Source organism: Streptomyces boninensis (assembly GCF_048572725.1).
Taxonomy (GTDB): domain Bacteria; phylum Actinomycetota; class Actinomycetes; order Streptomycetales; family Streptomycetaceae; genus Streptomyces; species Streptomyces boninensis.
This window is the reverse complement of the sequence record NZ_CP183837.1, coordinates 3,664,540-3,722,210: the sequence shown is the minus strand read 5'-3', so window position 1 is coordinate 3,722,210 and position 57,671 is coordinate 3,664,540. Positions and strand designations below refer to the sequence as shown.

Sequence of the window (57,671 nt, the reverse complement as noted above, 5' to 3'; positions counted from 1 at the left end):
GCCGTGGCGGCGCTTTCTCACGGACCGGCAGACGATTCTCGGGCTGACCCTGTGGCATCTGATCCATGAGAAGGACCTCGGGTTCCAGCGGCTCCATCCGCCGGCGCTCGACGCCGAATCCTGGTTCTGGAGTGCGGGTGATGAAGAATTCCGCAGCCGGGCCGGGCGCATTCTCTCCGCCACCGGCAGATCGCCGCAGCGCGCCCTGTTGAATGCCTGCGGCGATCTGGTGGAGCGGCTGACGACGGAAAGGCTGCAGCACCGCCTCAAGCCGGTGTATTCGCGGATGGTCCAGCTGACCGCCACCATGCGGCAGGGCTGAGCGAGCCGCGCCGCCGTCAATGGGCGCCGCGGGCGGCCAGCACGGCGGGGATCGTACGGGCCAGGATGAGGAAGTCCAGGCCGAGCGACCAGTTCGCCACGTAGCGCAGGTCCAGCCGCACCATGTCGTCCCAGTCGAGCTCGGACCTTCCGCTGACCTGCCAGAGCCCGGTGATGCCGGGCCGCGCGGCCAGCCGCCCGCGGGCCTCGCCCTCGTAGTCCGAGTCGCCGACCGGCAGCGGTCGCGGGCCCACCAGGGACATCTCGCCCCGGAGCACGTTCACCAGCTGCGGCAGCTCGTCCGCGGACAGCCGGCGAAGGAGCCGCCCCACCCGGGTGATCCGGGGGTCGTCGCGCATCTTGAAGAGGTGGCCCGAGGAGTCGTTCCGGCTGGCGAGTCCGGCCCGCCGCGCCTCGGCGTCGGCGTGCATGGTGCGGAACTTCAGCATCCGAAAGGGCCGGCCGTCCCGGCCCGTGCGTTCCTGGCGGAAGAAGACGCCGCCCGTCGAGGTGAGCGCGATGGCGGCCCCGATGACCGCGAAAGCGGGCGCGAAGAGGGCCAGGAGCAGAAGCGAGCAGGTGATGTCGATGAGCCGCTTCAGCTGCAGCTGCGTCTTCTTCAGCATCGTCCAGGCATCCGTTCGTGCGTACTTCGCAGCACTATGTGCGGTAAATGCTGCTATTCCGCTCGTACTCTCTCACGATGAAGATCACGTGCTCGGGAACGGCCCGGACAGAAAGACAGCAAAGGCAGGAAGATCCGTGGTCATGCGGGCCTTGGTGACAGGCGGGGCGGGCTTCATCGGCTCGCATTTGTGTGAACGCCTCTTCGACAGCGGATACCGCGAAGTCTGGTGCCTGGACAACTTCTCCACCGGCCGGCCGGAAAATGTCGCCCACTTGCGCGGCCGCCGCGGCTTCAAGCTGGTGCAGGGCGACATTGTGCACGGCATCGACATTGCCGCGGAGGTGGATGCCGTGCTGCATTTCGCCTCCCCCGCCTCGCCCGTCGACTACCTCAGGCGCCCGCTGTACACGCTGCGTACCGGCGCGGAAGGCACCCGGCACGCGCTGGAGCTGGCAGCGCGGAACGACGCCCGCTTCGTACTCGCCTCGACCTCCGAGGCGTACGGGGACCCCGAGGTGCACCCCCAGCGCGAGGACTACTGGGGCAACGTCAACCCGGTCGGCCCGCGCAGCTGCTACGACGAGGCCAAGCGCTACGCCGAGGCGCTGACCGCCGCGTATGTCCGCGAGCGCGGCACGAACGCGGGCATCGTCCGGATCTTCAACACCTTCGGCCCGCGGATGCGCTCGGGCGACGGCCGCGTGGTGCCCACCCTCATCCGGCAGGCGCTCGCGGGCAGCGACATGACGGTGACCGGCGACGGTTCCCAGACCCGTTCCCTGTGCTACGTCGACGACCTGGTCGGCGGCGTGCTGCGGATGCTGCAGAGCGAGGTCCCGGGCCCGGTGAACCTCGGCAACCCGCACGAGCTGACCATGCTCGAACTCGCCGAGTGGATCCGCGACCTGACCGGCAGCACGTCCCGGATCACCACGATCCCGCTGCCCGAGGACGACCCGAAGCGGCGCCGCCCCGACATCGAGCTGGCGCGCACCAAGCTCGACTGGCAGCCGTCCACCCCCGTCGCGGAGGGGCTGCGGCGGACGATCGCCTGGTTCGCGGACGCCCCCTGCGTGCCGTGAGCGGACCCGTGGCGAGCCGACCGTAATCTCGCCCCCGAAGAAGCGGACATACAGCGAAAAGGTGGACAGGTGGACATTCGCGGCTACATCAAGGTCGCGGCGCGGCGCTGGCCCAGCATCGTGCTCGGGATCATCCTCGGGCTCATCGCCGGCAGCGTGGCGACGCTGACGACGACACCGATGTACGAGGCGCGCAGCCAGCTGTTCGTCTCGACGCGTACGGCGGACGACACCGCCCAGCTGCAGCAGGGCGGCATGTACACCCAGGACCGGGTGCAGTCGTACACCGGCGTCGCCGCCAGCCGGGCGGTCACCGGCCCGGTGGTCGAGAAGCTCCGCCTGCGCATCAGCCCGGAGGCGCTGGCCGACCGCATCACCGCGTCCGCCGCCCTGAACACCGTCCTGATCGACATCACCGTCCAGGACCCGAAGCCCCGGCAGGCCGCGCGCATCGCCGACGCGGTCGCGAAGCGGCTCGCCACGGTCGTCCAGCGCCTGGAGACCCCCGACGACGCCAAGTCCTCGCCGGTGAAGCTCGGCGTCACGCAGAGCGCCACCACCCCGAAGGACCCCGTCTCGCCGCGGCCGCTGCTCAACCTGCTGGCGGGGCTCGCACTCGGGCTGTTCGCCGGTGTCGCCGGCGCCCTGCTGCGGGAGACGCTCGATACCACCGTGAAGTCCGTCGAGGCGCTGGACGAGGCCACCGAGCTCACGGTGCTGGGCGCGATCCCGAACGAACGCAACGGCTCCGACACCCCACTGGTGAACAGCACCGGCTACTCCGCCCGCGCCGAGGCCTTCCGGCTGCTGCGCACCAACCTGCAGTTCGCCCTCGTCGACCGCGAACCGCGGGTCATCGTGGTCACCAGCGCCCTGGCCGGCGAGGGCAAGACGTCCACCTCCGTCAGCCTGGCCCTGTCGCTGGCAGAGGCCGGGCTGAAGACCTGCCTCGTCGACGCCGACCTGCGGCGCCCGCGGGTCGCGCGCACGCTCGGCCTGATCGAGGACGCCGGACTCACCAGCGTGCTGATCGGCGTCGCCGACGCGAAGAGCATCATGCAGGGCGCCGACGGCGGCAAGCTCCGGGTGCTGGCCGCCGGGCCGATCCCCCCGAACCCCGCCGAGCTGCTCTCCTCGGACCGCATCCGCACCGTGCTGCGCGAACTCGCCGACGACTACGACGTCGTGGTCGTCGACAGCCCGCCGGTGCTGCCGGTCGCGGACACCGCGGGCCTGGCCCCGCTCGCCGACGGCGTGGTGATGGTGGTGCGGGCGAGCCACACCCCCGCGGACCGGGTACGGGCCGCGCACGCGGCGCTCGCCGGGGTCGGCGCACACCTGCTCGGCGGCGTACTCAACCGCGCCGTGCTGCCGAAGAGCCTCGGCTACGGATACGGCTACGCCCCGCTGCGGCAGCAGGGCAAGCCGGCCGACGGCGCGGTCACGCCGCAGCGGCACAAGGCGTCCAAGGCGTCCAAGGCGGGGGCGCGGTGACCATGCGCGTGCTGTTCGTCTGCACCGGCAACATCTGCCGCTCGCCCATGGCGGAGCGGCTGCTGGCGCGCCTGCTGCCGGGTGCGGCGGCGGCCAGCGCCGGCACCCATGCCCGCCCGGGTCGCCCCATGGAGCCGCTGGCGGCGGCGGAACTGGCCGCCCTGGGCGGCGATCCCGAGGGCTTCGCCGCCCGCCGCCTGGACGCCGCGGCGGTGGCCGGCGCCGATCTCGTACTCGGCATGGCGCGGGAGCACCGCGAGGCCGCGGTCCGGCTGCACCCGGCGGCCATGGCGCGCTGCTTCACCCTCGCCGAGTACGTGCGGCTGCGCGGCGGCCCGCGGGTGCCGCCGCCCGCGCCGGACGCCGACGACATCGCGGACCCGTACGGCCGCCCCGAGGACGCCATGCGCGCCTGCGCGGACCGCATCGCCCGCCAGGTGCGCGAGCTGGCGGCGCTGCTCGAATCCCGCTCCGCCGAAAGGCTGTTTGCGGCGACGCACTGAAGCCGTCGCACCGCCCCTTCCGGGGGTCGCGGCTACCGTCCGGTGCCATGGCTGATCTCCGTACCCCACCCTCCATGGGCACGCTGCAGGAGCACGAACACGGGGAGGGCCACGACTACGCCGCAGGCTCCCCGCACATCCGCCACCACACCCTCAGGGAGCGGCTCATCCGCTCGCTGCACGGCGTGATCGGTGAGATCCAGGAGGCCGGCGGGCGCTGCCGGGTGCTGGAAGTGGGTGCCGGGCACGGCACCTTCACCGACCATCTGCTCGCGGCCGGCGCCGAGGTCACCGTGACCGAGATGAGCGAGCCGAGCGCCTCCTTCCTGCGCCGCCGCTTCCGGCACAACGACCGCGTCACCGTGCTGCACGACGCGGACGGCGAGCGGGCGCTGCACGGCGATCCGGTGGACCTCGTCGTCTGCATCTCCGTGCTGCACCACATCCCCGACTACGCCGGCAGCGTGCGCCTGCTGACCGACCGCATTGCGCCAGGCGGAGCGTTCGTCAGCTACCAGGACCCGCTCTGGTATCCGCGGCGCGGCGTCGCCTCCCTGGCCGCCGACCGCGGGGCGTACTTCCTGTGGCGGCTGGGGCAGGGGCAGCTGCGGCGCGGGCTCGCGACCCGGGTGCGCAGGGTGCGGGGCGTCCGCGACGAGAGCAACCCCGCGGACATGGTGGAATACCACGTCGTACGCGACGGAGTGGACGAACTGGCGCTGCGGGACCTCCTTGCCGAGCGCTTCGCGGACGTCGGCGTGGAGCGCTACTGGTCGACCCAGTCGCCGATGCTGCAGCGGCTGGGGGAGCGCCGCGGGCCGCGGACGACCTTCGGGCTCATTGCCCGCGGGCGGCGGTAGCCAGGTCCGGCCGCCATTGCAGTGCACCTCGGGGACATGCCCGTAAGTAATACCGGCATACTTCCGTACTGATTGCTATTTTCCGATTAATTCGGATTGGCGACAGTGAGGTCGGTGCTCGGTCATGGCGTTCCCCGCGTTCAACAGACGGAAGATGCTGCGGATCGCCGCGATTGCCACCGCGGCATTGGCGGTGGCCGGTGGTCTGGGCGGCTGGCTTGTCTACGACTCCCTCGACGACGGCATCCGTACCGACACCGCCGCCGCCGACGCCCTCGCCGGCGCCGACGACCGCCCCCCGGCCGGACCGCCCGGCACCCAGAACATCCTCGTCATCGGCTCCGACGACCGTTCCGCGAAGGACGGCCGGTACGGCCCGGCCACCCCCGGCAGCGTCCGCTCCGACACCGTCATGCTGGTGCACATCTCCGAGCGGCAGCGGCGCGCCGAGGTCGTGAACATCCCGCGGGACCTGCTCGTCTACACGCCGCGCTGCCGGAATCGCGGCGGCGGCTGGGCGCAGGGGCAGCGAACGCAGTTCAACTGGGCGTTCGAGATCGGCGGTACGGCGTGCACGGTGCGCACCTTCGAGAAGCTCACCAATATCCGCGCCGATCACCACATCCTCGTCGACTTCAAGGGCTTCAAGCAGATCGTGAACGCGGTCGGCGGGGTGGAGGTCGATCTGCCGAAGGCGGAGGAGGATCCGAATGTGGGGCTCGATGTGCCCGCGGGGCGGCAGGTGCTGCGTGACGAGGACGCGCTCGCTTATGTCCGGGCCCGGATCAATGTCGGCGACGGCAGCGATGCGAACCGGATCCGCCGGCAGCATGAATTCCTCGGCCTGCTGGCCGAGAAGGTCAAGGACAAGGGGACGCTCAGCGATCCGCGCAAGCTGTACCCCATTCTGAAGGGGGCCACCTCGTCCCTCACCACCGACCCGGGGCTCGATTCACTCCCCGAGTTGTACGGGCTGGCGAAGAAGCTGCGCGACATTCCGCAGGACCGGATCGCCTTCCGGTCCACGCCGAGCATGATTTATCCCGAGGACCCCAACCGCCTCATCACCCGCGAGCCGCAGGCCACGCAGCTCTTTGCCGCGCTGCGTACGGACCAGAGAGCGGCGTCGCGGGCGTGAGGGCCCGCACTGTATTAAAGATCCTGCCCTTCGCTCTCTCCGGACTTGTGCTCGCCACCGCCGCCCTCGGGCATTCCGTGTTCACCTCGCTCGACGGCAATATCCGTATCGACAAGGCCGCCGTGGCCGCGCTCGCGGACGAGCGGGAGCGGGTGGCCGATACGCCAGGCACGAACGTCCTGTTGCTCGGCGCCGACAACCGGGGGCAGGAGATCAGCCGCGGCGACGCGCGATCCGACACGATCATGCTGCTGCACGTCGCCGACGGGGGCGGACGGGCGTCCGTCATCAGCCTTCCCCGCGATCTGATGGTGGACATCCCGCGGTGCAAGGCCGTGGAGAACCGGGCCGGGGCGCCCGGGGGCGAGCAGGGGCAGCTCAACTGGGCGTATCACTACGGCGGTGCGGCCTGCACGATCCGTACCGTCGAGCAGCTCACCAAGGTGCGGGTCGATCACCATCTCAATGTCGACTTCGACGGGTTCAAGAACGTCGTCGACGCCGTCGGCGGGGTGCCGGTGAAGCTCGACAAGCCGCTGCACGACCGGCGCGCGCAGCTGTCCGTACCGGCCGGTGAGCAGGTGCTGAACGGCGCCCAGGCGCTGGGGTACATGCGCACCCGCAAGAGCTTCGCCGACGGCAGCGATTCCAGCCGGATCCGGCGGCAGCAGGCGTTCCTCAAGAAGGCGGCCGAGGAGGTACGCGAGTCCGGCACCCTCACCAGGCCCGACAAGCTCTACGGCGTGCTCGACGCCGGCACCCAGGCGCTGACCGCCGACCCCGGGCTCGGGTCCCTGGAGGACCTTTACGACCTGCTGCGGAAGGTGCGCGCCGTACCCGACGACGAATTCACCTTCCGTACGGTCCCGGTGCGGCCGCACCCGGCCGACCGCAACCGGCTGGCGCTGCGCGAGCCGGCGGCGGGGCGGCTCTTCGAGCGGCTGCGGAAGGACGAGGGGTAGATGCCGATGCTCTCCCGTACGCGCTGGACCTGGGCCGTGCCGCTTGCCGTCGGCGGGTCGCTGGTGCTGGTGATCGTGAGCGCCGACGTCCCGGCTCGCGGGGATACGGGCGCCGGTCGCGGCGACGCCGAGTCCGTGCGCGGCGACACCGGCTCCCTCGCCGCCGCGCCCCGCGCCGCCCGGCCGGGCACCCGCGGGCTCTCCGGCCGGATGGCGCCGCGACTGGACACCATGGTCTACGAGTTCAAGATCAGGCGGCGCTATCCGCTGCCGGCGGACCGGGAGGGCACGGGACGCTTCGCGCGCGTGTCAGGTGCGCTGGCCGCCTCCAGGGCGTCGGTACGGGGCGACGGCGGACCCGAGGTGCGCTACCGCGTCGAGGTCGAGGAAGGACTCCCGCTGGACGGCCGGCTCTTCGCGGACGCCGCGCACCGCACCCTCAACGACCCGCGCGGCTGGGGCGGCGGGGCGGCCGAGCCGTACCGCTTCCGGCCCGTCACGTCCGGTCCGGTCGACTTCGTGCTCACCCTCGCAGGGCCGGACACGACCGCCGAATTGTGCGCCATGTCGGGGCTCGATACGACCGAGGACAATGTCTCCTGCGACTCCGCGGAGACCGACCGCGTCGTGATCAATGCCTATCGCTGGGCCCAGGGCGCCGACACCTTCGGCGGCGACATCCGCGGCTACCGGCAGATGGTCATCAACCACGAGGTCGGCCACCGGCTCGGGCACGACCATGTCGGCTGCGCTGCCGCCGGCGCGCTCGCGCCGGTGATGATGCAGCAGACCAAATCCCTTTCCACGGAGGGCGTCGGCTGCCTGCCGAATCCGTGGCCGTATCAGATCAGTTAACTGGTCCAGATGGGTGCATCCGTTCGGGGAAACGTAACTCCAATGCAGCACGGCTAGTTGGCCCATTCGACGTCACCGAGCAAGGCCCTTCATATCGTCAGCATCGGGAGACAGCCGTGACAGTCGTCGTCATCGGGCAGCAGGCCTATACCGGATCGCAGGAATTCTTCGACCCCGAGCGCAGTGCGCCCGACACGGCTTTCGAGGTCACCGACCTCACCATGAAGCGCGTGTACGAGCAGCGCCTGGAGATCGCCTCCGTCGCGTGGGAGCGGGACCCGGGCGGGCGGCCGCGGGCGCTGCTCATCACCGCGTACAGCTCGCTGCCCGACCTGATGTGCCTCGGCGACGCGCCGGTGCGCCTCAACCACGGCGCCGAGCCGGACCTGGTGAGCCTGGAGCCGACGCCGGACGGCGAGGGCACCGCCATCTCCGTACGGATCCTGCCCTGGGCGCTCCCCGAGCGGCCCTGGCCCGTCGGGCTGCGGGTGACCGCGCTCGGGGTGACCCGGGAGGCGGTGGTGCCCGCCGGGCTCGCGCTGCCCGAGCTGCGCTACCGGCGGCGGCTGCGGCGGCACGCGGTGGGCGGGGCGACGGATCCGCTGGGGCGGCTGGTGGTCCTCCGTTTGGCGTAACGCAGGTCACTCCCTTAAGGTGTGTTTCCTGTCGAAAACGGACTTACCGCATGCCTGAGATCTGGGGGCCGCGCCGCCATGCATTCCATACGGGCCACGGCCGATGCCGCGCCGGACGCCGCCGCGGCGTCCTGGCCCGAGCGGTTGCGGGTGGCGGCGCGCGCCTCGCTCGCGGCCGTCGCCGCCTGGAGTCTCTGCCTGCTGCTGCCGGGGGAGGCGCAGCCGTATCCGGCGGCGATCGCCGCCCTGCTGACCGTCCACCCGACCGTCTACCAGTCGGTGACCGTCGGCATGCAGTACGGCGCCGGCGTCGTGCTGGGCGCGCTCATCGCCCTGCCCGTGCTGATCTTCGTCGGGCCCACCTGGGTCGGCCTCGCCGTCGTCAGCCTGCTCGCCATGCTGGCCGCCGGGTACAGCCGGCTCGGCCACCGCGGGGTGCACGTGCCCGCCACCGCCGTCTTCGTGCTGCTGATCGGCCGCGGCCACCTCGGCGACGAGGCCACCCCGCACCTGGTCGCCGCCGGTGTCGGCGTGGCCATCGGGCTGCTCTGCAACGTCCTCTTCCCGCCGCTGCAGCTGCGCCCCGCCGGGGACGCCCTGGACCGGCTGCGGCGCGAGCTGGCCCGGGTGCTGACAGGTCTCGGCACCGCCGTCGCCGAGGAGCGGCACCCGCAGGACGTCCTCGGCCGGGAGTGGCGCGAGGGCCTCACCGGCGCGCTGCGCGAGGCGCACACCGCCGTCGACCGGGCGCACGAGAGCCTGCGCTGGAACCCGCGGGCCGGGCGCCGGCGCCGTACCGGCCGCGAGGTATGGGACGTCGACCGCGAGGTCCTGGAGACCCTGCTCCGGGTCGCGGACGACGCGGGCGCGCTGGGCCGCGCGATCGAGAAGAGCCGGGGCGAGCGGCGCGCGGCCGGCCGGCGCCCGGACAGCCGGTGCCCGGCACCGGACCGAGCCACCGCAGCCGCCCCCGACCCGCACTTCCGCCACCGCTACGCCCGGCTGCTGCAGGGCGCGGCCCTGTGCGTCCGCGGCTGTACGGGCGGCCTGCCGCACCCCGTGCTGCCCGCCACCCGGCGCGAGTGCGAGCGGCTGGCGGAGGCCGCCGACCGGCGCAGCGTCGCGCCGCGGGCGCCCGAGCACCGGCTGCTGATGATCCTCGACCGGACCCTGGATGACCTCGATCGCGGTGCGCCGTCGTCGTACGACGCCGCGCGGAAGGACCCCGCCGGTGCTTGAGCCCTCGGCCCGCGCCACGCACCGGATGAGCGTCGGCCGCTACCTCCCGCCCCTCGCGCTCCTGGCCGTCGTGCTCCTCGCCGACCTCGTCACCCCCTCGTGGCTGGAGCTGGCGCCGCTCACCGGTGCCGCCCCCGTGCTCGCCGCCGCGACCACCGGGCTGCGCTTCACCAGCGCCGTCGCGGGCGCCGCTCTCTCGCTGACCGTCGGCCTCGACCTCGTCCATGGCGTCTGGGGCCGACCGGGCGCCGACGTCACCTTCATCTCCCTGATCGCCGTCTCCCTCGCCAGCCTGCTCGCCTGCGCCATCCGGCTGCGGCGGGAGGCCGAGCTGCGCCAGGTCCGCTCGGTCGCGGCCACCGCGCAGCGGGTGCTGCTGCGGCCGCTGCCGCGGCAGATCGACCACCTCGAGCTGCGCGGCGTCTACCTCGCCGCCGAGTCGGAGGCGCAGATCGGCGGCGACTTCTACGAGGCGCTGCACACCCCGTACGGCGTCCGCCTGCTCATCGGCGACGTGCGCGGCAAGGGCCTGGACGCGGTCGGCGCGACGGCGGGCCTGGTCGGCTGCTTCCGCGAGGCCGCGTACCAGGAGAAGAGCCTCGCCGACGTCGGCCGGCGGCTGGAGGAGACCGCCAGCCGACGCATCGGCGAGGTCTACGACGAGGAGTTCACCGAGCGTTTCGCCACCGCCCTGCTGCTGGAGCTGCCGGGCGACGAGTCCGTGGTGCGGATGGTGCACTGCGGCCATCCGGAGCCGCTGATCCTGCGCGGCGGCGAGGTGGTGGCGTGGGCGCCCGAGACGCCGGGCGCGCCCATCGGGCTCGCCGCTCTGGTGGGTTCCGAGCACGTGGTGAGCAGCCGCGAATTCGCCGACGGCGACCGGCTCGTCCTCTACACCGACGGCTTCATCGAGGCCCGCGACCGCGGCGGCCGCTTCTACGCGCTGCAGGACGAGGCCCGCGCCGCGGCCGCCGCCCCGATCGAGGACATGGCGGAGCGGCTCCGCGCCGACCTGCTGCGGCACGCCGGCGGCCGGCTGGACGACGACGCCGCTCTTCTCGTCATTGAACGAGCGTCATCCGCCTGACGCTTTGCGTTTCCCTGGTGCTGGTGGCGCCCGTGGTAGGGCTGGGTGCGACTCCTCGTCCCTGCCCACAAGGAGGCAGCTCCAGTGACACCGCTCACGACGACCGACGACGCAGGCACAGCACAGCCGCAGGACCGGCGGCCCGGGTCCCTCGGGGACGTGAAGGGGTGGTTCCGGCACGCCGATATCGTGCTGTTCGACTGGTTCCTGAGTCGTCAGGACCGGCTTGAACAGCACGGAGATGTGCTGGAGATGGGCGCCTATATGGGAAAGAGCGCCATCTTTCTGCAGAGCTATCTGCGTCCGGGCGAGCGGCTGACGGTCTGCGACCTCTTCGACGGGGAGGCGCCCGACAATCCGAATGCGCGCGAGATGCAGAAGTCGTACTCGACGCTGACCCGGCGCGCCTTCGAGGCCAACTTCCGTGCATTCCACGAGGAATTGCCGCGCATCATCCACGGGCCGACGTCCTGGGTGCCGGACGAGGTCGAGGACGGCAGCTGCCGCTTTGTGCACGTCGACGCCTCGCATCTGTACGAGCATGTGCGCGGCGACATCGTCGCGGCGCGGGCGGCGCTGGGCGAGGAGGGCGTCGTGGTGCTCGACGACTACCGGGCCCACCACACGCCCGGGGTGGCGTGCGCGGCGTGGGAGGCCGTGGTCACCGGAGGGCTGAAGCCGGTGTGTCTGACGGCCACGAAGTTCTACGGGACGTGGGGGGATGTCGCGTCGATACAGGATGAGTTGCTGGCGACGCTGGGGGAGCGGACGGACTGCTGGGTCGGGGCGGAGGAGATCGCCGGAGGACGGGTGCTGCGCGTCAACGCGGACCGGGTGCCGTCGCCGCGGATGCCGCGGTCGCGGTTCGCCGGGGAGCAGCGCGAGCGGCGGAGCCCCGGCGGGGGCGGCGCGGGCCGCGCGCCTGCCTCGCGCGGGCGGAAACTCGCCAAGGATCTGCTGCCGCCGGTGGTGACGCGGGCGCTGCGCGGGCTCAAGTAGCGGCCGGGCGCCGCTGTCCTAGTGCAATCGGCAGGCAGTTAGGCGTGTTTTAGGAGGAAAGCGGACTTCTCTATGTAAACCTCCCCTTGCTGTGGCATGGACACCCAGGTGCATGCCGGTGAGCGGAAGGTGGCTTCCTTGGCTGGCGGCGGCGAGCGGGGTGCATGGAGGCGGCACCGGATCCGGACGCTGAAGCGCTACGCGTACGTCAGCCGGCTCCGGGGGCTGCTCGCGTTCCTGGCCCTCGCGGCGACCGCCGCCACCGCGGCGGCCGCCACCTGCGCCGTCGCGCCCTGGCCGGCCGCCGCCTGCAGCGTCGCCGCCGTCGCCACCGGGCTCGCCTGCGAGCGGCATCTGCACCGGCGCGAGGTGCGGTTGGTGCGCCGGCTCGGGCAGGTCGGCGCGGGGCTGCCGCTGCGCGCCGCCGCGCGCGGGGTGCTGCTCGGGGTGCCGCTGACCGGTGCGCTCGGTGCCGCGGGCGCCGCGTATCCGGTGCTGGTCCTCGGGCTGGTGCTCGTACACGGGGCGCATGTCGCGGTCAGCGCGGGCCTGCGCGGGCGGCGGAAGCTGCCCGTGCTGGCCAAGAACGTCGACCTCGGGCTCGAGCTGCCCGCCGCCGCCCCGCGCCGGCTCGCCGGCTGGCCCGGCACCCGGCTGCTCACCCTGGAGGCGCTCGCCCTGCTCGGCGCCGCCGCGGCCCTCGCCACCGACGTCGTACTCCTCGCCACCGCCGGCGCGGCGGCCGCGCTCGCCGCCGCCGCCGCGGCCCTTGTCGTACGAGGCCGGGCCGCCCGCCGCGCCGGGCGGATGCCGCGCGCGGGCGAGGTGCACGAGGCCGTCGGGGAGTGGCTGCGGCGGTACCGGCCCGAGGTGGTGCTCTACCACAGCGGGTCCAAGGCGACCGCGTACCAGGTCAACATGTGGATGGACACCATCGAGCAGCTCGACGCCCGGGTGCTGGTGATCCTCCGCGAGAAGCACCTGATGCCGCTGCTGAAGCACACCGCGCTGCCGGTGCTGTGCGTGCCGGAGTCGGTGCGCACCATGAAGCTCGACCTGTCCAGCGCGCGCGTCGTGATGTACGCGGCCAACGCCGCCCGGAACATCAACATCCTGCGCCTCGCCACCGCCCGGCACGTGATGCTGGGGCACGGGGACAGCGACAAATTCGCTTTCATCAACCCTTATACAAAGGTCTACGACGAGGTCTGGGTCGCCGGGCAGGCCGCCCGCGACCGCTACGCCGAGGCCGATGTCGGCGTGCCCGACGAGCGGCTGATCGAGGTCGGCCGCCCGCAGGTCGACGAGCTCTGGGCGGCCCGTACCGAGGAGGGGCAGGAGCGGGCGCCCAAGCAGCTGCCCACCGTCCTGTACGCCCCCACCTGGGAGGGCTGGACCGACGACCCCGGCAACTCCTCGATCATCGAGGCCGGCGAGAACATCGTCCGCCGGCTCCTCGAACACGAGCCCCCGGTCCGCGTCCACTACAAGCCGCACGCCCTCACCGGCACCGTCGACCCGCGCGCCCGCGAGGCGCACCGCCGGATCGCCGACCTGCTGAAGAAGGACAGCGCTCGCCGCGCCGAGGCCGCCGCCTTCGCCGAGCCGGAGGCGGTCCAGCAGGCCCGCGCGGAGGCCGCCGCCGAGCTCGACGCCTGCCGGCAGCGGCTCGCCGAGCTCTCCGCCCAGCTGTGGCCGCGGGGCGTCGACGAGGTGCAGCGCATGAAGGACACCGCGGGCGCGGACCCGGCGCTCAAGGCCGCCTGGGACGCCGCCGTCGCCGACTGGCACCGCGCCAAGTGGGCGTCCGTGCCCGCCTGGGAGCACCAGGTCATCCGCGGCCAGCGGCCGTACCTCAACGAGTGCTTCGGCCAGGCCGACCTGCTGATCAGCGACATCTCCAGCGTCGTCGCCGACTTCGTCGCCACCCTCAAGCCGTACGCCGTGGTCAACACCACCGGCCTCGACGAGGCCGCCTTCCGCGGCCAGAACACCACCGTCGGCGAGGCCGCCCACGTCCTCGACCCGGCGGCCGAGGACCAGGTGCCGGAGCTGGTCGACCTGCTGTTCCACCCCGAGCGCGACGCCCGGCGGGCGGCCCGCGGCGGCCTGCGTACGTACCTGCTCGGCGACGCGGAGCTGACCGCGACCGAGCGCTTCAACCTGCGGGTCGCGGAGGTGCTCGCCGACGAGCGCGCCCGCGTCCGCCGTCGTCACCGGGCCCAGGCCGAGGCCCAGGGCGCGCTCGGCACGCAGGGCGGCGCGACGCGCACGTCCGCGTCATCCCTGAAGGGCTAGAACCTCACGATGAAGATCGCTTTCCTGACGCATGACGTGTGCGGGCTTGGCGGCACCATCCACAGCACCCTGAAGCTGGCCTCGGCGCTCGCCGACCGGCACGAGGTCGAGATCGCCGCGGTCGGCCGCTACAAGGACGCCCCGGCCTTCGCGGCCGACCCGCGGATCCCGGTAGTCCAGCTGGTCGACCTGCGGCCCGGCGGCCCGGACGCCGGCGACCCCGACTTCCACATCCCCTCGGAGATCGTCCCGCCCGCCGAGCCGCGCGCCGACCGCTACAGCCGGCTCGCCGACCGCCGCGTCGCCGCCTGGCTCCGTACGCTCGACGCCGACGTCGTCATCGGCACCCGCCCCTCGGTCAACTTCTACCTCGCCCGCCTCGGGCCCGCCCATGCCGTACGCCTCGGCCAGGAGCACGTCGGCCTGGAGCGGCTGCCGGAGGCGCTGCAGCAGGAGATGGCCGAGCAGTTCACCCTGCTCGACGCCATCGTGACCGTCTCCGAGGCCGACGCCCGCGCCTTCCGCGAGCAGGTCGCGGTGCCGGGCCTGACGGTCACCCACATCGGCAACCCGGTCCCCGAGCCCGGCGTGCCACCCTCCGACGGCCGCGCCAAGGTGGTGGCGGCGGCCGGGCGGCTGGTGCCGGGCAAGCGGTTCGAGCTGCTCATCGAGGCCTTCGCCAGGGTCGCGGCCGACTTCCCCGACTGGCAGCTGCGGATCTACGGCAAGGGCCAGCAGCGCGCCGCCCTGCGCGCCCGCATCGACGAGCTCGGCCTCTACAACCACGTCCTGCTGATGGGCGCCGTCCCCTCCCTAGCCGCGGAGTGGCCGAAGGCGTCGATCGCGGCGTCCATGTCCGCGTACGAATCCTTCGGGCTCACCCTGGTCGAGGCGATGCGCGCGGGCCTCGCCGTGGTCAGCACCGACTGCGACCACGGGCCGCGCGAGATCATCACGGACGGCGCCGACGGGCTGCTGGTCCCGGTCGACGACGTCGCCGCCTTCGCCACCGCCCTCGGCTCGCTGATCGGCGACGAGGAACGCCGCCGCACGATGAGCGCCGCGGCGCTCGAGAAGGCCCTGCGCTGGGACCCCGCTGCCGTCGTCGCCCGCTACGAGGAGCTGTTCGCCGCCCTGCTGGCGGAGAAGGCGGCCCCGCAGAACCTGGGCGCGCACCGGCTCGGGGACGATGCGCTGACCTTCTTCACCGCCGCCGCTGCCGCGGAGGACAGCCCGCTGCACCTGGTCGGCCGCCGCCGGGGGCTCAGCAAGCGGGAGTCGGCGGGCAGCGGCGCCGCCGCGGTGCGGATCCCGTTCCGGCCCGCGGCCGGCGCGGGAAGTGCGCCCGGTGCGGACAGCGCCGACGCCCCCGGCCGGTTCGAGGCCGTACTGCGGCGCGGTGAGCACCAACTGGCCGAGGGGCACTGGGACTTCTGGCTGGAGTGCGGCGCACCTTCCGGCCAAGGCGCCGCCGTCCGCCGCGCCCGCGCCGCCGCCTGCGATCAGCGTCCCGTCGCCCCCGCCGCCGGCACCGGGCCGGTGGAGGTGTGGCTGCCGTACGTCACCGACGAGGGCCACCTCAGCCTGCGCACCTGGCTGCGGGAGGTGCATGCCGAGGTCAGCCACGTCCTCGTCGGCGCCGCCGACACCACCGTGCACGGCCGGCTGTACGGCAGCGCGCTCCCGGCCGCGGCCGGGCTGGTGGTGCGGCGGCGCGGCGAGCAGGAGGAGTTCACGGTGCCGGCCGCGCCGGCCGCCGACGGGGGCTTCGCGGCGCGGATCCCGTACCGGCCGCTCGCCGAGCGCCGGCAGGAGGGGGAGCCGCGGGAGATCTGGGATCTGTATCTGTCGGTCGAAGGGCACAAGCCGCTGCGGCTCGGGCGGATCCTGGACGACGTACGGGTGAAGAAGGCGATCTACCAGTACCCGCCGGTGCTGCACGCCGGGGCCAGGGTGCGGGTCTTCTACACCGTGCGCAACGGGCTGTCGCTGCTGGTCCGCAGCCCGGACGAGGCCGTGCCCGGGGACGGGCCGACCGCCGTCCCGGCCCCGGCTCCTGCCGCCGCCCGTGCGGCGCTGGCGCGGCTGGTCGGGCGGCGCCGGTAGCGGGCGCCGCCCGTACGACAGGGTCTACTTCACCGCCCCCGCCATCACCCCGGACACGAACTGGCGCTGGAACGCGAAGAACACGATCAGCGGGATCACCAGCGAGATGAAGGCACCCGACGCGATCACGTCGATGTTGTTGTCGAACTGGCGGGCCTGCTGCTGGATCGCCACCGTCGTCGGCGGGCTGCCCGGGTCGGCGAAGATGAAGGCGACCAGGAAGTCGTTCCACACCCACAGGAACTGGAAGATCCCCAGCGCCGCGATCGCCGGCCCGCCCAGCGGCATGACCACCCGCGTGAACAGCCGCACCTCGCTCGCCCCGTCGAGCCGCGCCGCCTCCAGCAGCTCCCGCGGGATCTCCGCGAAGAAGTTGCGCAGCAGGAAGATCGCGAACGGCAGCCCGAAGGCCGTATGGAAGAGGATGACGCTGATCAGGCTCTGATAGATCCCGAGGTTGTCGAAGAGCTTGGAGATCGGGATGAGCGCCACCTGCACCGGCACCACCAGCAGCGCGACGACGAGGAGGAAGCACCAGTCGCGGCCCGGGAAGTCCATCCACGCGAAGGCGTAGGCGGCCAGCGAGCCGATCACCACCACCAGGAGGGTGGCGGGCACGGTGATCAGGATGGTGGTGACCAGCGAGTCGGTGATGGCCTCGTTGCTCAGCAGCGCGTCGTAGTTGCTGAAGGTCAGCTCCGACGGGGCGGTGAAGACCTTCCACCAGCCGGTCGCCTGGATGTCCTCCCGGCCGCGCAGCGAGGACACCAGCAGCCCGAAGGACGGCAGCAGCCAGAACAGCCCGATGACGATCAGGAAGATGCGCACCAGCGAGCCGCCGAGCCAGCCGGCGATCCGGGCGCCGAGCGACTGCTCGGCCTTCACCACGTCAGGGAGGGATGTCATCGGCGGGTCTCCCTCCGCAGCCGGCGGATATTGACGATCATGACCGGGATCACCAGCAGTAGCAGGACCACGGCGATCGCGCTCGCCATGCCCTGGTCCGTATCGGTGCCGAAGCCGAGCAGATACAGCTGCACGGCCAGCACGTTGGCGTCCTTGAGATTCGCCCCGGGCGAGATCACCCACACCAGGTCGAAGATCTTCAGCACATTGATCATCAGGGTGACGAGGACGACCACCAGCACCGGTGCGAGCAGCGGCACGGTGACGCGTCTGAACACCTGCCACTCGTTGGCGCCGTCCACCCGCGCCGCTTCGAGGAGCTCGCGCGGGATGCCGGCGAGGCCGGCGGCGATGAGCACCATCGCGAAGCCCGCCCACATCCAGACGTAACTGGCGATGATCGCCGGGGTGATGAGGGAGGGGCCGAGCCAGTCGACGCCGTTGTACTTCTCGCCGAAGTTCGAGGCGGGCAGCCGCAGCTTCGCGCCGTCGGCCTCCTTCGGCAGCGTGAACGTACCGTCGGCGCCGGTGGTCGCGGAGGCGACGGTCTCATTGCCCTTCACCGCCTCGACCTTGATGCCCTCCAGGGCCTTCTCGCCGCTGTCGATGGCATTGAGCTTCCCGCCGCCGCCCGGCTTGAAGTCCACCCACACGGTGCCCGAAATCCCGCCGCCGGACGCGGCCTTGGGCTCGGTCGCCTGCTTGGCGTCCTTGACGTCCTGCGGCTTTACGGCGACCAGCGGCAGCAGCGCGGGGCTGCCCGCGGAGACCGTGTCCTTGGTCGTGAACGGGCCCTTCTGCGGGCCCGCGAGCACCTTGTCGTTCGGCCGCGGCCGCGCTCCTGGCCAGGCCGAGGACTCGGCGAAGGTGTCGTGGACGCCGGTCCACACGGCGTTGGCGACGCCGCGCTCCGGGTCCTGCTGGTAGACCAGCGAGAAGATGACGCCCGCCGCCAGCATCGAGATCGCCATCGGCATGAAGATGACCATCTTGAACGCGGCGCCGAAGCTGACCCGTTCGGTCAGCACGGCGAAGATCAGGCCCAGGGCCGTACAGACCGAGGGGGCGACGATCACCCAGATGATGTTGTTCTTGATCGCGGTGAGGTTGTCGTCGTCGGTGAACAGCGCCTGGAAGTTGTCCAGTCCGATGAAGGAGTCGCCGGACTGGTCGAAGAGGCTGCGGACGACGGAGTAGATGATGGGGTAGGCCACGATGGCCAGCAGGAGCACCGCGGCGGGCAGCAGGAACAGCATTGCCACCCACCGCCTGGTGCCCATGACCGACTTTCGGGGTTTCCCGGGCTGTGGCTTGCCCGGCGCGACCGCGGAGGTCATGGACTTGAAGGCCCCCCGCCCGCTACTTGAACGCCTTGTCGGCGTCCGTCTCCAGCTGCTTCTGCGCGCCGGCCACGTCCTTCGGGTCCTTCAGGAAGTCCTGCAGCGCCTTCCACTCGCCCGCGCCCTTCGTGCCGCCGAACGCCGCCGGGGCCTGGTCGGACATGTCGAAGCGGAAGTCGTTGCCGGCCTGGATGAGCGCCTCGGCGATCGTCTTCTGTACGTCGTTCGGGTACACGCCCATGTCCAGGCTCTTGTTGGGCGAGGCGAAGCCGCCGCGCTCGGCCCAGATCTTCGCCGCGTCGGGCGAGGCGAGGAAGGTCAGGAAGGCCTGCGAGGCCTTGTTGTCCTTCAGGATCACCGCCGCGTCGCCGCCGCTGACCACCGGCGGCTCATTGCCGACGGCCGGGAACGGGAACAGCTTCGCGTCCGTGCCCACCTTCGCCTTCGTGTCGCCGATGAACGAGGCCACGAAGTCGCCCTCGAAGACCATCGCCGCCTTGGGGGCGTCCGGCGGGGTGTAGACCTTGGTGATCGAGTCGGGGAACGGCGTCTTCAGCGCGCCGCTCTTGCCGCCGAGCATCAGGGCGTCCTTGCCGAAGAGCTGGCCGAGGGTGGTCAGCGCCTCCTTCACGGACGGGTCGGTCCACTTGATCTCGTGCTTGGCGAGCTGGTCGTACTTCTCCGGACCGGCCTGGGAGAGGTAGATGTTCTCGAACCAGTCGGTGAGGGTCCAGCCGTCCGCGCCGCCCACGCTGACCGGCGGCACGCCGGAGTCGGAGATGGTCTGGGCGGTCTTGATGAAGTCGTCCCAGGTCTTGGGGGGCTGCGCGCCCGCCTGCTCGAAGGCGTTGGTGTTGTACCAGACCAGGGACTTGTTGGCGGCCTTGTAGTAGACGCCGTACTGCTTGCCGTCGACTGCGCCGAGGTCCTGCCAGCCCTGGACGAAGTTCTGCTTCAGCTCCGTCTGCACGGCGGAGTTCAGGGGCTTGGCCCACCCCTTCTTCACGAACTCCTGCAACACACCCACCTGGGGCGCGAAGACGACATCGGGGGGCGCGCCGCCCGCAATCTTCGTACCCACGAACCCGGCGACATTGTCGCCGGTGGGGATGAACTTGGTCTCGGCGCCGGTGCGCTTGCCGAACTCGTCCAGCACCGCCTTGAAGCTCTTCTGCTCCGGCCCGGTCCATACGCCGCCGACCTGGATCGACTGGCCGTCGAGCTTGGGCAGCTTGACGGTCGCCTTGTCGCCACCGCCCTTACCGTTGCCACCGCCGCCGTCATCGTCGTCCCCGCAGGCTGCTGCGCCCAGCGCGAGGCTCAAGACGGCGACGGCAGCCGCGGCGGAGCGTACTCTCCGCCGGGCGTTCCCGGCGCTTGTCAGCGGGTTGATCCCGCGAAGCGGACTGCGCATCCCAGCCTCCCCTGTGTCCCGTGGGGAAGTTCCTACGCCGCTCGGACCCGCACCGCAATAGCGCCTCCGGCGTCAAGTCGCGCATCGTGACCGTGACGTGACTACTGAGCGGTCAGTTGATGAGCTCGAGCCCGTCCGCCACCACGCGGCCCTGGTGCAGCACCGTGCGGTCCGCGCGGCGGTCCATGATGGCGGCGGTGACCGTGTCGCCGGGGACCAGCACCAGGTCTGCCGCGTCGCCCACGGATACGCCCGGGCGGTCGGCGGTTGAACTGAGGCGCGGCAGGGTCGCGTCCATGATGCTTGCGCCGCCGCGGCTGGCCACCGCCCAGCAGTGTTCGATCAGTTCGTCGAAGCGGTAGCGGTTGGTGAAGGCGAGTTGCCAGGTGCGGTCGAGCATGTCGCCGTTGCCGTACGGGGACCAGAAGTCGCGTTGGCCGTCTTCGCCCAGGCCTACGCGGATACCTGCTGCTGTCAGGTCGGACAGCGGGAGGGCGTGCGCTTGCTGGGCCGGGGCGATTGTCGCCATGGAGATGTCCAGTTCCGCGAATTCCTCGATCAGGCGGCGGGTCGTGGGCTCGTCCACGTTTCCCAGTTCGTACGCGTGGGACATCGTCACCTTGCCCTGCATGCCGAGCGCCCGTACCCGCTCCAGGATCAGGTCGGTGCTGAACACCCCCAGGTGGCCCGGCTCGTGGAGATGGATGTCGACCGGGGCCTGATGCTTCTCGGCGAGCTCGAAGACGATGTCGAGGTGGCGGACCGGGTCGCGGTCCAGGGTGCAGGGGTCGATGCCGCCGACCACGGCGGCGCCGTTCGCCAGCGCCTGGTCGATCAGCTCCGGCACGCCCTTCTCGCGCAGCAGACCGGCCTGCGGGAAGGCCATGATCTCGACCTCGCAGCGCCCGGCGTGCGCCTCTTTGGCGGCCAGTACGCCCTCGAAGCGCTCCAGCCCGCAGTCGGCGTCGATCTGCGCGTACGAGCGCACCCGCGTCGTGCCTCGGGCGATCATGCGGCCGAGGAGGTTCGTCGTACGCTCCGCCACCGGCGGGTCCTCGCGCCAGTGGTCGCGGTCGTTCATGACCAGGCCCCAGATGCCGGGGCGCCCTGTGTGCTCGCGGAAGGGGAGGCCGACGCGGTTGGAGTCCAGGTGGCAGTGGACGTCCGAGAAGGAGGGGAGGGCCAGCCGGCCGCGGCCGGCCACGTCGCCGTCGCCGCGCTGTGGGTCATGCGGTACGAGCGCGGTGATCCGCCCGCCGGAGTCGGTCTCGATGTCGGTGGGCGCGCCGCCCCAGGGGCGGACGTTCGTGATCAGCATCGCTACGGGGTCTCCTCGAACTCCGGGAAGGTAGGCGGGAACAGCTCGTCGGCGCTGCGCCCGCGCACATCGCGCTCGCCATAGGCCGCGCGCATCTTGTCGAACAGTGCCTGCGCCCGCCCCCGCAGCCCCGCCAGGTCGACGCCCGGCAGCTCCCCGTCCACCAGCACGGGCCGGCCGGCCACCACGGAGTGCGACGCCTGCCGCGCGGTGCCGCTGAGCAGGAAGGAGCGCACCGGGTCGTCCCGTACGCCGTCCCGGATGTCGGCCACCCGGAAGGCGACCAGGTCGGCCTGCGCGCCCGCCTCAAGACGCCCGAGGTCGTCGCGGCCGAGCGCCCGGGCGCCGCCCAGGGTGGCCGCCTCGACATAGGCCTCGGCGGGGGCGGCATCCGCCCGGCCGTCCACGACCTTGGCGAGGTGTACGCCCACGTCCATGCCGCGGATGAGGTCGGGCGGGAAGGAGTCGGTGCCGAGGCACAGGTTGACCCCGGCGTCGCTGTACGCGCCGAAGGAGTGCAGCACGCTGCCGTAGCGGAGGGACGTCTGCGGGCAGTGCACGATCGAGACGCCGGCCTCGGCGAGGGCGGCCAGGTCCCCGCGGTCCGACCCGTACACATCCGGGTGCCGGTCGATGACGATCCCGTGCGGGACCAGCAGCCGGGTGCCGAAGAGGCCGGTGCGGCCGAGGAGTTCCAGGGGCGTGCAGCCGTGCCGCTGCAGCACCAGCTCGCGCTCCAGCGAGCCCTGCAGGCAGTGCAGCCGCACCGGCACGTCGCGGCGCAGCGCGAGCGCCGCGGTCTGCCGCATCAGCTCGACGGTCAGCGTCTCGATCCGGCAGGGCAGCAGCGCGCCGCGCACCAGCGGATCGCCGAGGGCGTCGACGTACTCCAGGAAGCGCTCGGCACCGGCGAGACCGGCCTTCCCGCGCTCCTCGTCGAAGGCGATGTCCCGGGTGCCGTCCTCGGGTACGACATTGACCCCGGCGCGATAGCTCGGCCCGAGATAGCCGCGCAGGCCGAGCCGCCGCGAGAGCTCCGCCATGGTGGTGAAGTCGTCGTACGTCTCCGCCCAGGAGCTGTGCACTTCGGAGGCGATCGGCATGTATGTGGTGATGCCGTGCAGCGCGAGCTGGACGAGGGCGTATTCGCGTACGAGGGCGCGCTCTTCGGGGGTGAAGACGTGCCGCGAGCGGTGGAAGTAGTCGAGCGACCACTGCAGTCCGGGGCCGCGCTCGGGGGGATGCCAGGAGTCGAGCACGAGGTGATCGATGTCGGTGAGCGCGTCGAGGTCGATCAGCCCGGGCAGCACGAGCGACTCGCCCAGGTCGACGTCTTGGTCTACCGGACCGTCATAGCGCGGCCCGACGTAGACGAGGGTGTCTCCCTCCCACACTGCCTCGCCGTCGCGAAGCAGCGCATGCCCACCGCCTTGATGGGCGAGAATGTACGCGGCACGCCAGCGGGTGAGCACGGGCCCTCCAAGGTCGCGGTCGGAGGGCCGACCCTAACACTTGGTATACCAAACCCGCCCCCGCCTTGCCCAGGCGGAGTTGCGGCTACGGCTCCGCGGGCGACGACTGCTCCGAGTTCCCCCCGGGCGGCGCCCCGCCGTCATCGCCGGACGTGGCGACCCACCCGCCGATGCCCGCCGCCGCGGCCACGGCGATCGCGGCCACCCCGAGCCGCAGCCGGCGCTTGCGGACCGGCGTGCGGGCGCGCGCCGAACCCGGGCGCGGCTGGCCCGGCACCTTCGGCACCCGCGCGGTGCCCCGCGCCCCGCCCGCCAGCTCGTCGGAGTCCGGCACCCGCATGCTGGTGTGGGTGTCCCGGTTCGAGTCGGGGGCCGAGGCCCGTACCAGCGGCACCGCCCCGCGCAGCGGTCGCCCGCCGCCGGAGGCCACCGGCTCGCCGCCCGCATACGCGTCCGCGCCCGCGGGAACCGCCGCCATCGGCTCCGGCTCATCCGCCGCCGGCTCGTCGATGTCCAGCCGCGGCAGCCCGTCCAGATCCGGCAGGACCGCTCGCAGGCCCGCGGCCATCTCCGCGGCGCGCAGCCGCGACGCGGGCGCCTTCGCGAGGCATTGCAGCAGCAGCTGCCACAGCTCGTCCGGGATCCCCGGCAGCGGCGCCACGGTCTCCGTGACATGCCGCCGCAGCACCGCACCGGTGTGCCCGCCGCCGAACGGCGTGAACCCGGCCAGCAGCTCGTAAAGCACCGTGGCGAGGGCGTATATGTCGACCGCCTTGCGGGCCGGCAGCCCCTCCACGATCTCCGGCGCCAGATAGTCGGGCGTGCCGATCACCCGCCGCTGCGCCGGAATCCGGGCGCCCGGCGCGCCCGCGGCGGCCTGCGGCGCCCGGCTCGGCGCGTCGATCAGCTTCGCGACGCCGAAGTCCGTCAGCAGCGCGGGCGGCGCACCGCCGGGGCCGATCGGGGCGGACGAGTCCAGGAGGACGTTCTCGGGCTTCACATCGCGGTGTACGACCCCGGCGTCATGCGCCGCGGCCAGCGCCTCGGCCACGTCGGCCGCGATCGCGACCGCCGCCTGCGGCAGCATCCTGCGCTCGTGCTCGAGCCGGGTCCTGAGGTCCGTACCCCGGACCAACTCCATGACCAGCGCGAGGTCATCGCCGTCCACGACCAGGTCGCGCACCCCGACCACCCGCGGGTGGTCGAGGCTGAGCAGCGCCTGGCGCTCCTGTACGAAGCGGCCGACGAGGTCCCGGTCCTCGGACAGGTCCTCGCGCAACAGCTTGATGGCGACCGGCCCGTCAGGGCCTTCCCCGAGCCAGACCGTGCCCGCGCTGCCACGGCCGAGCACCTGGTGAGCGGTGTAACGGCTGCCGATTCTCCGTGCCATGGCGATAAAACTACGCGTACCGAGGGGGTGGGTGGTGCCCGACGGGGGCTAAACACCCTTTGGGTGTCGACAAATCCCCAACATCAGCGGTCGGTTACGGGCGCTCACTGCCCGCCCGAGCCGCCGCCCCCGTCGCCGTTGATCTTCGAAATCCAGTCGCTGGCCTGGTCGTACCAGTCCGTGACCGTGTCCCAGAAGCTCCGCCCGTTGGCGACCCAGTCGTCCGGGATCGCGATCCACAGCAGCCAGATGGCGACCGCCGCGAGAACCACCATGAAGAGGCAGCCCTTGAGACAGCCGAGACCCGGGATGCGCATCCGGTTCGGGCTGCGCTCGCGGCGCTGCCGCGGCGGCTCCTGCGGCGGCGGGGCGGCGGGCGGCTGCTGCGGACGCTGCTGGTAGCGCTGCGGCGGCGGCTCGGGCTGGCGGCGCTGCGGCTGCTGCTGGGCGTACGGCGGGGGCTGCTGGCGGCGCTGGGCCTCGCGCCGCGGGCGGCGGCGCAGCGGGTCCTCGCTCGGGTCGAGATAACCCATCTGCTGGGTCTGCTCGCTGCGGTCCCTGGCCGCCCGCATCTGGGTCTCCCAGGGATGCGGGCCGTCCTGCTGCGGGGTCGGGGGACCGGGCGGCACCGGCGGCATCGCGGTCGTACGGTCCTCGGAGCCGGGCGCGCCGCCGGGGTTTCCCGCACCGGCCGAGGGCAGGAAGGACGTGGCCGCGTTCGGGTCGTACGACGGCGACGACGAGCCCTGCGGCAGCACCTGCGTCGGGTCGGCGTCGCCGCCCCCCTGGCCGCTCCCCGGCACCGTCGCGGGCCGCGGGTCGGGCGCGAGCAGCGCGGCCACGCCCAGGGCGGCGGTGGCCTGCTCCGGGGTGGCGCCCGCGCCGATGCCGGCGGCGACCGTGCGCAGGCCGCGGGCCAGGTTCTCGGCGCTGGGGCGCTCGTCCGGGTTCTTGCGCAGACAGGACTGGATGACGGTCCACAGCGGGTCGGGGACGCCGCCGGGGCGTACCGGCTCCTCATTGAGGTGCCGGTGCAGCACCTCCAGGGCGCTGCCGCCGGCGAACGGCGGCTGCCCGGTCAGCAGCTCGTACAGCAGGATCCCGGCGCCGTAGATGTCCACGGCGGAGGTCTGCGGGCGGCCCTCGGCGGACTCGGGGGCGACATAGGCCGGGGTGCCGACGAATTCGTGGGTACGGGTCAGGCCCGGCGAATCCGCGAGGCGGGCGATGCCGAAGTCCGTCAGCATCGGGGTCATGGTGTCGTGGCCGTCGCCGGCCAGGAGCACGTTCGCCGGCTTCAGGTCGCGGTGCACGATGCCGTCGGTATGGCTGGCGGCGAGCGCGTCGGCGACCTGCGCGGTGAGCAGGGAGGCCGCGATCGGGGTGAAGGGGCCGTACTGGCGCAGATAGCGGTGCAGGTCAGGACCGTCGATCAGATCCATCACCAGGGCGAGCAGATCGCCCTCGACGACCAGGTCGCGGGTGCGGACGATGTTCGGGTGGGTGAGCCGCAGCAGCACCGACCGCTCGCGCAGGAAGCGCATCACGACATCCGGGTCGCTCGCCAGCTCCTCCTTGAGGACCTTGATCGCGACGGTCTCGCCCGGCTGGCCCGCCACGGCCGCCTCGGCGCCCGCCGTCTCCCGCTGACGGCCGCGATACACGGTGCCCGTGGCGCCGCGTCCGAGCGGCTCCTCGAGCAGGTACTTGCTGCCTACCGGCCGCACGTCATGCGCTCCCTGGTCGTGATCGTTTCGGCGTCCCGGCCAGGCCGGCCCCGGACGCCATCTTCCCCACTCTAGTGGTGCCGCTCCGAGCGGCGGTTCCGTCCACCCTCGCCTGCGGACTTCCCCCGTGCGGGCGAGGTTCTTCCGGTGGAGGACGCGCCACCGGAGCGGATGGTTGCCGTTGGATGCGCCCGGCGTGCGCCGAGGTAGTGACATGGCGGGCTTGATGCGGCAAGTTTCCGCCAATCAAGATCGTTCAACTGCGCCCTGCGCACCGGGTGTCGGTGGGAGGTGGAAGGATGCCTCCACACGCGGGACTCCGGGGGCGTGGGCCGCGGGTGCGGCCGGGGTATGGCTGAGAGCGGCCGTTCTTCGGCTGTGACCGGCCGTGAACGGCCGTGAGCGGTTCGGTGAAGGGCAGGAGCGAGCAGGCGGCGGGCAGGGGCGGCGGCGGTGTGCCGAAGGCCTCACTCGCGGCCAGAAGGGAACCGGTGACGGGGCATGCAGATCCGGCTGACCGTCCAGCTGCCGCAGCGCGGCCCGGCGCACGGCAGCGACGTGCTCGTCACCGCCCCCGCGGGCACGCCCCTCGGCGCCGTCACCTCCGGCCTGGCGGACGCGGTGGCCGGTGCGGGCGCCGGCGGCTCCTCCGGCGGCGCGGCGGTCCCGGTCTTCTCCGGCACGCGCCGCCTGGACCCCGACCGCGCTCTGCTCGGCGAGCCCCCGCTGGTCGACGGCGCGATTCTCGCCCTCGGCGGCCCGGCGGAGCCGGAGGCCGGCGACCCGGCGGATGTGGATACGGACCCGGGGGCGGGCGCCGCGGCGCGGCTCCAGGTGACGGCGGGCCCTGACGCGGGGGGCGTGCATCTGCTGCACGGGGGCCGGATCCGTATCGGAAGGTCGGCTGATGCGGAGGTGCCGCTGGACGATCCGGACGTCTCGCGGCTGCACTGCGCGCTGGATGTCGCGGAGTCCGGGGCGATGTCGGTCTGCGACCTGGGCTCGACGAATGGCACACGCCTCGACGGCGCGGTGGTGGGGGAGACGCCGGTGCCGCTGCGGGCGGGGGCGGTGCTGCGGATCGGGGAGTCGGAGCTGCGGGTCGCCTTGCCGGCGGGGGGTTTCGGGGCTGGGGCCGAGGGCGCTGCGCCTGTGGCGGGGGGCCTTGCGGCCGGGGCGGTTCCTGGAGCGGCGACTGGGCCGGTGCCCGGCTTGGCGCCCGAGGGTGCCATGGGTATCGCTGCCGCGGGCGGATTGCCCGGGCAGCGGGGTGGAGCCGGCTCGGCGACCTCGGGGTCAGGCGGGGCCGGGGGGCCGGCGGCGTGGTCCGGCGCGGATGGCGGGGCGACGGGTGCGCCGCAGGCGCAGGCGGACGCCGTGTGGCCCGGGGGAGCGGCCGGTGCGGACGCCGACGGCGTTCGGCGTACGGGGCCCGCCGCCGACCCTGAGACGATCGCCGGCCCGCGCCCCGGCGGCGCATTCGACGGCCCGGCGGGCACGACATCGCATGGCACCGCTGCCGCTGGGGCCGGTGGCCTCGGTTCCGTACGCCCCGGTGCGGGCGGTCCAGCAGGCGCGACGTCGCATGGCATCGCCGCTGAAGCCGGCGGCATCGCCGCCGCAGGCCCCGGCGAAGACGGACCGGGACTCGGCGGGCGTCCGAGCGAGGGCGGTCCCAGCGGCCCTCAGACCTCGAGGGCCGGATCGGGCGCCGCCCAGGTGCCGGAAGCGGGATCGGGCGGGCGCCTGTCCGCCGGCTCCGCTGCCGCGGAGGGGCGGGCCGTGGTGCCGCCGCCGCGACCCGGTGCGACGCCCTCGCGCGGGACGAATCTCGCCGGGGACGCCGCCGTGCCCGCGGCCCGTATGCCTGCGGATGCCGCCGGGCATACCGCACCACCGGTCCCGCCCGGGCCGGTGTCTCCCACCCGCGGCATCAGATCGTGGGCCCGGCGGCTGGCCGGGGGCCGGGGGGAGGCCGCTGCCGCACAGGCCGCCCCGCAGCCGGGCGCTGCCGTACGCCCCGCGCTCGCCACGCCGCCCACGACGGCAGCCCTCGCCGCCGCTCGCTGGCCCGACCCGGCGGCGCTGCTGCTCACCGCGCTCGAACCCGGACCCCGGCTGTGGGAACGGTCAGCGGACCACCCCGATGCGCTGCACGTACGTCTCGGGACGGCGGAGCCCGCGGCCGTGGCGGCAGGTGCGTACGGGGCGTCGCCCGCGGAGGGCGCGGCGCAGGGCCACGGACCCCACGGTCTCGCGCCCCACGACCATGCGACCCACGGCCTCGTCACCCCTGACCGTGCGGCGTACGGCCAAGCGACTCACGACGCGGCGCACCACCTGGCCGCCCCCGCCCACCCGGCAGCCGCCCCCACGGGCGCGCCCCTCGCCGGGGCAGCCGCCGTCGACAGAGCGCTCGCCGCCGACGGCGCGCTCGCCGTCAGCCTGCGCGAGGTCGGGGCCCTAGGGCTCGCCGGCCCCCGTCCGCGGCTGGCCGGGCTGGCCCGGTCCGTGCTGGGGCAGCTCGCGGCGCTGCACTCGCCGGAGGTGCTGGAGCTCGTGCTCGTCAGCACCGACCGCTATCGGCCGCTGCGCGACCGGCTCGCCGACTGGTCCTGGCTCGGCTGGCTGCCGCACCTGCGCCCGGCCCGCGGCCAGGACTGCCGGCTGCTCACCGCGTACGACCGCGACCAGGCCACCGCCCGCCTCGCCGAACTCACCCGCCGCCTGGACGAGACCGGCGCCGCACGGCCGGCCGGCCCCCCGTACACGGTGCTCATCGTCGATGGCGACCCAGCGGGCGCCGACCTGCGCGCCGCCACCGCCCGGCTGGCCGCCCGGGGCGCGGGCGCCGGGATCCATGTCATCAGCCTCGCCGAGACCCCGGCGGCCACGGCGGCGACGCCGCTGACGAAGGTGTACGAGGCGGCGTGCGCGGCATCCGCGCCCTTCGCCGAGTGCGGTGCGGTCGCCATGCTCAGCGGCGATGTCGCCACCGGCCTGCGGGTGCTGCGCCGTCCCGGTTCCGGGGCCCGGCCGATCGTGCCCGGTGATACGGCGCAGGGCACGGGGCAGGCGTGGCTGTTCGGGCCGGGCGCGGAGCGCGGCGGCGTACCCGGGGGCGGGTGGCTGGCGCGAGCGGTGTCGGAGGGCGCGAGCGGCGCGCAGACCGCCGGCGCGCTCGTCGCCGGCACCGTGGACGCCGTCTCGGCGGCCTGGGCCGAGCGCCTCGCCCGCGCCCTCGCCCCCCTGGCCGACCCCGCCGCAAACGCCCCCGGTACCCGCCACCCCGGCGAGCTCCCCGAGACCGTCCGCCTCCTGGACGAGCTAGGCCTGGCCCGCGCCACCCCCACGGCCCTCGCCGCCCGCTGGACCGAACGTACCCAGGCACTGGCCGTCTTCGGCGCCGGCCCGAGGGGCCCGCTGGAGGCGGACCTGACCAGGGAGGGCGTCCACCACGTCTACGTCGAGGGCCCCGCAGGCAGCGGCAAGACCGAACTCCTCCGCTCCCTCGCCGCATCGCTGGCGGCGTCCGAGCGTACGGACCGGCTGCACCTGATCCTGGTCGACGGCGGCGGTACGGACCGGGGCGAGGGCCTGCGCGTATGCACGGATCTGCCGCATGTCGAGACCTATCTGCCGGCCGCTGACCCGGTGCGGATGCGCGAGTTCGCGCAGGAGCTGGTGGGCGAGCTGAAGCGGAGGGCGGAGCTGTCGGCGGAGGCGACTGCCGCTGCCGCGGAGGGTTCCGGGGCGGATGGTGCGGGGCCTGGCGGCCCCGGCGGTTCCGTACCGGGTCCGCGTACGGGCGACGTCGAAGCGGCGCCCAGCGGCACGCTGCGGCTGCGTACGCGGGACTCGGGGCAGGCGATCGAGTCCCCCGCCACGGACGGGCGCGCGGCGCGACGTGCGGTGGCGGCGCTGCCCGCGGTGGTCGTAGTCGTCGACGACTACGACGCACTCGTCGCGCCCGCGCTCGGATCGACCGCGCGGCCCGCCGCAGGCTCGGTGGTGCGCGCGCTCGACGCGGTCGCACGCGAGGGCGCACGACTCGGCATGTACGTAGTCGCTGCCTCCGGGCGCCCCGACCGCACAGCATCGACGACGGCAGCAGAGCTGGCAGGCCTGCGCGTAACACTGGGTGCACCGGACCCCGCGGACGCCCCGCCGGGCCGAGGCGTCCTGGTCGCACGGGCGGGCGGCCCCGCGGTGCCCTTCCAGGCAGGCCGGGTCACGGGCCGCATCCCGCGCACGACGACAGCACGCCCGACGGTGGTCCCGCTGGAGTGGGAGCGCATGGGCGTACCACCCACGTCCCGGCCCTTGCGCGAACTGGGCAACGGCCCGACGGACCTCGCCCTGCTGGCGAGCGCGCTGCAGCGGGTCTAAGCCTGCGGTAGCAGGTGGACCGGGGCTTGACCCATCCCCACGGCCCACCCACGATCAAGCCGTCCGGCGCTTGAGGACTCCGCGGCGAAGCCGCAGGATTCCAACCCGACGCAACCAGCTACGCTGGCAGAGTGGTAGCACCCGACTTCGCAGAAGCCCTCAAGGCCCTCCGCTCGACGATGGAATCGATCGAGGCCGTCCTCGACCTCGACGCCCTCCGCGCGGACATCGCCGCGCTCGAAGAGCAGGCGGCCGACCCCACCCTGTGGGACGACCAGGACAACGCCCAGCAGGTGACGAGCAAGCTCTCGTTCCTCCAGGGCCAGGTCCGTAAGACCGAGGAGCTGCGCAGCCGCATCGACGACCTCGAGGTGCTGCATGAGCTCGCCGAGGCCGAGGACGACAGCGATACCCGCGCCGAGGCCGAGACGGAGCTGACGGCGATCAGCAAGGCCGTCGACGAGCTCGAGGTGCGCACACTGCTCTCCGGCGAGTACGACGCCCGCGAAGCGATGGTCAACATCCGCGCCGAAGCCGGCGGCGTCGACGCCGCCGACTTCGCCGAGCAGCTGCAGCGGATGTACCTCCGCTGGGCCGAGCACAAGGGCTATCCCTCCGAGGTGCTCGACACCTCGTACGCGGAGGAGGCCGGCATCAAGTCGACCACCTTCACCATCAAGGCCCCGTACGCCTACGGCACCCTCTCCGTCGAGCAGGGCACGCACCGCATGGTGCGCATCTCCCCGTACGACAACCAGGGCCGCCGCCAGACCTCCTTCGCCGGCGTCGAGGTCCTCCCGGTCGTGGAGCAGACCGACCACATCGAGATCCCGGAGAACGAGATCCGGATCGACGTCTTCCGCTCCTCGGGCCCGGGCGGCCAGTCGGTGAACACCACGGACTCGGCGGTCCGGATCACGCACCTCCCAACCGGCATCGTCGTCTCCTGCCAGAACGAAAAGTCCCAGATCCAGAACCGCGCCGCCGCCATGCGCGTCCTCCAGGCCCGCCTCCTCGCCAAGCGCAAGGAAGAAGAACAGGCCAAGATGAACGCCCTCAAGGGCGACAGCGCCGGCTCCTGGGGCAACCAGATGCGGTCGTACGTCCTGCAGCCGTACCAGATGGTCAAGGACCTGCGGACGGACCACGAGGTCGGCAACCCGACGGCCGTGCTGGACGGCGACATCGACGGCTTCATCGAGGCCGGCATCCGCTGGCGCAAGCAGCAGGAGCAGCAGCAGGACTGAGCCCGTAGGGCTTGTCTTCTTCACCGCGTCGGCGCAGAGCGGTCCGGATGCGGACCTGCGGATGTTCGTGGAAGCGGATCTTCGACAGGGAGCTGTCGAGAAAGCCCGTGCTGCTGCTGTGCGTCGGCTCGGATCTGGCGATGATGGAGCGCCTGAACGACTACGACCGGCCATTCCATCAGCGCGCCACCGAGATGGTGGCCCCGCCGCTCAGCCCAGCCGATGTCGCCGCCACCCTCGAGTTGTCGCCGGCGGACGCAATCGACGCGTATCTGGTTTCCGGCGGGCTGCCGCTGGTGCTGGAGGAATGGCCGCAGGGCGCCCGGCCGCTCGATTACCTTGCCGACGTCGTCACCGATCCGACCTCGGCGCTGATCGTCAGCGGCGAGCGCTCACTTGCGGCGGAATTCCCGGCGGATGCGCAGGCGCGGCTTGTTCTTGGCGCCGTGGGCTTCCTGGCGCGGCCGGGCGATCGAGCCTGTCGTACGGGAGGCGCTCTACGCGCTGGGCGATGAGGCGCTGCCGGAGGGGACGGGGGCGGTGGGCGGCTACTGGACGCGTACGAACGACCCGGAGATCGACATCGTGGCCGCGGACCGCGCCCCGATCGCCGAACAACTCACCGCCGTCGGCTCGATCAAGTGGCTGGAACAGCGCGCATTCGACGACCGCGACCTCATCAGCCACCGCGCCCAACTGCCCGGAGCGGACGAGACAACACCGCTGATCGCCGTATCCCGCACCCCCGCGCACGTGGAACCGGCCACCATGTTCGGACCCGAGGAACTGCTTGCCGCTTGGGCATGAGGCCCACCTGAGGCCATCGCGCTGGTTGGGAGGTGCGGGCGACGGCCTCGCGATGATGGGCTGACCTCACCGGCCGCCGGGCTCTTGACCCCGGTCGTGCTCGACGTGGCGCCATCGTCGCGGGCGCAAGCGGAAGTTGCCGGTCCTGTCACAATCCGGCGAAGCCATGCCGGACTTGTCCGATCTTGCCGGGCATCGATCCTCAATGCGCCTTGACTCCCCTGTGAAAACTGGGAAAGCTGAACCGCCGGATCGGCATTGGCATTTCGACGGCTACTGGGGGTAGCGGTTTCATGACTAGGAAGATGCGCGTTCGCGTGGCACGGATCGCCGCTGGCGCGGTGATTGCTGGTGGTGCCTCGCTTACTGCCGCGGGCGCCGCCCTGGCCGTGGACGGCCAGGACGAGTCGCCGAAGGCGAGCACGCAGGCGGAGACGAAGGCCGGGGAGGACGACGGCGGCTCCATCGTCGGCGTTGCCGGTGGTGACGACGGCGGCACCATCGTGGGCCTGGTCAACGGCGGCGGCGGCGATGACGGCGGCTCGGACACCGGTGGCGACACCGGTGGCGATGACAGCATCGGCGGGACCGTCACCGGTGGTGACGACGGCGGCTCGGACACGGGCGGCGACACCGGTGGTGACACCGGCGGCGATGACAGCATCGGCGGCACCGTTACGGGTGGCGACGACGGCGGCTCGGACACCGGTGGCGACACCGGCGGTGACACGGGCGGCGACACCGGTGGTGACACCGGCGGCAACGCCACGGGCGGCCAGACCACCGGCGGCGGCGACACCGGCGGCGGCAACGCCACCGGCGGCCAGTCCACCGGCGGCGGTGACAACGGCGGCTCGACCGGCGGTGGCGGCGCGGACTGTGACATCGAGGATGGCACCGTCGTCTGCGAGACCGAGACCGGTGGCGGCGGCAGCACGACCGGTGGCGGCGCACAGCCGGCCGGGAACCAGAAGCCGCAGGAGGAGCTCGCCGAGACCGGCGCCAGCGAGACGACGTTCCTCATCGTCGGCGCGGCGGTCATGATCGCGGGCGGCGTCGGCTTCCGCTTCCTGCCGCGCGCCATGGACCGCGGCCAGGCCGCGTAGCGCGGCAAAGCGCGCATAGGCGCCGAGAAGGCCCCGGAGCACGGCTCCGGGGCCTTCTCGCGTACGAACAGGGCTGCGCCCCCAGGCCCCCGGGACGCAGCGGAGCTGCTCTGCTTACGCCGTCTGGTGCTCCAGATACAGCACCGCGGTGATCGCCGCCAGCAGCGCGATCACCCACAGAATGACGGTGGGGCTGAGGCCGAAGCCGCCGCTCTCCCGCTGCATGCGCTGCCTGCTTGCCCGGCAGACCGGGCAGCGGCCCTCGCTGACGGGCCCGGCGCAGTTGGCGCATACCAGCCAGTCGCGTGTCATGCGCTCACTCCTCCCTCCCCCTCATCCGTACGCCCCGCGCACGCCCCGGTGACAGGGGGCGAGGGCGTTCCTCCTACCACTGTGCCAGCTCTGGGCCGATTGCACGTCCCCAGTCCGTTACGAGGAGGCACCAGGCGTGCGCCCCCAGGCGCCAGGGCACCGGGGCCAACCGTGACGAAACGCACCAACGACCGGCGGCGACTGCGCACCCGCCACACCTTCGCGTAGTGTCGCAGCGTCCAGACGGGAGGCTTCCCCGCCTCCTCCGCTCAATAACAAGGCCGCTACGTGGTGCACCCGTGATCCGATTCGACAACGTCACGAAGACCTATCCCAAGCAGAACCGTCCTGCACTCAGGGACGTCTCGCTCGACATCGAGCGCGGCGAGTTCGTCTTCCTGGTGGGTTCCTCAGGTTCCGGAAAGTCGACCTTCCTGCGGCTCATCCTGCGCGAGGAGCGGGCGAGCCATGGCCAGGTGCATGTGCTTGGCAAGGATCTGGCCAGGCTGTCCAACTGGAAGGTGCCGCATATGCGCCGCCAGCTGGGCACCGTCTTCCAGGACTTCCGGCTGCTGCCGAACAAGACGGTGGGCGAGAACGTCGCCTTCGCCCTCGAGGTCATCGGCAAGCCGCGCGGCCAGATCCGTAAGACCGTCCCCGAGGTCCTCGACCTGGTCGGCCTGGCCGGCAAGGAAGAGCGGATGCCCGGCGAGCTCTCCGGTGGTGAGCAGCAGCGGGTCGCGGTGGCACGGGCCTTCGTCAACCGCCCCATGCTGCTGATCGCGGACGAGCCCACCGGCAACCTGGACCCGCAGACCTCGGTCGGGATCATGAAGCTGCTGGACCGGATCAACCGGACCGGCACCACCGTGATCATGGCCACCCACGATCAGCAGATCGTCGACCAGATGCGCCGTCGCGTCATCGAGCTGGAAAAGGGCCTGCTGGTCCGCGACCAGTCCCGCGGTGTGTACGGCTACCAGCACTGAGCTGCCCGACTAGCTGGAAAGGACGGGCATGCGCGCCCAGTTTGTCTTCTCGGAGATCGGCGTCGGTCTCCGCCGCAATCTCACGATGACCTTCGCGGTCATCGTCTCCGTGGCCCTGTCGCTGGGTCTCTTCGGCGCCTCCCTGCTGATGCGGGACCAGGTCGGCACCATGAAGGGCTATTGGTACGACAAGGTCAACGTCTCCATCTTCTTCTGCAATAAGGCGGACGCCGAGTCCTCCCCGAACTGCGAGAAGGGCGCCGTAACCGCCGAGCAGAAGAAGGAGATCCGGAGCGAGCTCGACGGCCTGAAGATCGTCGACAGTGTTCAGTACGAGTCCGCCGAGGACGCGTACAAGCACTACAAGGAGCAGTTCGGCGACTCCCCGCTGGCCTCCTCGCTGACCCCGGACCAGATGCAGGAGTCCTTCCGCATCAAGCTGACCGACCCGGAGAAGTACCAGGTCATCTCCTCCGCCTTCGCGGACAGACCCGGGGTCCAGGAGGTCCAGGACCAACGGAACCTGCTGGAGAACCTCTTCAATCTGCTCAACGGCATGAATATCGCGGCTCTATGTGTGATGGCGCTGATGCTGGTCGTTGCGATCATGCTGATCGTCAACACCGTGCGGGTGTCGGCGTTCAGCAGGCGCAGGGAGACCGGGATCATGCGCCTGGTGGGCGCGTCCAGCTTCTATATCCAGCTGCCGTTCATCATGGAGGCGGCGATCGCGGGGCTCATCGGCGCGGGCTTCGCCGGGGTGCTGCTGGTCGGCGGCAAGTACTTCATGATCGACAACTGGCTCTCGGAGAAGATCCTTCTGATCAACTTCGTCGGCTGGGACGCCGTGATCAAGGTGCTGCCGCTGGTCTTCGCCATCGGCCTGCTGATGCCCGCGCTGGCAGCGTTCTTCGCTCTGCGCAAGTACTTGAAGGTGTGACTAATCGGACCGACGCGGTCGGTGGAACGTGGCGTCAACTTCCCATCCGCCGCCCGCGTCTGTCCTAGACTCAGCCGCATGTCGGGTCCGTCTGGCTGTGTCCCGCCCCGTGCCATCCGGCGCGGGGCCGCCCTGACGTTGGTCTTTGCCGGGGTGCTGGCCACCGGAGCCGCCGCCGGAACGCTGACGGACACCGGCCGCGGAGCGCAGCTGGCCTCCGAGGCTGTCGCTGACAAGGGCGCGGGCCCGCGGCGCGCGCAGCCCGCCCCGCAGGGCGGCTCCGACGCCCGCGAGCTCGTCAGCCGCAGCGGAGACCGCTGGTCAGCGGCGTACGGGCCGCGTGAATACGAAGACTTCCAGCAGACCCTCGACGGCCGTTACGTCGGCGTCGGGCTGTGGATCGCCCAGTCCCGCTCCCGCGAGGTGATAAAGGTCACCCGGGTCCAGCCCGGCGGCCCCGCGGACGCCGCCGGCATCCGCGCCGGCGACGTGCTGCGTACGGTCGACGGCCGCAAGGTCGCGGACCTGCCGGTGACCGAGGTCGTGGCCCGGCTGCGCGGCACCGACGCCACCGCCAAGCCCGGCAGCGCCGTCGCCCTGGGCCTGGAGCGCGACGGCCGGCACTGGGAGCGCACCCTCCAGCGCGCCCGGCTGCAGGCCCGCCCGGTCACCGTCGACCGCTCCGGTACGGCCACCGCGGACGCCACCACCATCAAGGTCACCTCCTTCACCGAGGGCAGCGGCGCCGAGATCCGCAAGGCGGCCCGCGCGGCCCGCGGCACCGGCGTCGTCCTCGACCTGCGCGGCAATTCCGGCGGCCTGGTCAAGGAGGCCGTCACCGCCGCCTCCGCCTTCCTCGACCGCGGCGTGGTCGCCACGTACGACAATCGCGGCGACCAGGAGGCGCTCTACGCGAGGGGCAGCGGCGATACGGGCACGCCCATGGTCGTCCTCGTCGACGGCGGCACGATGAGCGCCGCCGAGATGCTGGCCGGGGCGCTGCAGGACCGGGGGCGGGCCGTCGTGGTCGGGTCCCGTACCTTCGGCAAGGGCACCGTCCAGATGCCGTCCGAGATGCCCGACGGCACGGTCGCCGAGCTCACCGTCGGCACGTACCGCACGCCTGCCGGGCGGGTCCTGGAGGGCACGGGCGTCGAGCCCGATCTCGCGGTCACCGGCGGCGCGGACCCCGAGGACGAGGCGAGCCGGGTATTGAGTGGCCTCGGAGGCGGCCTCTAGGCGACAATGTCCCGGCTATGGCTACTTCAAAGGACCCGGGTCGCAAACTAATCGCGCAGAACAAGCGAGCACGCTACGACTACCACATCCTGGACACGTACGAGTGCGGGATCGTGCTGACCGGCACGGAGGTGAAGTCACTGCGCCAAGGGCGCGCCTCGATCGTGGACGGCTACATCCACATCGACGGCGGCGAGGCCTGGATGAGCAACGTGCACATCCCCGAGTACGCCCAGGGCACCTGGACGAACCACACCGCCCGCCGCAAGCGCAAGCTCCTCATGCACCGCGCCGAGATCGACAAGCTCGAGGCGAAGTCGCAGGAGTCGTCGCACACGATCGTGCCGCTCGCGCTGTACTTCAAGGACGGCCGCGCCAAGATCGAGATTGCGCTGGCGAAGGGCAAGAAGGAGTACGACAAGCGGCAGACGCTGCGCGAGAAGCAGGACCGGCGGGAGACCGAGAAGGCGATCTCCGCGGTGCGGCGGCGGCAGCGGGCGTAGCGGGCCCGCCCGGCGGGAATGCGCTGGCCACCGGGGGCGTTGTTCCCGTACGATGGGCAGTGCCGCCCGCGCGGTGGCACCGTTTGAAAACAACACATGGGGATGATCGGTTTCGACAGCGGATGTCGAAGCAGGGGAAGCGTGTCGAGGAAGCGACAATGATCTCGTTAACCATATGTCGCAACCAATAATCGCCGATTCCAAGCGCGATTCCTTCGCCCTCGCTGCCTAAGTAGCGACTTGCGAAGTGTCAGCCCGGGGCTGTTCCCGCTCCGGATCCTGGCATCAGCTAGGGAACTCACCGTAGCACCCGGTCACGGGGTGTAATCGGGACATTTAACAGTGACTGAGCCCGTCGGAGACTTGTCCGCGTGATCTCCGGGGCCGAGAAAATCGCAGCGGACTGCACACGGAGAAGCCCTGGTTCCGCACCGTTGGACGCGGGTTCGATTCCCGCCATCTCCACCAGCCCCATGGGGCCCCATCCTTTACAGGGTGGGGCCTTTTGTTTTTGATCATGGGCTGTCGTCGGCCGTATCGCACTTGTTTAGACCAAAGACCCGTCCGGACCCTTGACCCCGGCGTATTCCGGCCACACTCTTCAACACACACCGAGTGCGGGGGTGTTGATGGATCTCTTGCTGCGTATCCGGCACAACTATGTCTTACGGCGCATCCTGCGCAGTCTCTTCGTGATCTGGGTCGTCACGACCGCGATGTTCTTCATGCTGCGGCTGCTGCCCGGGAACCCCGTCGACACCTTTATCGCGCAGCAGATCAGGGGCGGCTCGACGTACGAGTCGGCCGCGGCCACCGCCGCCAACCTCTTCACCTTCGATCCGGAAACGCCGCTGATCCAGCAGTACTTCGACTACCTCTGGGCGCTCCTCCACGGCGACCTCGGCAACTCCCTCGACCCCGGCACCACCGTCATGGAGCAGATCGCCGCCAGCCTCCCCTGGACGATCTTCACGGTGGGATACGCGCTGCTCATCGCCATCGGCATGGGCCTGCTGCTCGGGCTCGTCATGGCGTACCGGCGCGGTGGCTTCCTCGATCACGCGATCTCCATCGTCGGGTCGACGCTGCACGCCATCCCGAACTACCTCTTCGCGATCATCGTCGTCGTCTTCGGCGGCGTCCAGCTGGGGCTTTTCAATGTCTCCGAGACCCGCGGCACCCACACCGCCGGCGTCGACCCGGGCCTCAATTTCACCTTCATCTCCGACGCCTTCTACCACGCGGCCGTCCCCGTCACCGTCTACGTCCTGACCACCTTCGGCACCTGGGCGCTGGTCATGAAGGCCTCCACGATCACCACCCTGGAGGAGGATTACGTCACGGTGGCCCGCGCCCGCGGACTCAGCGGGCGGCGGATAGGGACGCAGTACGTGGGCCGCAATGCCGTCCTGCCGATGGTGGCGCAGATCGCCACGCAGGGCGGCTTTGTCTTTGGCAGCGCGATCTTCGTCGAGCTGATTCTGAAGTACGACGGGGTGAGCTCCGAGCTGTACGCGGCCGTCAATGATCGCGATTACGCGACCGTGCAGGGAATTCTGCTGATCATGACGATTGTGATCGTCTTCGCCAATCTGCTGGCCGAGATCGTCAATTCGATGCTTGATCCGCGGATTCGCGAGTCGGAGACCTCGGCGAAGGGAGTCCCGGCATGACCGCCGTCGCCCCCACCGTCGCCGAGCCGGCGCTGGCGCAGACCACCGGCCGGGCCGAGGGTGTGCTGCGGCTGCTGCTGCGCAGCAAGTCCGGGCTCGCCGGGCTGATCGTCGTGGTGCTCATCATCGGCATGACCGTCCTCGCCCCGCTCTTCGTCGACGAGCGCAATCCCGTCGACGCCGACAACCGCTGGGGTGGACCGAGCGGTGAGCACTGGCTGGGCACCGACCACGCAGGGCGGGACGTGCTCAAGCAGGTCGTGCTCGGCGGCCGCACCATCCTTTACGTCGGCTTCCTCGCCGCCTTCATCACCCTCGCCATCGCCGTGGTGCTCGGCTCGCTGGCCGCCTACTTCCGCGGTTGGCTGGACTCCGCGCTGCTGCAGCTCACCGACGTCGTGATGACCGTCCCGGCCGTCGTGCTGCTCGCCGTCGTCGGCGCCTTCTTCGGGCTGACCTCGCCGACCCTGCTGGCGCTCATCCTCGGGGTGATCACCTGGCCGGTGCTGATGCGGTCGATCAGGGCGCAGGTGCTGTCGCTCAAGGAGCGCGAGTTCGTCGAGGCCGCCCGGCTGCAGGACCTCGGCAGCCTGCGGATCATCTTCGTCGAGATCGTCCCGAACATGGCCGGCTACATCCTGATCAACTTCATCATCGCGGTCACCAACGCCATGTACGCCCTGGTCGGGTTGTACGTGCTCGGCCTGGCCCCACTCGCGGGCGCCAACTGGGGGATCATGATCCATCAGGCCTGGACGTACGGGGCGATCTACCTCCCCGAAGGCCGGGCGTTCATCCTCGCCCCGGTCTGCGCCATCGCGCTCTTCCAGCTCGGGCTCGTGATGCTGACCCGCGCCCTGGAGGAGACCTTCAACCCGCGGCTGTCGAGAGGGTGAGCCGCATGGCGGAGACGACGATGACGCGGCAGGCGCTGCTGTCCGTACGCGATCTGCGGATCGGCTACCGCAGCGGCGGGCGGCTGGTGGAGGCGGTCCGCGGGGTGGACTTCGACCTCTATCCGAACCAGGCGCTCGCCCTCGTCGGCGAGTCCGGCAGCGGCAAGTCCACCCTCGGGCTCGGGCTGCTGCGGCTGCTGCCGCGCACTGGGGAGATCACGGGCGGCGAGGTGCACTACCGGGCGCCCGGCGGCGACCGAGGCGAGCAGGTGGAGGCGGCCTCGTACGACGTGCTGCGCCTCGAAGGCACCCCGCTGCGGCGCTTCCGCTGGAGTGAGGCCGCGATGGTCTTTCAGGGGGCGATGAATGCCTTCAATCCGGTGTTACGGATCGGCGAGCAGTTCGCGGACACGCTGCGGGCGCATGCGCCGGAGGGGCGGCTCAGCCGGGAGGCGATCCGCGAGCGGTCGGGGGAGTGCCTGCGCTCGGTGCGGCTGGAGCCGGGGCAGGTGCTCGGCTCGTACCCGCACGAGCTCTCCGGCGGCATGCGGCAGCGCGCGCTGATCGCCCTCGCCATGGTGCTGGAGCCGCGGGTGCTGATCCTCGACGAGCCGACCACCGCCCTCGACCTGCTCACCCAGCGGGCGATCGTCGACATGCTGCAGGAGCTGCGGGCCGAGCGCGGCTTCGCGATGATCTTCATCTCGCACGACCTGGCGCTGGCGTCGGAGCTGGCGGACCGGGTGGCGACGATGTACGCGGGGCGGATCATCGAGGAGGGGACGGCGGACGACCTCTTCCGGCAGCCGCGGCATCCGTACACGGCCGGGCTGATCGGGGCGGTGCCGACCGTGCACGGCGGGCTGGCCGAGCCGGTGTCGATCCCGGGGACGCCGCCGGATCTCGCGCGGCTGCCGGCGGGGTGCTCGTTCGCGCCGCGGTGCTCGTACGCAATCGAGGAGTGCCGCGATACGGATCCGGGGCTGCGGATGGTGGCCGCGCGGCCGCCGGGGGAACCGTCGCACCAGGCCGCCTGCCTGCGGTGGGAGGCGGTGCGGATGCCGGCGGCGGCCGAGGTGCCTGCGCAGGCCGGGCCTCCTGCCCACGCCCCGTCCGAGGAGGCCGCGGAATGACCGGCGCTGGGTCTGCTCAGAACGTGCTGCTCGACCTCAAGGGCGTATCGCAGACCTTCCACAGCAAGCGCGGCGACCTCCCCGCCGTCCGTGACGTGTCGCTGAGCGTGGGGCGGGGCGAGGTGCTCTGCCTGGTCGGCGAGTCCGGCTGCGGGAAGACGACCACGGCGCGGATGGCGGCGGGGCTGGCGAGGCCGGTCGCCGGGACGGTCGAGTTCGAGGGCGCGGACATCTGGCAGCTGGGCAAGGAGGAGCGGGCGGCGTACCGGAAAGCGGTCCAGTTCATCCACCAGGACCCGTACGCCTCGCTCAACCCCATCCGCACCGTCTACGCCACCCTCGCCGCCCCGCTCCGCCGCCACGGCCTCGCGAAATCCCGCAAGGACGCCTGGGAGCAGGCCGCCGCCCTGCTCGCCCGGGTCGAGATGACACCCGCGGACACCTTCCTGAACAAATACCCCCACCAGCTCTCCGGCGGCCAGCGCCAGCGGATCGCGGTCGCGCGGGCCCTCGCCCTCGACCCGCGGCTGATCGTCGCCGACGAGGCCACCTCGATGCTGGACGTGTCGATACGGGTCGGGGTGCTGCGCATGCTGACGAAGCTGCGCGAGGAGCTCGACGTCGGCTTCGTCTTCATCACCCACGACCTCGCCATCGCCCGGCACTTCGGGACGGGCGGGCGGATCGCGGTGATGTACCTCGGCCGGGTGGTGGAGCACGGCCGCACCGAGGACGTGATCGGCGACCCCCGGCACCCGTACACGAAGGCGCTGCTCAGCGCGGTCCCGGACCTCGCGCCCGGACGGCGGGGCGACCCCGGGCTGCGCGGGGTCGACATCCCGGATCTGGCGGCGCTGCCGAGCGGGTGCACCTTTCATCCGCGGTGCCCGCTGTACGTGCCCGGGACCTGCGACGCGATCGAGCCGGAGCTGCTCGCGGGCGCCGGCGGGCGCGAGGTGTCCTGCCATGTGGTGGCGGGACAGGACGGCGAGCGCGAAGAGCTCCAGCGGGCGGGGGGTGGCGTCTAGTGGAGGTCCTCGCGCGGCTGGCGCTGACCTTTGCGTCCTTTCTCGTCGTCGGCTCGCTGCTGATGTTCGCGGCGACCGATGCGCACACCCCTGAACGCACGATCACCGTATTCAGCCTCATCGGTGGGACCGGAGCCATGGCGGCCGCGGCCACGCTGATCCGAATCGCATTACGAAGGAGGGGGAGATGAACGGCATCGCACCGTCCGACATTTCACGCAGGCGGCTGTTCCAGCTGCTCGGGATAGGCACCGTGGCCGCCGTGGGGGTGCCGGGTCTTGCGGCCTGCTCCAAGGCGGATCCGGAGAAGGACGGGGACAAGTCCGGCGAGTTCCACGGCGCCTATCCGTTCAACAAGCCGCCGGCCGGGCACTTCAACCGCGGTGGCGGGCCGATCGGTCTGGCGCCGGTCGCGATGTATCTGATCGACGGCCCGTACAGCGATCTGATCCACGCCGTGGGCGCGTACTGGGACTGGGCGCAGAAGAAATTCGTCTACTACCTCGCCGAAAGCTCCGAGTTCAACGACGACTTCTCCACCTTCACCGTAAAGCTCCGCTCCGGCCTGAAATGGTCCAACGGCAAGGCACTGACCTCCAAGGACTACATGACCACCATGTACGTCCAGTGGATCCAGAACTCCCCCGCCTGGACGTCGATCGAGAAGATCGAGGCCCCGGACAAGCAGACCTTCGTCGTCCACCTGAAGTCCCCGGCGGCCATCATCGACCGCTACATCCTGAAGAGCTCCGTCATCGACACCGGCACGTACGGCGAATGGGCGGACAAGGCCGCCGCGCTCGTCGAGGCGGGCGAGAAGCCGACGGGCAAGAAGGCGGTGGCGCTCAACAAGGACTTCAACAAGTTCCGGCCCAAGGAGATCATCGCCTCCGGCCCCTTCATGGTCGAGTCCAAGCTCATCACCTCGGCCAAGATGACCCTGGTCAAGAACAAGCACGGCTTCCGGGCCGACGAGGTGAAGTTCGAGAAGATCGTCCTCTTCAACGGCGAGACCCCGGACGTCGCCCCGCTGGTCGAGTCGAAGGACGTCGACTACGCCACGCACGGCTTCACACCGGCGCAGGAGAAGTCCTTCAAGAGCGCCGGCTACCGCATCATGCGACCGCCGACCTACAGCGGCCCCGCGCTCTTCATCAACCACGACAAGGTCAAGGCCTTCGCCGACCGCCGGGCCCGGCAGGCCCTCGCGTACGCGATCAAGCGCGACCAGGCGGGCAAGGTGGCGCTCGGCGAGTCCGGCAAGGCCGTGAAATACATGGCCGGATTCTCCGACGTGATGGTGCCCGACTGGGTCTCCGACGCCGACCAGCAGAAGCTCGTCACGTACGAATACGACCCCGACAAGGCCACGAAGCTGCTCACCGACGCCGGCTGGAAGAAGAGCGGCGGCACATGGCAGACCCCGCAGGGGAAGGCCGCCAAGTGGGTCATCTCGTATCCCTCGGACTTCGCGGACTGGTCCGCCTGCGGCGAGAACATCGCGGAACAGCTGAAGGAGTTCGGCATCGAACTGACCCCGAAGGGCCAGAAGTTCGAGTCGTACAACCCGGAGATCGACAAGGGCAACTTCGAGCTGTGCATCCAGGCGTGGGGCGCCTCACAGCATCCGCACCCGCATTTCTCCTTCGCGGCGGACCTGTTCATCCACAACATTCCGATCGCCCGCAATGCGGGTGGCCGGGGCATGGGCTTCGAGCTGAAGGTGGATACGGAGGAGACGGGGAAGATCGACCTGGAGAAGGTGGTCAACGACTCCGGGCAGGGTCTGAATGAGAACGAGCAGAAGAAAAACGTGACGGCGGCGGCGCTGGCCTTCAACGACCTGCTGCCGATCATCCCGATCTTCGAGCGGTACGGGAACAATCCGGTGCTGGAGGGGCCGCGGGTGAAGAAGTTCCCGGGCGATGCCGACCCGGAGATGAAGAACGCGCCGTACGGGGACAACGCGGTGGTCATGGGGCTGCTGGACGGCAGCATCAGTCCGGGGTGACGGCCGTACGACGGCCTTCTGACCGCCGTCCCGTCATCGCCATCGCCGGGCTCGGCATCGAGTCGTCGACCTTCTCGCCCGCCCGCACCTCGGCCGCCGCGTTCTTTCCGGCGCGCGGGGCCGAGGTGCTGGAGCGGTATCCGTTTCTCGCGGCGGGGAGTGAGCTGCGGGAGGCCGCCGACTGGCGGGGGGTGCTGGTCGGGAAGGCGCTGCCGGGCGGGATGGTCACGGCGGAGGCGTATGCCGAGCTGTCCGGGGAGCTGCTGGAGCGGCTGGCGGGGCTGCCGCGGGTGGACGGGGTGCTGTACGACATCCATGGGGCGATGTCGGTGGCGGGGATCGAGGATGCGGAGGCGGAGCTGCTGGCCCGTATCCGCAAGGTGGTGGGGCCTGATGTCCACGTCTCCACCTCCATGGATCTGCACGGCAATGTCTCGCGGGAGCTGGTCGCGCGGACCGAGTTGATCACCTGCTATCGCACGGCGCCGCATGTGGATGTCGATGAGACGCGGGAGCGGGCGGCGCGGAATCTTGTGGCGCTGCTGGCGGGGGCCGGGGGCCCGCCGGTGAAGGCCTGGGTGCCGGTGCCGGTGCTGCTCGCGGGGGAGCAGACCTCGACGCGGGTGGAGCCGGCGCGGGGGTTGTACGGGGCGGTGGCGGAGGTCGCGGCGGGGGCGGGGGTGACCGATGCCGCGGTGTGGGTCGGTTACGCCTGGGCGGACGAGCCGCGCAATCAGGCCGCGGTGGTGGTGACGGGGCAGGACCCGGAGGCGGTGGCCGGGGGTGCGGAGCGGCTGGCGCGGCGCTTCTGGGCGGCTCGGCGGGACTTCGCGTTCGTTGCGCCGACGGGGTCGCTCGACGCCTGCCTGGATGAGGCGTTGGGGTCGAGCGCGCGCCCGTACGTCATCAGCGACAGCGGCGACAACCCGACGGCGGGTGGGGCGGGGGATGTGACGTGGGGGCTTGGGCGGGTGCTCGCGCGCCCGGAGTTCCGCGGGGAGGGCGGTCCCACGGTCATCTACGCGTCGCTGCCGGGGGCTGCGGCGGTGGCGGAGGCGGTGCGGGCGGGGGTGGGCGCTTCCGTGACGGTCACGGCGGGCGCGGAGGTCGATGACCGGGCTGCCGGGCCGCTGACCATGACCGGTGTCGTGCATGCCGTACGGCACGGTGACCGGGATGCGGGGACGGAGGTGGTGCTGCGGGTCGGCGGGGTGTACGTGATCCTCACTGCGCACCGCAAGCCGTATCACCTGGAGCGGGACTTCACGGCGCTGTCACTGTCGCCGCGGGCGGCGGATATCGTCATCGTCAAGATCGGCTACCTGGAGCCCGAGTTGTACGCCCTGGCCGCCGACTGGCGCCTCGCGCTCACGCCGGGCGGCGTCGACCAGGACCTGGCCCGCCTGGGACATCGCCGGATCCGGCGGCCGATGTTCCCGTTCGACCCCGGGATGGAGGAGCCGGACCTGCGCGCGCGCATCGTCACGCCGCTTGCCGGCCCCGACGACTAGCCGTTGGCGCTGGGGCGGCAGGTGGCGGGCGGTAGCGCGGCGTACTACCTCGCGTACTTCCTCATCGCCCAGAACCGCCTCCACCTCCTGTACGAGGACCCGGCCGACGTCTTCCGGGTCCCCTACGACCGCACCCCCCGCCTCTTCGACAACGACCACGAAGAGGAAGAGGTCTTCAAGCACCTGCCCACCAATGTCCAGGAGCTGCTGACCGACGACTGCCGTATGGCCGTGCCGAAGATCGCCGGCTGGTTCACCGAACTGAACCAGCGGTACTGAAGGGGGAGTGGTCCTGATGGCAGTGGGCTATCTGGTGACGGTGGTGCTGGCCCGGCGCGGGATGCGGGCGGCGTCCGTGGTCGAGCTCGCGCTGGACGAGGCGCTCGGCGCCGGTACGTATACGCGCCGCCGGCCGCCGCAACCTCCTGGACGTCTACCACCACCGCGCGCGGCGAAGAAGGTCATCGCCTGGGCGCGCGGACACGCCGAGGAGTACGGCGCGGACCCCGCGGCGGGCGTCTTCGTGACGGGCAGTTCCGCGGGCGGGCACATGGCGGCGCTCGCCGCGCTCACCCCCAACGAAGCCGCCTACCAGCCCGGATTCGAGGACGCGGACACCTCCGTGACCACCGCCCTGCGCTCCGTCTCCACCTCACCGGTCATCTACGTCGAACTCCCGGGCGCGCACCACGCCTTCGACCTCTTCCACTCCTTCCGCTTCGAGGCGCTCATCGACGGCATCGAGGATTTCGCGGCGTGGGTGCGGGAGGGGTCAGTCGGTCGGATCCAGTGAGAGCCGCACGGCGCGTGAGACGGCATCCATCTCTTCGTCCGGGATGATCCCGAGGTACGTGCCTGACGTCAGGAGCGACACGGTGATGGTGTGGAGCTGGGTTCCGATCACCGTCGCGGCCACCGGGGCAGTGATCGGTGCGGACAGCAGCGTGTCGGGCGCTGTGCCCGAGGTGTCGCACACCGCTGTCACCGCGGTGCGCGGGTACGAGGCCATCGCCGCGTCCGCCTGGAGCACGGCGAAGGCGTGGCGTCTGCCCCGAGGTGTTGCCGCCTCCCAGACCTGACCGCGACGCAGTGGCGGGGGAATGCTCACTGCCCACCGCCGGGAAGGTCATCGAGCGTGTCGAAGGAGACCGCCTGGAGGTCCTCGGTCATGTCGACATGCCCGGCCTGCCAGGCGGCGAGGCGGTCCGCGGCATCACGAACCGCCTGTGCCTTGAGGGCCTTCGCCGTGTAAGCGGACACGTTTCCGCCGGCCTCGGTCTGGATCGCCGCCAGTATGTCCACGGGCAGAGTTACCGTGATGCGCTTCGTAGTCGTCATTCTTTCCAGCATATCGACGCGCATACTGTGCTGCATATCAGCCCTGCGAGTGATTCCCGGCTACGCCACCCCCACCTTGCTGAACAGCGCGCGCATCCCCGCGTTCAGGTCCGACTGCTTGCGCAGGGGCTTGGGGAAGGGGAGGCGGGTGTCCAGGTGGGTGCGGGGGGTTTCGGTGCGGAGGGTGAGGCCGTAGCGGTCGAGGGCGAGGGGGCGTACGCGGGTGACGCCGCGGCGGCGGCGGGCCGGGAGGAGGCGGGTCAGCTGGTCCACCGCTTCGCTGTGGGAGTCGGCGAGGTGGAGGAGGTAGCGGGCCTCGTCGGGGGCCAGGGGGTCGGGGGCGGCCAGGGCTAGCTCGTCCATGTCGGTGGTGCGGCTGCCGAAGGGGGTGGTCAGCGTGGCCTGGGCGCAGTCGAAGCGGAGGGTGAGGCGGTTCGCGTCGGGGTGGTCCGCGGCGGGCCGGCCCGGGTCCGCGGTGAGCCAGCCGGCCAGGGTGACCTGGGCGCGGACCCGGTCCCGTACCGCCACCGGGGCGAGGTCGGTGAGCTCCAGCTGCGCGGGCAGGTCGCCGAGTTCGGCGCCGGCGACGCGGGTGGCGAGGGCGCTGTCGCGGGGTGGGCGGAGGGTGAGGGCGCCGTACTCGTCCGCCGAGTGCAGGCCGACCAGGTCGGCGCGGTAGCCGTCGTCGAGAAGCGTCAGGGCGAGGGAGTCGGAGGTCGCGAGGATGGTGCGGATGCGCTCGGCGGGGGTGGGTTCCTTGGCGGGCTTGGCGGACTTCGTGGTGATGCCAGTGAACTCGACGGCGCTCATCAGGTCTCCGGCCTCCTGGTGGGGGTGTGGTTCCGGCTGCGTGCCGGGCTGGACGCGTAGTTAGGTTAGCCTAACCTTTGTTCTATGAGGAAGGGGGCTCGGTGGTGAGCAGGATCTCCGCCGTCTCCAGGAACGGGCCGGCCTGTTCCGACTCGCCGTGCGCGAGCAGGTAGAGGCCCGTGGATACCCGCTCCAGGTAGCCCCACTCCCACACCGCCGCCGCGTCGGCGCCCCCGCCCGCCGCCAGCCGCGCGCAATAGCGCCGGGCCAGCGCGCCGGGGTCGGGCGCCGCGCGCAGCTCCGGGCACCAGTCGCGGAGCACCACGCCCAGGTCGTACGCCGGGTCGCAGCGGAAGCCGTCGGGGTCGACGAAGGCGTACTCCCCGGCCACGACGCCGCCCACCCCCGCGCCGCCCCACCGCTGCAGCGCATTCCCCGGATGCGGGTCCCCGTGCACCAGCACCGCGCGCTCCGGGGTGTCCCCCGCGGCGCGCCGCCGCGCGTAACCGAGGGCCCGCCGGAACACCCCCTCCGGGCACGGCCGCCCCAGCTCTTCCCACAGCTCCGTCACCAGCTCGCCGAGCCCGGTCGCCTTCCCTTCGAGTACGTCACCGGGGCCCGGCTCCACCCGCCACGCCTGCCGCAGAGTCGCGCACAGGACGTCGATCTGCCGCTCCGCCGGCGCCCCCAGCTCCGCCAGCGGCGCCCCCAGCGCCTCCAGCAGCAGCGCGTGCCGCGCCGGATCGTGCGCCAGCAGCCGGGCATAGCCGCGGCCGGCCGCCCGCCGCAGCACCGCGGCTTCGCGGTCGCCGTTGCCGGGGAGCGCGACCTTCAGCACGACCGGGTCGCCGGCGGCGGTGCGCGCACGCGCCACGTAACCCTCGCTGCCGCCGGGAAGCGCCGGGCCGACGGCGAGAAGCGACCAGCGCGCCGCGAGCTCCCGCACGGCGGCGGGCAGGCGGGCCAGCCACTCCCGCCCGGGCGCGCCGAGCCGCTCGGCCTTGCTGCGCACGACGGGGGACACGCTGACGGGCGACGACGAGGGGGACACCACGCCCGCACCCTACGACGCCCGCCACACCCCACCCGTCCCCCCGCCACACCCCCACCCGCCCCACCCGACTCGCGCCCCCGCCCGTCCCCCGTAAGGCTGAGGAGATGACGATGCAGGTCGGCGAGCGTGGTGGCGGTGGAGACATCCGCATCACCAACCGGCGGCGCGAGCGCTTCGCCGCCCGCGTGCTGCGCATCGTGCGCTGGGTGCCCGTCCCGCTGATCATCGGCGGCGCGCTGTTCTACTGGTTCACGCCCGAGGGCTACACCTCGCTGCCCTTCTTCGAGGCCGCGCCGCTCATCGTCGCCCCGGTCTACTCGCTGCGCGCCACCATCGCGGTCGGCGTCCTGGCCCTGACCGTCCAGGTCCTGCTGGAGATCGCCAATGGCACCGCGGCCGAGCCCAGCTCGATCGTCGAGATGTTCACCGAGCTGCTGGTCGTCTGCATGGCCGTGATCATGAATCGCCTCATCGCCTGGCACAACCGCCGCCTGGCCACCGCCCGCGGCGTCGCCGAGGCCGCCCAGCGGGCGGTGCTGCCGTACCCGCCGGAGACCCTGAGCGGGCTGCAGGTGGCGGCGCGGTACGTACCCGCCGACGCCGACGCGCTGATCGGCGGCGACATGTACGTGGCGCAGGAGACCCCGTACGGCGTCCGCGTCATCGTCGGCGACGTGCGCGGCAAGGGCCTGGGCGCGGTGCACGCGGTCGCGCTGTCCGTAGGCATCTTCCGGGAGGCGGCCGAGGACGAGCCGGACCTGGGCTCGCTCGCCGCCCGGCTGGACCGCGCGGTGCGGCGCGGGGCGCAGCGGCGGCAGGGGCTTGCGCCGCTTGAGGGGTTTATCACAGCGGTGTTGGCGGAGTTCGACACCGAAGCGGGGGTCGTACGGGTGCTCAGCCGCGGGCATCCGGCGCCGCTGATGCTGTACGGGGACGGGCAGGTGCGGCCGGTGGCCCCCGCGGAGGCTTCGCTGCCGCTCGGCATGGGGGACCTCGGGGACTGGCCGGACGAGATCGCGGAGGTGGAGTTCCCGCCGGGGGCGTCGCTGCTGTTCTTCACGGACGGGGTGACGGAGGCGCGGGATGCGGCCGGGGTTTTCTACGATCCCGAAGCGGGCCTGTGCGACCAGGTCTTCGGCGCACCGGCCGAGCTGCTGGCCGCCGTCGAGGCCGGCGTGTCGGCGCATACGGGCGGCAGCCGCCAGGACGATATGGCCCTGCTCGCGCTGACCCGGCCGGGTCTCGCCCACGTACGCCAAACTCCGTATCGGCCCCCTCCGGGTCCCAACCCCGTTTCGGGATAAGGCAGTATGGCCGCCGCGCCGGATTCGCTCTCGTGTCCGAGCGCGCGCACGTGTCCCCTACGGGAGAGGTCTCCAACGTGAACCGTGCCCTCGAACTCCGCGACTGGATAACCGCAGGTGCCGCCGTCTTCGGCGGCCTCGCCGCCGGAATCCTGCTGCGGATGCTGCTCGGCTGGATCGGCAAGGGGGCCAGCAGGACGCGGTGGGCCGGTGACGACATCCTCGTGGGCGCCCTGCGGATGATGGCGCCGTGGGCCGCGCTCGCCGGCGGCGTGTCGATCGCGGCGGCCGCGCTGCCGCTGAACCGGTCGACGGGGCACACCGTCCACGAGTGCATCGTGGCCGCGCTCATCATGGTGGTGTCGTTCGGCTGCGCCCGGGCGGTGGCGCAGATCGTCGGGACCAGATCCGCCGGCCTCGGCTCGGCGACCATCCTGGTCAACATCAGCCGCATCACCGTCCTGGCGATCGGCATCCTGATCCTGCTGCAGACGCTGGGCATTTCGATCGCACCGCTGCTGACCGCCCTCGGCGTCGGCGGCCTCGCGGTCGCGCTGGCGCTGCAGGACACCCTCGCCAACCTCTTCGCCGGCGTCCACATCCTCGCCTCGAAGACCATCCAGCCCGGCCACTACATCAAGCTGTCGAGCGGCGAGGAGGGCTTCGTCGTCGACATCAACTGGCGCAACACGGTGATCCGCACCGAGGCCGACAACCTCGTCATCATCCCCAACGACAAGCTCTCCGGCACCAACATGACCAACTTCCACCGCCCGGTGCGGGAGATGTCCGTCATCGTGCCCGTGGGCGTCGGCCTGACCAGCGACCTGGCCGAGGTCGAGAAGATGACCGTCGAGGTCGGCAAGTCCGTGATGACCGAGGTCGAGGGCGGCGTGCCGGCGCACGACCCGGTGGTTCGCTTCCACACCTTCGGCGACTCGCGGGTCGGCTTCAACGTGATCCTGCGGGCGGCGGAGTTCACCGACCAGTACCGGGTCAAGCACGAGTTCATCAAGCGGCTGCACACCCGGTATCACGAGGAGGGCGTGGAGATCGCCCATCCCGTACGCAACATCGTCGTGCGGCAGCCGGAGGACCTCCCGGTCCAGCTGCCGCAGCAGCGCAAGTCCGCCGAGCGGCTGTAACACAACTCTCGCCCAGGGGATTGACGTTCGTCTCAGGTGTCCCTAGGTTCCGAAATCGATTTCAAGGAGCCGCGGGTCTACGAGAGGGCGCTCATGACCGGTTACGACGAGCACTGCTGCACCGACGGCCGCTGCTGCTCCTCGGGGGCCGTAGGGCTCAACCGCCGCGGCTTCGTCGCCCTGGGCGCCTCCGCGGCCGTCGCGCTCGGGCTGCGTCCGCAGGGCGCCATCGCCGTACCGGCCGCGAAGGGCATCGACGACGACCGCCTGAAGCAGCTCGCCGCCCCCGGCCGCGCCACCGAATACAGCGACCCGGCCGCCCTCGCCAACATCGGCATGCCGGTCGGCGGGATCGCCGCGGGCCAGGTGTATCTCGCCGGCGACGGGCGGCTGTGGCTGTGGGAGGTGGCGAACCCGGACGCCTTCCCGTACGGCGGCGCGGACTGGCAGGGCGTGCACTACGCGGAGCCGCTGAAGGGGCAGAGCCCGTTCAGGACGGGCTTCGCGCTGCGCTGGGACGGGCCGTCCAAGGGCACCAAGTCCCTCGACTCCGACGGCTTCGCGGACGTCACCTTCCAGGGCCGCTACCCCGTCGCCACCATCGCGTACGCGGACCCCGCCGTCCCCGTCGCCGTCACGCTGCAGGCCTACTCGCCCTTCATCCCCACGGCCACCGCCGACTCCTCGCTCCCGGCGACCGTCCTCGAGTACACGCTCAGAAACACGAGCGACAAGCCCGTCACCGCCAAGCTGCTCGGCTACGCCGAGAACCCGGTGTGCGTGCGCAGCCGGAAGGCGCAGCCCGTAACCCTGGCGGCGGCGGAATTCGCCGCGGGCGGGGCGGCCGGGGTGCAGCACTCGGCGAAGGCGGGGGCGCAGGGTGAACCGCCGGATGAGGAAATCGTTTTCGAGGACTGGGAGCGGGCGGAGTACGGCGCGGACTGGACGGTCTCCGGTACGGCCTTCGGCGCCGGGCCTGTCACCGAGGCCGAGTGCCCGGACTACTTCAAGCGCGAGGGCGCGCTGCACATCACCGGCTCCCGCTTCGTCACCTCGCACAACTTCCGCGCCGGCGGCGACGCGGGCGCGGCCGACGACGAGAAGGGCAAGCTGGTCAGCAAGCCCTTCACGATCAGCCGCCGGTACGTGGCCGTGAACGCGGGCGGCGGCAATCAGGTCGGCAAGGCGTGCGTGAATGTCGTGGTCGACGGCAAGACGGTCGCCTCCTTCACCGGCCGTAATACGGAGACCTTGAGCGCTCGCGCCCTCGACGTCAGCGCGTACGACGGCAAGCAGGCGACGATCGAGATCGTCGACGACGCCACCGGCGGCTGGGGGCACATCAACGTCGACCGGATCTGGTTCACCGACGAGCCGGTGGGCGCCAAGCCGATGGATGAGCTGACGGACAACGGCACCTTCGCCGTGGCCGCCGCGCATCCGGACGCGGCCGTCCGCCCGTCGATAGCCGACTGGTCGTCCCCCGCCGCCCTCTTCGACTCAAAAGACGCGCCGGCGGAGGCCGACGGCGGCCGTACGACGGTGACCGGCACCGTCACCGTCCCGGTCACCCTCGCCCCCGGCGAGTCGAAGCTCGTCCGCTACGTCCTCGCCTGGCACTTCGACCTGGTCGACAGAAAGCTCCTCGGCTACCTGACCGGTGCGGAGAAGCTGCGCCGCCACTACGGGACGCGGTTCAAGGACTCGCGTGAGGTCGCCGCCGTGATCGGCACCCGCGGCGCGGAACTGTCCACCGCCACCCACCAGTTCGTCCGCACCTGGTACGAGGACTCGACCCTCCCGCAGTGGTTCCTGGAGCGCACCCTCGCCCCCGCCTCCACCGTCGCCACCTCCACCGTGCACCGCTTCCAGGACGGCCGCTTCTACGCCTGGGAAGGCATCTACTGCTGCGACGGCACCTGCACCCACGTATGGAATTACGCCCAGTCCATCGCCCGCCTCTTCCCCGACCTGGAGCGCGACACCCGCGAGCGCGTCGACTACGGCATCGCGTACCACGAGGACACCGGCGCCATCGACTACCGCGGCGAGGCGGCCAAGCACGTGGCGCACGACGGCCAGTGCGGCAATGTGCTGCGCACGTACCGCGAGCATCTGATGGCCAAGGACAAGGCCTTCCTCACGAGGGTGTGGCCCAGGGCGAAGAAGGCGATGGAGTTCCTGATCGGCGCGGACGGCTCCGACCAGGACGGGATCCTGGAGGGCGAGCAGTACAACACCCTGGACGCGTCCTGGTACGGCGAGATCCCCTGGATCAGCGGCCTGTACATCGCCGCCCTGCACGCCGCGGCCGCGATGGCCGACGACATGAACGACACCGCCTTCGCCTCCAAGTGCCGGGCGCTGGCCGCGAAGGGCACGGCCGAGCTGGACGCGAAGATGTGGAACGCGGAGTACGGCTACTTCGAGCAGCTGGTGGACCCGGCCCACGCGGGCGCGATCAACTCCAACCGCGGCTGCCACCTGGACCAGATGTACGGCCAGACCTACGCCTTCCAGCTCGGCCTGCCCCGCGTCTTCCCCGAACAGAAGGCGAAGACGGCCCTGGCGAACATGTACAAGAACAACTTCCTCTCCGACGCCCAGTCGTACAAGGACGTCTCCGGAATCCCGGGCGGCCGCGTCTACTCGACGGAGGGCGAGGCGGGCACCCTGCTGTGCACCTGGCCCTTCGGCGGCTCCGATACGGCACCGGGGGACGGGGAGCCGTTCGCGATCGGCTACTTCAACGAGGTGTGGACGGGCCTGGAGTACCAGTTCGCGGCCCAGCTGATGGCCGAGGGCATGACGGACGAGGCGCTCGCGGTGACCCGGGCGGTGCACGACCGGCATGCGGCCGACAAGCGCAATCCGTACAACGAGATCGAGTGCTCCGACCACTACGCCCGCGCGATGATGAGCCACGCCGTGTACCTGGCGGCGACCGGCTTCGAGTACCACGGCCCGCGCGGCCACCTCGGCTTCGCGCCGAAGCTGGGCGCGGACGACTTCTCGGCGGCCTTCACGGCGGCGGAGGGCTGGGGGCGGTACCGGCAGACGCGGACGACCGGCGGGCAGCGGAGCGAGGTGGAGCTGCGTTACGGGACGCTGCGGCTGGCGTCGCTCGCGGTGCCGGGCGATGCGTCGCGCGCCAAGGTGGAGCGGCGCCGCGCCGGCGGCCGTACGACAAAGGTCGCGGTGCGGAAGGTGAAGGCGGCGGACGGCCGCTCGGTGGTGACCCTCGGCGAGTCCGTGACGCTGCACGCCGGTGACGCGCTGGTGGTGACGGCGCGATGAGCGTGCTGTTCGCGGCGGTGGGCGGCTTCCTCGGGGCGGGAAAGACGACGACGCTGACCGCGCTGGCGCGGGCGCTCGAGGCGCGCGGGCGGCGGGTCGGGATCATCACGAACGACCAGGGCGAGGACCTGGTGGACACGCTGGTCGCGGCGTCGTCGTCGTCGAACGGCGTGGCGGCGGAGGTCACCGGCGGCTGCTTCTGCTGCCGCTTCGAGGACCTGCTGACGGCGGCGACGCGCTGCGTGGAGGAACACGGCGCGGACGTCATCCTGGCGGAGGCGGTGGGCAGCTGCACGGACCTGCAGGCGACGGTGGTGCGCCCGCTGCGGCGGCTGTACGGGGACCGCTTCGCGGTGGCGCCGCTGGTGACGGTGGTGGATCCGGCGCGGTTCGCGGCGCTGGCGGCGGCCGGGGATGTGGATCTGGCGTACCTCTTCGACCGGCAGGTGGAGGAGGCGGATGTGGTGGGGCTGAACAAGGCGGATCTGGGGGGTGGCGGTCCGGTCAGGGAGGCGCTGGGTGCGCTGCACCCGGGGAAGCGGGTGGTGGGGTATTCGGCGCGGACGGGGGCGGGGGTGGAGGAGCTGGCGGATGTGCTGACGCAGGCTCCGGGACGGGCTGCCGACCGGGACATGGCCGTCGACTACGACCGCTACGCGGCCGCGGAGGCGGAGCTGGCCTGGCTGAACCACGCGGTCGAGGTCCGGGCGGCCGGGGCGGCCGGCTTCGAGTCGGCGCGGTGGGCGGAGGTGCTGCTCGGGGAGCTGGCCGGGCGGGGGTGGGTGGTCGGGCATATCAAGGTGCTGCTGACGGAGGACCGGGGTGAGGCGAGCCGGGGCGGGATGTCCGGCAGCGGGATAACAAAGGCAAGCGCGGTAGGCGACGGCTCGCCGGTGTCCGTAGACACCGACGCCGGCCCGATGCACCGCGCCCGGGCCCGTATCAACGCCCGCGTGGCAGCCCCGCCCGCGCACCTGGACGCGGCGATACGGGACGCGCTGGCAGCGGCCGACATGGCGACGGCCGCGACCAGCTCAGCAGACCACCCACCCGCGTCTTTCGCCCCGTCATATCCACAGCCGGTGCACCGGCTACCTGCATAGGACCGCCGCCTTCACCCACGCAGCGAACTCCTCAGCACCTCACGGGCGATCACCGTGCTCGATCGCGTCCAAGAACGCATCCATGGCCGCATCTGCCTCCGGGGCCGCCGCCAGCTCTTCGGGCGCCGGGGCGCCCTCGTCCACGGAACGATTCATGGCGTCGATCTCCGCGAATCTGGCCTTGACTTGGGCAAGACGGCCGGCAGCCGCGCCGCGAGTGATTTCCTCATCGCGAGGTTCGTGCAGCACCTCAGCCCCGCAGCTTCCCCACGAACTCATCCAGTTTGCTCATCATCCGCTCCGCCTGCTGGTCCACGCTCAGCGACTCCTCGAAGCGGCCGCCCGGGGCGGGCTGCTTCAAGCCGCGTACGTAGAGCGGGCAGGACAGGTCCGTGCACATGTGGAGGCCGACGGAGTCGCCTGCGCGCCCCTTGCGGGCTACCAGGAGGGAGACGCCGTTGCCCGGGTGGGTGGTGAAGCAGAGCGAGCACATGCTGCGGTGCAGGAAGCCGCGCTGCTTCGACGGGAAGCGGAAGGCGATGCCGAGTTCCTCGGTGACGAGGTAGCTGCGGTCGGGTGCGCGTGGGTCGCGCCAGCCGAGGAAGTCGAGGTCGTCCCAGGGCTGGGTGGTGAGGTCGGGGAGGTTGAGGCGCTTGGCCTCGCCCTTGGTGGTGTTGATGAACGAGGTGCGGATCTGGGTCTCGGTGAGTGGCTTCATAATTCCATTAGGGCATAGGCTAGGGATCCTAGGAAAGGAATTTTCTCATGCCGCGAGCGGGGCTGACGAGTGAGCGGGTGGCGCTGGCCGCCGCGGATCTCGCGGACGAGGTGGGGCTGGATGAGCTCACCGTGTCGGCGCTGGCGCGGCGGCTCGGGGTGCGGGACGCGAGCCTGTACTCGCATGTGAAGGGCCTCCGCGACCTGCGCATGCGGGTGGCGGTGCTGGCGGCGGGCGACTTCGCGGAGCGGCTGGCGCCGGAGCTGGCGGGGCGGGCGGGCGAGTCGGCGCTGACCGCGTTCGCGGTCGTGTACCGCTCCTTCGCGCTGGAGTGCCCTGGCCGGTACGCGGCCACGCAGCTCCCGCTGGAGGCTGGCTACGCGTCCCCTGCGGGGGAGCGGGCGATCGAAATGACGTACCAGCTCCTGGGCGACGGCTACGCGCTGACAGAGCCGGACCTGACCGACGCCGTCCGCCTGCTCCGCAGCACCCTGCACGGCTACGCGGACCTGGAACTGCGCGGCGGCTACGCCCACCCGCGCGACTTCGAGCGCTCCTGGACCAAGGGCGTACGGGCCCTCCACGTAGCGCTATCCCACTGGCCCCAATAACCCACCCACCCACCCGACCTCACTCACTCTCTGAGGGGGCCGCCCGTGGGTGGGCAAGAGCTCACCCGGCGCCCAGCGCAAGGCCCCACGCGCTGCTAACCGGCGCACCCACCCCCGCCCAAGGCCCCGCGGCCACCCGGCCGCACCGCACCCCACCCCCGCCGCCGACAGCAACGGGCGGGTGGGTGGGCAAAGAGCTCACCCGGCGCCCCGCGCGAGCGTGAGCGCAAGGTTGCTCCAGTGTCACGCGCCGCCACCAACGCGGAAACTCCCGCTTCCTACGGTCACCGCCATGACGACGAACCAAGCCCCCCGCAAGGGAAAACGCTGGATCGAGCACTGGGACCCGGAAGACACCGCGTTCTGGCAGGAGCGCGGCGAGCGCATCGCCAACCGCAATCTCATCGTCTCCGTGCTCGCCGAGCACATCGGCTTCTCCATCTGGACCCTCTGGTCGGTCCTCGTGCTCTTCATGGGCCCGGAGTACGGCATCGATCCGGCCGGGAAGTTCTTCCTGGTCGCGATGGCGACCCTCGTCGGCGCCTGCGTCCGCGTCCCGTACACCTTCGCCGTCGCCCGCTTCGGCGGCCGCAACTGGACGATCTTCAGCGCCGCGCTGCTGCTCATCCCCACCATCGCCGCCACCATCGTGATGGAGCCGGGCACCTCGTACGGGACCTTCCTGCTCGTCGCCGCCCTCACCGGCATCGGCGGCGGCAACTTCGCCTCCTCC

The 57,671-nt window shown here is 71.7% G+C and carries 51 protein-coding genes, 1 other RNA gene and 1 pseudogene (2 of these 53 only partly in view); 38 read left to right on the top strand and 15 right to left on the bottom strand.

Translation table 11 applies throughout. The features are described 5' to 3' along the window. On the top strand, positions 1-322 hold the 3' portion of the coding sequence (locus ACNNMR_RS16860; protein WP_419995435.1) for a hypothetical protein. The gene continues 755 nt to the left of window position 1, outside the view; only the last 322 of its 1,077 coding nucleotides appear in the window; its start codon lies off the left edge, out of view; it ends in the stop codon at positions 320-322. A 16-nt stretch (positions 323-338) separates the two neighbouring features. Here ACNNMR_RS16860 and ACNNMR_RS16855 read toward each other — a convergent pair whose 3' ends face one another. Continuing rightward, positions 339-947, bottom strand: coding sequence for a sugar transferase (locus ACNNMR_RS16855; protein WP_419995434.1), 609 nt, complete (start codon positions 945-947; stop codon positions 339-341). Positions 948-1,089: 142 nt separating this feature from the next. On the opposite strand from ACNNMR_RS16855, the gene ACNNMR_RS16850 reads away from it, so the two are divergent. From ACNNMR_RS16850 to ACNNMR_RS16790, 13 genes are all read left to right on the top strand, one after another. Then, positions 1,090-2,031 carry a UDP-glucuronic acid decarboxylase family protein gene (locus ACNNMR_RS16850; protein ID WP_419995433.1) on the top strand — a complete coding sequence of 314 codons (942 nt, stop codon included), beginning with the start codon at positions 1,090-1,092 and terminating at the stop codon, positions 2,029-2,031. Between the two features lie 69 nt (positions 2,032-2,100). Beyond that, positions 2,101-3,525, top strand: coding sequence for a polysaccharide biosynthesis tyrosine autokinase (locus ACNNMR_RS16845; RefSeq protein ID WP_419995432.1), 1,425 nt, complete (start codon positions 2,101-2,103; stop codon positions 3,523-3,525). A 2-nt stretch (positions 3,526-3,527) separates the two neighbouring features. After that, entirely contained in the window at positions 3,528-4,028 is a 501-nt protein-coding gene (locus ACNNMR_RS16840; protein WP_420000387.1) for a low molecular weight phosphatase family protein, read from the top strand. 47 nt (positions 4,029-4,075) lie between these two features. Then, complete coding sequence (locus ACNNMR_RS16835; protein ID WP_419995431.1) at positions 4,076-4,888, top strand: class I SAM-dependent methyltransferase; 813 nt, start codon at positions 4,076-4,078, stop codon at positions 4,886-4,888. 124 nt (positions 4,889-5,012) lie between these two features. Beyond that, positions 5,013-6,026, top strand: coding sequence for an LCP family protein (locus ACNNMR_RS16830; protein WP_419995430.1), 1,014 nt, complete (start codon positions 5,013-5,015; stop codon positions 6,024-6,026). A gap of 47 nt (positions 6,027-6,073) precedes the next feature. Beyond that, positions 6,074-6,988, top strand: a complete 915-nt coding sequence (locus ACNNMR_RS16825) for an LCP family protein (RefSeq protein WP_419995429.1) — start codon at positions 6,074-6,076, stop codon at positions 6,986-6,988. Next, positions 6,989-7,843 (top strand): DUF3152 domain-containing protein, encoded by an 855-nt coding sequence (locus ACNNMR_RS16820; protein WP_419995428.1) that lies wholly within the window; start codon positions 6,989-6,991, stop codon positions 7,841-7,843. A gap of 116 nt (positions 7,844-7,959) precedes the next feature. Next, entirely contained in the window at positions 7,960-8,478 is a 519-nt protein-coding gene (locus ACNNMR_RS16815) for a hypothetical protein (RefSeq protein WP_419995427.1), read from the top strand. A 78-nt stretch (positions 8,479-8,556) separates the two neighbouring features. Beyond that, entirely contained in the window at positions 8,557-9,717 is a 1,161-nt protein-coding gene (locus ACNNMR_RS16810; RefSeq protein WP_419995426.1) for an FUSC family protein, read from the top strand. Next, positions 9,710-10,804, top strand: a complete 1,095-nt coding sequence (locus tag ACNNMR_RS16805) for a PP2C family protein-serine/threonine phosphatase (protein WP_419995425.1) — start codon at positions 9,710-9,712, stop codon at positions 10,802-10,804. Before ACNNMR_RS16810 ends, ACNNMR_RS16805 begins: the two co-directional genes overlap by 8 nt. 84 nt (positions 10,805-10,888) lie before the next feature. Continuing rightward, the gene (locus ACNNMR_RS16800; RefSeq protein WP_419995424.1) at positions 10,889-11,803 is read left to right on the top strand and encodes a class I SAM-dependent methyltransferase; all 915 of its coding nucleotides are present in this window, start codon (positions 10,889-10,891) and stop codon (positions 11,801-11,803) included. A gap of 129 nt (positions 11,804-11,932) precedes the next feature. Next, entirely contained in the window at positions 11,933-14,101 is a 2,169-nt protein-coding gene (locus tag ACNNMR_RS16795) for a hypothetical protein (protein ID WP_419995423.1), read from the top strand. Between the two features lie 9 nt (positions 14,102-14,110). Further along, positions 14,111-16,207 (top strand): glycosyltransferase family 4 protein, encoded by a 2,097-nt coding sequence (locus ACNNMR_RS16790; RefSeq protein WP_419995422.1) that lies wholly within the window; start codon positions 14,111-14,113, stop codon positions 16,205-16,207. Between the two features lie 24 nt (positions 16,208-16,231). Here ACNNMR_RS16790 and ACNNMR_RS16785 read toward each other — a convergent pair whose 3' ends face one another. The 7 genes from ACNNMR_RS16785 to ACNNMR_RS16755 all read right to left on the bottom strand — a co-directional run bounded on the left by ACNNMR_RS16785 (position 16,232) and on the right by ACNNMR_RS16755 (position 25,774). Next, the gene (locus ACNNMR_RS16785; protein ID WP_419995421.1) at positions 16,232-17,113 is read right to left on the bottom strand and encodes a carbohydrate ABC transporter permease; all 882 of its coding nucleotides are present in this window, start codon (positions 17,111-17,113) and stop codon (positions 16,232-16,234) included. Further along, positions 17,110-18,450, bottom strand: coding sequence for an ABC transporter permease subunit (locus ACNNMR_RS16780; protein WP_419995420.1), 1,341 nt, complete (start codon positions 18,448-18,450; stop codon positions 17,110-17,112). Before ACNNMR_RS16780 ends, ACNNMR_RS16785 begins: the two co-directional genes overlap by 4 nt. A 22-nt stretch (positions 18,451-18,472) precedes the next feature. Continuing rightward, the gene (locus ACNNMR_RS16775) at positions 18,473-19,867 is read right to left on the bottom strand and encodes an ABC transporter substrate-binding protein (RefSeq protein WP_419995419.1); all 1,395 of its coding nucleotides are present in this window, start codon (positions 19,865-19,867) and stop codon (positions 18,473-18,475) included. A gap of 112 nt (positions 19,868-19,979) precedes the next feature. Next, positions 19,980-21,185, bottom strand: coding sequence for an amidohydrolase family protein (locus tag ACNNMR_RS16770; protein ID WP_419995418.1), 1,206 nt, complete (start codon positions 21,183-21,185; stop codon positions 19,980-19,982). 2 nt (positions 21,186-21,187) lie between these two features. Continuing rightward, positions 21,188-22,657 (bottom strand): chlorohydrolase family protein, encoded by a 1,470-nt coding sequence (locus ACNNMR_RS16765; protein ID WP_419995417.1) that lies wholly within the window; start codon positions 22,655-22,657, stop codon positions 21,188-21,190. Between the two features lie 85 nt (positions 22,658-22,742). Then, complete coding sequence (locus ACNNMR_RS16760) at positions 22,743-24,047, bottom strand: serine/threonine-protein kinase (protein WP_419995416.1); 1,305 nt, start codon at positions 24,045-24,047, stop codon at positions 22,743-22,745. Between the two features lie 104 nt (positions 24,048-24,151). Continuing rightward, positions 24,152-25,774, bottom strand: coding sequence for a serine/threonine-protein kinase (locus ACNNMR_RS16755; protein WP_419995415.1), 1,623 nt, complete (start codon positions 25,772-25,774; stop codon positions 24,152-24,154). Positions 25,775-26,275: 501 nt separating this feature from the next. On the opposite strand from ACNNMR_RS16755, the gene ACNNMR_RS16750 reads away from it, so the two are divergent. The 4 genes and pseudogenes from ACNNMR_RS16750 (at position 26,276) to ACNNMR_RS16735 (ending at position 33,323) form a co-directional block, all read left to right on the top strand. Further along, a complete protein-coding gene (locus tag ACNNMR_RS16750; RefSeq protein WP_419995414.1) occupies positions 26,276-30,163 on the top strand; it encodes an FHA domain-containing protein in 3,888 nt (1,295 codons plus the stop codon). A gap of 131 nt (positions 30,164-30,294) precedes the next feature. Then, on the top strand, positions 30,295-31,410 hold the full coding sequence (prfB, locus tag ACNNMR_RS16745; RefSeq protein ID WP_419995413.1) for a peptide chain release factor 2: 1,116 nt from the start codon (positions 30,295-30,297) through the stop codon (positions 31,408-31,410). Positions 31,411-31,481: 71 nt separating this feature from the next. Further along, positions 31,482-32,217 (top strand): annotated as a pseudogene (locus tag ACNNMR_RS16740) (DUF234 domain-containing protein); the annotation flags it as partial. Positions 32,218-32,534: 317 nt separating this feature from the next. Further along, a complete protein-coding gene (locus ACNNMR_RS16735) occupies positions 32,535-33,323 on the top strand; it encodes a hypothetical protein (protein WP_419995412.1) in 789 nt (262 codons plus the stop codon). A 114-nt stretch (positions 33,324-33,437) separates the two neighbouring features. Here ACNNMR_RS16735 and ACNNMR_RS16730 read toward each other — a convergent pair whose 3' ends face one another. Further along, positions 33,438-33,635, bottom strand: a complete 198-nt coding sequence (locus ACNNMR_RS16730) for a hypothetical protein (protein ID WP_419995411.1) — start codon at positions 33,633-33,635, stop codon at positions 33,438-33,440. A 299-nt stretch (positions 33,636-33,934) separates the two neighbouring features. Between ACNNMR_RS16730 and ftsE the strand changes: the two genes are divergently transcribed. From ftsE to ACNNMR_RS16660, 14 genes are all read left to right on the top strand, one after another. Next, the gene (gene ftsE / locus ACNNMR_RS16725) at positions 33,935-34,624 is read left to right on the top strand and encodes a cell division ATP-binding protein FtsE (RefSeq protein WP_419995410.1); all 690 of its coding nucleotides are present in this window, start codon (positions 33,935-33,937) and stop codon (positions 34,622-34,624) included. Positions 34,625-34,652: 28 nt separating this feature from the next. Continuing rightward, the gene (gene ftsX / locus ACNNMR_RS16720) at positions 34,653-35,564 is read left to right on the top strand and encodes a permease-like cell division protein FtsX (RefSeq protein ID WP_419995409.1); all 912 of its coding nucleotides are present in this window, start codon (positions 34,653-34,655) and stop codon (positions 35,562-35,564) included. 78 nt (positions 35,565-35,642) lie between these two features. Further along, positions 35,643-36,803, top strand: coding sequence for a S41 family peptidase (locus ACNNMR_RS16715; RefSeq protein ID WP_419995408.1), 1,161 nt, complete (start codon positions 35,643-35,645; stop codon positions 36,801-36,803). Between the two features lie 17 nt (positions 36,804-36,820). Then, positions 36,821-37,306 (top strand): SsrA-binding protein SmpB, encoded by a 486-nt coding sequence (gene smpB / locus ACNNMR_RS16710; RefSeq protein ID WP_419995407.1) that lies wholly within the window; start codon positions 36,821-36,823, stop codon positions 37,304-37,306. Positions 37,307-37,404: 98 nt separating this feature from the next. Next, positions 37,405-37,774: a transfer-messenger RNA gene (gene ssrA, locus ACNNMR_RS16705) on the top strand. Between the two features lie 161 nt (positions 37,775-37,935). Then, a complete protein-coding gene (locus ACNNMR_RS16700; RefSeq protein ID WP_419995406.1) occupies positions 37,936-38,979 on the top strand; it encodes an ABC transporter permease in 1,044 nt (347 codons plus the stop codon). Beyond that, complete coding sequence (locus ACNNMR_RS16695) at positions 38,976-39,875, top strand: ABC transporter permease (RefSeq protein ID WP_419995405.1); 900 nt, start codon at positions 38,976-38,978, stop codon at positions 39,873-39,875. Before ACNNMR_RS16700 ends, ACNNMR_RS16695 begins: the two co-directional genes overlap by 4 nt. 5 nt (positions 39,876-39,880) lie before the next feature. Then, positions 39,881-41,008 (top strand): ABC transporter ATP-binding protein, encoded by a 1,128-nt coding sequence (locus ACNNMR_RS16690; RefSeq protein WP_419995404.1) that lies wholly within the window; start codon positions 39,881-39,883, stop codon positions 41,006-41,008. Continuing rightward, complete coding sequence (locus ACNNMR_RS16685) at positions 41,005-42,036, top strand: ABC transporter ATP-binding protein (protein ID WP_419995403.1); 1,032 nt, start codon at positions 41,005-41,007, stop codon at positions 42,034-42,036. Before ACNNMR_RS16690 ends, ACNNMR_RS16685 begins: the two co-directional genes overlap by 4 nt. After that, positions 42,036-42,227 (top strand): hypothetical protein, encoded by a 192-nt coding sequence (locus ACNNMR_RS16680; RefSeq protein WP_419995402.1) that lies wholly within the window; start codon positions 42,036-42,038, stop codon positions 42,225-42,227. The genes ACNNMR_RS16685 and ACNNMR_RS16680 overlap by 1 nt, the downstream gene beginning before the upstream one ends. Further along, positions 42,224-44,047, top strand: coding sequence for an ABC transporter substrate-binding protein (locus ACNNMR_RS16675; RefSeq protein ID WP_419995401.1), 1,824 nt, complete (start codon positions 42,224-42,226; stop codon positions 44,045-44,047). Before ACNNMR_RS16680 ends, ACNNMR_RS16675 begins: the two co-directional genes overlap by 4 nt. Beyond that, positions 44,044-45,558 (top strand): M81 family metallopeptidase, encoded by a 1,515-nt coding sequence (locus tag ACNNMR_RS16670; protein ID WP_419995400.1) that lies wholly within the window; start codon positions 44,044-44,046, stop codon positions 45,556-45,558. The genes ACNNMR_RS16675 and ACNNMR_RS16670 overlap by 4 nt, the downstream gene beginning before the upstream one ends. A gap of 21 nt (positions 45,559-45,579) precedes the next feature. After that, the gene (locus ACNNMR_RS16665) at positions 45,580-45,837 is read left to right on the top strand and encodes a hypothetical protein (RefSeq protein ID WP_419995399.1); all 258 of its coding nucleotides are present in this window, start codon (positions 45,580-45,582) and stop codon (positions 45,835-45,837) included. Between the two features lie 16 nt (positions 45,838-45,853). Beyond that, on the top strand, positions 45,854-46,351 hold the full coding sequence (locus ACNNMR_RS16660; RefSeq protein WP_419995398.1) for a hypothetical protein: 498 nt from the start codon (positions 45,854-45,856) through the stop codon (positions 46,349-46,351). Here the strand turns inward: ACNNMR_RS16660 and ACNNMR_RS16655 are convergent. The 4 genes from ACNNMR_RS16655 to ACNNMR_RS16640 all read right to left on the bottom strand — a co-directional run bounded on the left by ACNNMR_RS16655 (position 46,331) and on the right by ACNNMR_RS16640 (position 48,760). Next, positions 46,331-46,588 carry a hypothetical protein gene (locus ACNNMR_RS16655; protein WP_419995397.1) on the bottom strand — a complete coding sequence of 86 codons (258 nt, stop codon included), beginning with the start codon at positions 46,586-46,588 and terminating at the stop codon, positions 46,331-46,333. The two genes, ACNNMR_RS16660 and ACNNMR_RS16655, sit on opposite strands and share 21 nt — an antisense overlap. A gap of 74 nt (positions 46,589-46,662) precedes the next feature. Continuing rightward, a complete protein-coding gene (locus tag ACNNMR_RS16650; RefSeq protein WP_419995396.1) occupies positions 46,663-46,896 on the bottom strand; it encodes a hypothetical protein in 234 nt (77 codons plus the stop codon). 60 nt (positions 46,897-46,956) lie between these two features. Continuing rightward, entirely contained in the window at positions 46,957-47,706 is a 750-nt protein-coding gene (locus ACNNMR_RS16645) for a DUF2470 domain-containing protein (protein ID WP_419995395.1), read from the bottom strand. Between the two features lie 82 nt (positions 47,707-47,788). Next, a complete protein-coding gene (locus tag ACNNMR_RS16640; RefSeq protein WP_419995394.1) occupies positions 47,789-48,760 on the bottom strand; it encodes an aminoglycoside phosphotransferase family protein in 972 nt (323 codons plus the stop codon). A gap of 104 nt (positions 48,761-48,864) precedes the next feature. On the opposite strand from ACNNMR_RS16640, the gene ACNNMR_RS16635 reads away from it, so the two are divergent. The 4 genes from ACNNMR_RS16635 (at position 48,865) to ACNNMR_RS16620 (ending at position 55,609) form a co-directional block, all read left to right on the top strand. Continuing rightward, complete coding sequence (locus tag ACNNMR_RS16635) at positions 48,865-50,064, top strand: PP2C family protein-serine/threonine phosphatase (protein ID WP_419995393.1); 1,200 nt, start codon at positions 48,865-48,867, stop codon at positions 50,062-50,064. A gap of 77 nt (positions 50,065-50,141) precedes the next feature. Then, positions 50,142-51,209: a mechanosensitive ion channel family protein gene (locus tag ACNNMR_RS16630; RefSeq protein WP_419995392.1), complete on the top strand. Its 1,068-nt coding sequence runs from the start codon at positions 50,142-50,144 to the stop codon at positions 51,207-51,209. 93 nt (positions 51,210-51,302) lie between these two features. Then, positions 51,303-54,506, top strand: a complete 3,204-nt coding sequence (locus tag ACNNMR_RS16625) for a GH116 family glycosyl hydrolase (protein WP_419995391.1) — start codon at positions 51,303-51,305, stop codon at positions 54,504-54,506. After that, positions 54,503-55,609: a GTP-binding protein gene (locus ACNNMR_RS16620; RefSeq protein ID WP_419995390.1), complete on the top strand. Its 1,107-nt coding sequence runs from the start codon at positions 54,503-54,505 to the stop codon at positions 55,607-55,609. The genes ACNNMR_RS16625 and ACNNMR_RS16620 overlap by 4 nt, the downstream gene beginning before the upstream one ends. Positions 55,610-55,648: 39 nt before the next feature. On the opposite strand, the gene ACNNMR_RS16615 is transcribed toward ACNNMR_RS16620, so the two are convergent. Further along, positions 55,649-55,858: a hypothetical protein gene (locus ACNNMR_RS16615; RefSeq protein WP_419995389.1), complete on the bottom strand. Its 210-nt coding sequence runs from the start codon at positions 55,856-55,858 to the stop codon at positions 55,649-55,651. A gap of 1 nt (position 55,859) precedes the next feature. Continuing rightward, entirely contained in the window at positions 55,860-56,327 is a 468-nt protein-coding gene (locus ACNNMR_RS16610) for an FBP domain-containing protein (RefSeq protein ID WP_419995388.1), read from the bottom strand. A gap of 47 nt (positions 56,328-56,374) precedes the next feature. Here ACNNMR_RS16610 and ACNNMR_RS16605 point away from each other — a divergent pair, with 47 nt between their 5' ends. Then, on the top strand, positions 56,375-56,938 hold the full coding sequence (locus tag ACNNMR_RS16605) for a TetR/AcrR family transcriptional regulator (protein WP_419995387.1): 564 nt from the start codon (positions 56,375-56,377) through the stop codon (positions 56,936-56,938). A 292-nt stretch (positions 56,939-57,230) separates the two neighbouring features. After that, positions 57,231-57,671: the start of a nitrate/nitrite transporter gene (locus ACNNMR_RS16600; RefSeq protein WP_419995386.1), read on the top strand. It continues 933 nt past the right edge of the window; the window shows 441 of its 1,374 coding nt (coding positions 1-441); its start codon is at positions 57,231-57,233; its stop codon lies off the right edge, out of view.

Coding starts and splice junctions, on each gene's coding strand:
- smpB (WP_419995407.1), top strand. CDS start 36,821: ATGGCTACTTCAAAGGACCCGGGTCGCAAACTAATCGCGCAGAACAAG.
- ACNNMR_RS16855 (WP_419995434.1), bottom strand. CDS start 947: ATGCTGAAGAAGACGCAGCTGCAGCTGAAGCGGCTCATCGACATCACC.
- ACNNMR_RS16660 (WP_419995398.1), top strand. CDS start 45,854: ATGGCAGTGGGCTATCTGGTGACGGTGGTGCTGGCCCGGCGCGGGATG.
- ACNNMR_RS16750 (WP_419995414.1), top strand. CDS start 26,276: ATGCAGATCCGGCTGACCGTCCAGCTGCCGCAGCGCGGCCCGGCGCAC.
- ACNNMR_RS16610 (WP_419995388.1), bottom strand. CDS start 56,327: ATGAAGCCACTCACCGAGACCCAGATCCGCACCTCGTTCATCAACACC.
- ftsX (WP_419995409.1), top strand. CDS start 34,653: ATGCGCGCCCAGTTTGTCTTCTCGGAGATCGGCGTCGGTCTCCGCCGC.
- ACNNMR_RS16675 (WP_419995401.1), top strand. CDS start 42,224: ATGAACGGCATCGCACCGTCCGACATTTCACGCAGGCGGCTGTTCCAG.
- ACNNMR_RS16830 (WP_419995430.1), top strand. CDS start 5,013: ATGGCGTTCCCCGCGTTCAACAGACGGAAGATGCTGCGGATCGCCGCG.
- ACNNMR_RS16840 (WP_420000387.1), top strand. CDS start 3,528: ATGCGCGTGCTGTTCGTCTGCACCGGCAACATCTGCCGCTCGCCCATG.
- ACNNMR_RS16685 (WP_419995403.1), top strand. CDS start 41,005: ATGACCGGCGCTGGGTCTGCTCAGAACGTGCTGCTCGACCTCAAGGGC.
- ACNNMR_RS16820 (WP_419995428.1), top strand. CDS start 6,989: ATGCCGATGCTCTCCCGTACGCGCTGGACCTGGGCCGTGCCGCTTGCC.
- ACNNMR_RS16635 (WP_419995393.1), top strand. CDS start 48,865: ATGACGATGCAGGTCGGCGAGCGTGGTGGCGGTGGAGACATCCGCATC.
- ACNNMR_RS16780 (WP_419995420.1), bottom strand. CDS start 18,450: ATGACCTCCGCGGTCGCGCCGGGCAAGCCACAGCCCGGGAAACCCCGA.
- ACNNMR_RS16810 (WP_419995426.1), top strand. CDS start 8,557: ATGCATTCCATACGGGCCACGGCCGATGCCGCGCCGGACGCCGCCGCG.
- ACNNMR_RS16650 (WP_419995396.1), bottom strand. CDS start 46,896: ATGACGACTACGAAGCGCATCACGGTAACTCTGCCCGTGGACATACTG.
- ACNNMR_RS16785 (WP_419995421.1), bottom strand. CDS start 17,113: ATGACATCCCTCCCTGACGTGGTGAAGGCCGAGCAGTCGCTCGGCGCC.
- ACNNMR_RS16850 (WP_419995433.1), top strand. CDS start 1,090: ATGCGGGCCTTGGTGACAGGCGGGGCGGGCTTCATCGGCTCGCATTTG.
- ACNNMR_RS16690 (WP_419995404.1), top strand. CDS start 39,881: ATGGCGGAGACGACGATGACGCGGCAGGCGCTGCTGTCCGTACGCGAT.
- ACNNMR_RS16760 (WP_419995416.1), bottom strand. CDS start 24,047: ATGGCACGGAGAATCGGCAGCCGTTACACCGCTCACCAGGTGCTCGGC.
- ACNNMR_RS16695 (WP_419995405.1), top strand. CDS start 38,976: ATGACCGCCGTCGCCCCCACCGTCGCCGAGCCGGCGCTGGCGCAGACC.
- ACNNMR_RS16645 (WP_419995395.1), bottom strand. CDS start 47,706: ATGAGCGCCGTCGAGTTCACTGGCATCACCACGAAGTCCGCCAAGCCC.
- ACNNMR_RS16790 (WP_419995422.1), top strand. CDS start 14,111: ATGAAGATCGCTTTCCTGACGCATGACGTGTGCGGGCTTGGCGGCACC.
- ACNNMR_RS16775 (WP_419995419.1), bottom strand. CDS start 19,867: ATGCGCAGTCCGCTTCGCGGGATCAACCCGCTGACAAGCGCCGGGAAC.
- ACNNMR_RS16625 (WP_419995391.1), top strand. CDS start 51,303: ATGACCGGTTACGACGAGCACTGCTGCACCGACGGCCGCTGCTGCTCC.
- ACNNMR_RS16605 (WP_419995387.1), top strand. CDS start 56,375: ATGCCGCGAGCGGGGCTGACGAGTGAGCGGGTGGCGCTGGCCGCCGCG.
- ACNNMR_RS16730 (WP_419995411.1), bottom strand. CDS start 33,635: ATGACACGCGACTGGCTGGTATGCGCCAACTGCGCCGGGCCCGTCAGC.
- ACNNMR_RS16770 (WP_419995418.1), bottom strand. CDS start 21,185: ATGCTGATCACGAACGTCCGCCCCTGGGGCGGCGCGCCCACCGACATC.
- ACNNMR_RS16835 (WP_419995431.1), top strand. CDS start 4,076: ATGGCTGATCTCCGTACCCCACCCTCCATGGGCACGCTGCAGGAGCAC.
- ACNNMR_RS16700 (WP_419995406.1), top strand. CDS start 37,936: ATGGATCTCTTGCTGCGTATCCGGCACAACTATGTCTTACGGCGCATC.
- ACNNMR_RS16715 (WP_419995408.1), top strand. CDS start 35,643: ATGTCGGGTCCGTCTGGCTGTGTCCCGCCCCGTGCCATCCGGCGCGGG.
- ACNNMR_RS16620 (WP_419995390.1), top strand. CDS start 54,503: ATGAGCGTGCTGTTCGCGGCGGTGGGCGGCTTCCTCGGGGCGGGAAAG.